Here is a 57,671-nt window from a genome sequence, read left to right on the forward strand (position 1 = left end):
TGAGGATAGTGAGTGCGATCGAAGTACTCTAAATGATTCCCTTCACCAGCAGCAGCTAGGGTACTTACAAAATCTCCCATGCCGTCAATGGATAATATAGCTGCTTTTTCAAAAGGGGAGATAAAGAAAGCACTGGCTAGGTGAGTTGTGTGGTGTTCGAGGTTATGGATTGTAGCCCGAATCTCTTCAGGCGTAGAGTGACAAGCTTCTGCTAACTGTTGCTTAAGACTTGTAGATTTGCTTTGTTTGTTAAACCGATCTAAAAGGGATGATAAGGAAGGACGTTGTTGGAGAGTAAAAAGTAGTTTACGATTTAGGTTAGCTTTGGGGTTAAAAGATACCGCCACACGATCCAAATCGGCTACGCTAATACCACCAACTTTCAGGCAATAGCGAATAGATTCTGCGGGAAATCCAGCCCAATGTTTAACTCTATTAAACCGTTCTTCTTCAACTGCGGCAATGAGTTGGCCATCTTGGACGAGACAAGCTGAAGCATCACCGTGGTAAGCATTAATTCCGAGAATATTCATAAGATTAAGTTAAAGTTTGATTGGCTGAAATATTTAAATCGATCGGATTCCACCAAGGGTATGGAATATTGTTATAGGCAAGCAGCGCTTGAAATATTTTAATTAGTCAAAATTCATTACATAGTTTTTTCAAAAAGAGATGCGATTAATCGCGTCTCTACAATTTTCCATACTCAAATAGACGAATTGCCAAAAGAGTTTCTGCTAGCATTCGCTGAAATGCATAGTACCAACCATGCCAGCCGTCTAGAATACCGCCTTTCAGAATCAGACAGTAAATTAAGATGATAAAGGGAGCAAGGATTTTTTGTTTACGGATGCGATCGCTAAAACTAAGTTCGCTTTCTGGAGTCTCTAGCAGTTTTTTAGCTTCGATCGCCATATAGCGATCCTGTGCCCACAACCAACGACTTAGGGGTTTGCGATCGTCGTGATGAATACAAGTAGACAGTTCAGCAGACTTACCCGTAAGTTGCAAAACCTGTGTATGACCATCATCTATGTAGATAGCTTTGTTTTTCCGAAACAGAGTTTGACGGGGGGGAAGTATAGTCCCACGCAGTGGCTTACCAAATATACAGTACTTAAACTTGGTAAAATAGCCGTCAATTTCTCCATCAATTGGTAAAACTGCGATTTCAGAAATTAACTCATCAGTGACAATATAATCTGCGTCCAAAGAAAGCACCCATGATGATTTAATCTTTTCTAAGCCGTAGTTCCATTGTGTAGCATGAGTATCAAATTTACGTTGAAATACTTGAACTTGTGGATAGGAGTGGAGAATTTCTATAGTTTTATCTGTACTATAGCTGTCAATAACAATAATCTCCTTTGCCCAAGTCAACCTCTCAATGGCACGATGAATATTTGGGAATTCGTTGTAAGTGAGAATGAGAGGAGTAATTCTCTCTAGCATAGATGCCATAAATTATTCAAGTTTATTTAAGGAGGTCGATATAATCTTAAATTAGTGTTTGAGATAATAATTGTTGCTTAATAAGTTTCGTATATATCTCCATTAGATTTTCCGCAATATGATTCCAGGTATAGTTCTCCAAAACTAGTTTACGGGCGCGATCGCCCATATCCTTAATTGCTTGAGGATGGCTCAAATAACAATCAACAGCTTCGGCGATCGCCTGCACATCCAATTCGGGAACGTAACCGAGTTTGTTTTGTTGAACAACAGCAGCTAAAGCAACACCAGGAGTAACAACAACGGGAATACCAACAGCTAAAGCCTCTAAAACTGCTATGCCGAAGTTCTCGGCGTAGGATGTCAAGGCAAATATATCTGACCCTTGAATGAAAAGGTTTTTTTCCTCTCCAGTCACAAATCCAGCAAAATGGGTGCGATCGCGCATCCCATTTGAGACGATCAGAGACTCAATTTCCGCTTCGTACTCTTTGGAACCACTGCCTGCAATCACAAAGGTGAAACGGTAATTAGTGAGTTTCCCCAAGGCGGGGATGAGATAATCTAGTCCTTTTTTAGGGTGCAAGCGTGATAAAAATAAAATTATTGGTTCATCTGCTGGGACTTGCAAATGTTCCCGAAGTCGAGAACGGACATTGGGGATAGCAGGAGGAATAGAGAGTCCGTGAGGTAGAACAAAGCTAGGGGGACTGAGAGCCAAACGAGAAACTTCTTGCTGTTCTTGTTCAGAGGTAAGATGAAGCGCCTGAGAATGATTGAGGTTTGACCGTTCAATCAAGTTGAGATAAATTTGTTTTCTGCGAGCACTTTGCTGAAGTGACCATTCGCACAGTTGTCCTAGTGGGCGAACAATGTAAGGAATGCCTTGAAAACGAGCGATCGCCATTGCCACCGTAGAAGCATAGGAGAAAATAGCATGGATGTGTAACAAGTCATACTTTTTAGCATTTTGCCACAACCATGTAGTTAGCTGACTAGAAAATGCAAATTCTCTTATGGACGTAACTTTAGGAGAAAAGCGCGAAAAAAACTGAACTGGTACTTGCTTATACTCTATAGGTTTGCCAAGAGGTACATCGAGTAAATTATTGCCATTATCATTAGTGGTTACAATTTCTGCTGCAACCCCTTGATTTCGCAGTGCTTTAACTGTTTCTAATACTGCTTGACTTGGCCCACCTCGCACTGATGCTACTGAAGGAATAATATGCAGAATTTTCATGTAATGTTTATCCAAAACTTTAAGGTTTTGAACTAGTACAGTAGGGCAGAAATAACTAGATAGTTATAAGCTAACAAAAAATTAACTCTTAGTACGTAATATTTTAAATAAATAAAAAAATCAAGACAATAACTTTATTTTAAATGATTTATATAACGATAATGAGCCATACTAAATTAGTATTATTTTAAGTAGATTCTATTAATGTAGGTATTAAATTGATTGGGTTTGGGATACGCTCTTAAAGGCTTCTTCGGCCCTAATGGTAATGGAAACAAGGTGTAAGTCACTGCTACAATCAACCGATGCTTGTTTTTAGGAATAATAGAGCGGTGGAGTACATAGCTATTTTCAAGCCAAGCCAAGCCTGCCTCACCAGTAAGTTTTATTAAGTTATTTTCTATAGGAAAATTAGGATTATCATCAATATCTACATCTCTCGTTCTCGGTGGTAGTAACCATGTATGAGATTTTTTAATAAATGCATGAGGCCCAGAACTTTCATCTACATCAGTTAAATATATAAATAACTTAATTTCTGACCAATCATCAAGGTCTCGATGAAATTCTCCGGGATGTGTAAAATATCGTTCATTTAAATTTGCTTGAACATCAAACCCAGAGAATAACCACCAAATCTGCATCAAAGAAATTGTTGGTTTTGCTCCAAATATATTCTCTATTATGCTTAAAACCCTTGTTTCGTTTGCAAGTTCCAATAGATGTGGAGTATCGACAATATCCTCTGGTGTATAATAAGCATGAATAGAAGATTTATGAGCGAATCTGGGTGCGCTAAACTTGCCATTCCCTGGACGATGCCGATCGATGCATAGCTTTGTAGACAGGTACGATCTAATTTCTTGAATTTGAGTATTTGTCACAAACTTATCCAAGACAACTAATCCATCTTCTTGCAAAGATTGGATATTTTTTCTTGTTTCAATATCAATATCAATTTTACGATTCCGAGTTTTGGGAAGAAAGCAGGAAAAGAAATATGCGATTAACCTCCGCAGATTGGGATTTAAGATCGTCATTTGAAAATAGTATAATGACCATTTATAATCAGTCAATCCTTGTTTAGTTAATCGGATATATCTATCTATCTTCTTTTCCATTGCTAGAACATTGTAGAAACAGATTATTCTGAGCCAGCAATTTCATTCCACCAATGGTGGAGAATCGCTAAACTCCAATTACGATACCATAGTTTGAGATTAATATCTTTACCTAGTTCTTGAGCCGGAAAATAATCACTCCAATCTTTCTCTATCCATTGCTGAAAAGGAAAAAAGAATCCTCGCTTGGGACGATTGAGTAACCAACTTGGTAACTCAGGAATTGCCTGAACTAATAATTGTTTACCTTGTGCGAGACGCATTGTGCTAGGAATAGAGGCGATCGCTTCTAGTAGAGCTTGGTCAACTAAAGGGACTCGCAATTCTAACCCCCAGGACATACTCATAACATCGCTGTCCCGCAACAACTGATTACGCATATAACAACTCAGTTCTAGCAGGCTCACTTCATCTTCTAAAGAAGGCAGATTTTTGGGTAAGCTCCTATCCTGAAAAATCACCCCCTCCCAAATCGGTAAAAAGGCATCTTTGAAGTAGTGCTGAGTGATTTTCCAGGCTTCTCTGTGGGAGAAAATTCCTCTAAAACTACGGTAAGCTGCTGCGGTTGTTGGCTTTTGCTGTAAAAAGTCTCCTAAGCGCCTTATGCGTGGTGATGTGCCCCAAGATGCTAATCCTCTACCCAGACTGCTGCTGATAGGTTGAATTTTCTGGAGTTGCTGACCCCACCGCACCATATTTGGTACTTGTTGAAATGTTTTATAGCCACCGAATAGCTCATCTCCCCCTAATCCAGATAAAACTACTTTAGTTCCATCTTTGCGGGCAATTTGGGATACACAAAAAGTATTGAAGCCGTCAATACTAGGTTGATCGATACTTGCTAAAAATTTTGGTAATAGGTCTCGTCCTAAAGAGGCAGTTACTTTATATTCTGTGTGTTCAGTGTCAAATTCTTGAGCAACTTTTTGGGCAATTTCTCCTTCATTCCACTCATTTTCTTCAAAACCAATTGAGTAGGTACGTAAATTGCCTTTTTGAGTTTGACGCGCTAAAGCAACAATTGAGCTTGAGTCAATTCCACCACTTAAAAATATCCCTACTGGCACGTCACTGATAAAATGATGTTCAATAGAGTCAATGAGTGCATTACGAACTTTTTCTTTAGCTTCTGTGAGAGAAATTGTTTCAGCCGCAAAGTTGATTTGCCAATATTGCTGCTGGCTGAGATTACCCGCTTGCCAACGCAACCAATGACCAGCTTCTAAACAGCGAATCCCGGCAATTAAAGTGTGAGGTTCTGGTACTGAACCACTGACAAGATAGCCATATAAACCCTCTGGACTTAAGGCAATGCTAGGTAATTTCGATGCCAGAATTGCTCTAATTTCTGAGGCGAATATTAAAGTTGCTCCAGATTGCCAATAGTATAAAGGTTTAATTCCTAAAGCATCGCGGGCAATAAAGCAGGTTTGTTCTTGATTATCCCAAATAGCAAAGGCAAACATCCCCCGCAAATTCTTGACACATTCTGTTCCTTGCTGCTGATAAAGTTTGAGAATAACTTCAGTATCAGTTTGTGAATAGAACTTCTCGCCTTTTGCTTCTAGGTCAAGTCGTAATTGGCGAAAGTTGTAAATTTCGCCATTAAAGGTAATCCAATAGCGTCCGTCAGGTGTAGACATCGGCTGATGTCCTGCGGCACTGAGGTCAAGAATAGAAAGACGAGTATGAGCAAAAGCAACTTCTCGATTTGGGGAAATATAAATTCCTTGGTCATCAGGCCCGCGATGCTGTAATGCAGTTTGCATTCTCAGCATCAAGTTTTCCAAACTGTTTTTTATTTCAGTTTTCGTTAAAATTCCGGCAATGCCACACATACAGATCGTTTAATTATTTATAATTGAAAATAATACCCTGATAAATCTCAACCATTTTGGCTGCAACTTTGTCCCAAGTGTATTGTTCTCTAATTATTTGACGAGCGCGATCGCCCATATCTTGAGCTTTTTGGGGATGAGTGAGATATTCTTCAATATCTTTGGCGATCGCTAGTACATCTAATTCTGGAACGTAACCAATTTGGTACTTTTGAACTATAGCAGCTAAAGCCACACCAGGCGTAACAAGGACGGGAACACCTCCAGCTAAAGCCTCTAGAACTGCTAAACCAAAGTTTTCGGCATGAGATGTCAGGGCAAATAGATCCGAACCTTGGATAAAGAGGTTTTTTGTCTCTCCAGCAACAAATCCCGCAATATAGGTGCGATCGCGAATGCCATTTGAAACCAGCGCTAACTCAATTTCCGCTTCATACTCTTGGGAACCACTACCTGCAACAACAAAAGTGAAACGGTGATGAGTAAGTTTGCCTAATGCGGGGATCAGATAGTCTAGTCCTTTTTTCGGATGTAAACGGGATAAAAATAAAATTATCGGTTCATCTGCTGGCAGGTTGAGGTGTTGCCGAAGTAGAGAACGAGCATGAGGAATCTGGGGCGGGTGAGAAAGCCCGTGTGGTAATACAAAACTGGGGGCGCTAAGTTCCAATTGAGCAACTTCTTGCTGTTCTAGTTGCGAGGTAAGGTGAATCGCTTGAGAGTGATTGAGGTTAGCTTGCTCGATTAGCCTCATATAAATTTGCTTTTTGCAGGTACTTTGCTGCAAAGACCATTCGGATAATAAGCCATGTGGGATCACAATATAAGGGACATTTTTGAGGCGAGCGATCGCCATTGCCATTGTCGATGCATAAGAGAAGATGGCATGAATATGTAAAATGTCATACTGGGAAATATTATCCCAGAGCCATGCTGTTAACTGCCAAGAAAAGGCGTATTCTCTGACAGTTTTTACAGTGGGTGAAAATCGAGAAAAAAACCAGATTGGAACTTGCTTGTATTGAATGAGCTTCTGTAAAGGAACATCAAGTAAGCAATCGCCGTTATCGTTCGTCGTGGCAATTTCAGCATCAACATTGTTAGTTCGCAATGCCTTAACCATATCCAGAACAACAAGACTTGGGCCACCCCGTACTTGAGGAACAGAGGGAATAACATGGAGAACTTTCATAGCGGATATCCGCAGCAAATTCTAGTAAGATGCACCATTTAAGTTATTGAAAAAAGTTAAGAGCTATAAAATTAAATTATTTTTACTTTATTCTCATATTTTTCATTAATGGCTTGCTGATAAAGTTCAATATAATCGGAAATCATTTTCTCTGCTGAAAATTTTTGAGAATTTACAAATCCTTTTGACTTCAGCTTTTCTAGTGTGGGTAGATTACAAATTATCTCTTCTGCGGTTTCTTTCGGCTGTTCCGGTTCTATATATATAGCCGCTTCTCCTCCTACATCATTCATGGGGGAACGGTTAGATGTAAATACAGGACAACCACAAGCTTGAGCTTCGATAATTGGCCAACCAAAGCCTTCATAGAGAGAAGGGAAAAGTAAAGCTGTAGCAGAAGAATAGATAGCTCTGAGGTTTTCGTTATTAATTTCTACTAACTCTATTACTTTTTGCGTCATATTATGTGTTTTGATAAACTGACGCATTTCATCAGTCATGGGTTTACCCACCATAACTAGGGAAAATTCTGGTTGTTGGAGTTGCAGAATTAGCTGATGAAAGATTTCTAGAACTCCCAACCGATTTTTATACCAGTGATTTGCCCCTACATGCAGAATAAATGGATAATTTTCAGGAATTCCCAAAGCTTTTAAACGTGGTTGAGATTCCGTAGCTTTCATCGGCATGTAGGGATAGTTTAAACCCATAGTAATCACAGATACAGCACTCTCAGACAGAGAAGAAAGGCGTAACACATCACTTTTAGTCTGTTCTGAAACACAAGCAACTTTATGCGCTTGGTTTAGTCCTCTCATTACCATTTGCTGGAATTGCTTACCAGTCCATCCAGTGCGATATTGGGGAAATTCCCCCAAGCCAGAACGAATTGGCAATAAATCATGACAAGTGATGACGTGAGGTATATTTCCCAAATATTTTACGTAAACTGCATTACCTTGGTCGCATATATGGACTATATCTGCCCAAGACAATGCTTGACGCAATTGCGCTGGAAAAAACACAAATTTATCAATATAACCTAACCATTTTCTGAGTGAATTTGGTGATGATAGTAGTTTACCAAACCAAGGATTTGGGCAAATAATTCTGACTTGATGCCCAACTTTGGTTAAGTAATTCTCCAACATAGAAGCAAATATATCCATGCTGATGATTGCATCTAATGGGTAATTACCTATCAACAAAATTTTCATGAATTGCTATATTTTTGGTTTTTGGTTAGAGTATTTTGATTTAAAATACCAGAGGATTCGCTTGGCATTAATTAGTGCCTCAGCAGGCAATAGAGATTTGACTATATTTTTGTTAAGAGCCTCTAACGTCTTGGGTAACAATTGCTTCTGTAGCTCTAAGATATCTTGTAGTTTCATCGTAGCAATTGAAGTGTTAGGAAAAGCCGGGTAGTCTCTCTTAAAACCAAATCCGAGATAATCCATTACCTCTGGAGTGAGATTTTCAAGATACTCAGTATTCACAAGATTTTTTTCACCATGTCCTACATTCTCGCTACCAACTTGATCGACTTGAAAAAGCAAGGTAGTTCTGTTATAGGTTTTATCCTGAAAAGGTTTGGCTCTATGGATTCCGTGGATATCACATAAGATCAGACTTCCCTTGAGCATGGGAAATGTTAGTATATCTTTGCTATATGTATTGTCGATATAGCTGTCACTCAGGTAAATTTCATGGCTGTATTTGCGAGACCACTTATGCGAGTCTTTTATGTATTGAAATGCATTTTTTTCAACATCAGAGAAATAAAATAAAAACAACAGACCTGGCATATTGTGTTTTTCAGATAATTGCTTACCAATCTGGCGATTATTATCTGTATGCCAGGGCATGTGGGAATTTTGAGATGTTTGATAAATTCTATGATTAGTTAACTTATACTCATCAGTAAAATATTCTTTGCATACATCTAAGACTTTTCTGGAAGTAATGACATCGTAGATTTTTTTAGAACCCGCTAGGCAATGGGTAAAAAATTTGATGTCTTGAGAAGTAACTACACCAACATCATTATTATTCAGCAATAGTTGATTGAAATCAATTTCTTGAAGTAGCTCTTCAACATACTGAGTGGTTAACGCTTGTTCAAAAGCAAAGTATCCCTTGTCTTTGAGATCGTTAACTATTTCGCTAGTGCTGATATTGACAAAATTGGGATTAAACATGGTTGATGCCTTGATTTTGATGTTAAAAACTTAAATGTCTTTGAAATCTTTTTCTAAGTAGCTATCAAGAGTTTTTTTAAACTGTTGAAAACCAAATTGGTTAATTACTTTTTCTCTTAATGCCTCTGGTTGATAGATTAGAGGATTAGAATAAGTGCCCTGTAGGATTTGAATTATGGTTTCGGCGATCGCTTCTATATCATCAGGGTCAACAAGTGCGCCTAATTCTCCCTGACACAGCGCATCCAATGCCCCATCTTTGTTTCCTCCAAGAGTAGGTTTGCCACAGACAAGTGCTTCTAGGTAAACAATACCAAATCCTTCACCTTTACTAGGCATGGCAAATACATCACAAAGATTATAGTGGTCGCAAAGTTCTTCATCGGGGATGTAGCCAGTTAGAGTTACACAATCTTGGAGTTGGTATTGGGAAATTAACTGTTCAATTCGTGCTTTGTCCTCTCCCTTCCCGACTAGAAGATAATGAACATTAGGAATAGCCTGACGGATCTTAGGCAAAGCTGTGATAATTCTGTCGTAGCCTTTATACTGCTCTAATTTTTCTAACCGAGCGATGGTAAGTATAATCGGTTGCTCTGAGTTTAAACCATATCTTTTGAGCAGGCTTTCAGACTTGGGTGCAATCTGAAAATTATCGGCATCAAAGGTATTGGGTAGAACTACAACTCGTTCGGGATCGAGGTTTTGTTCTTGCAGCAGGCGATCGCGCGTATAGTGACTAACGGCTAGAATGCGATCGGCATGGTGAAGAGCTGTCTGTAAATTTGAATTCTGAAGGTTCCACACTTCAATCCCGTGTACTACAACCCAGTAAGGGATGCCAAATAGCCGTTTCAACAGGTAAGCCGGAACACTAAAGTTCAGATGGCTGGAGAAGATCAAGTTTGGACGCTGCCAAAAACCAAAACCAATTAGTTGGCTTGCAAAAGCTGGGGTGCGTAGGGATAGGGGCCAATTGCCAGATGGATGAAAGCACAAATTAGGCAACTTTGATGCTACATCAGTATCGTGCTTAATGAAAATATCATAGGCAAAATCGGGGTGGAGAGTTTGGAATGCTTTGAAACAGAAAAAGGAGTAACGCTGAATTCCTCCTGTAGCGTTGAATAGGTCAGGAAACCAAAGATGGCAGTGGTATTTATGTTTACCCATAGTTTCTTAAAATACTTGGTGCTGATAAATAAAAGTTTAATTGTATTATTGACACAGACATAGTAAGAAAAGCAACGAAAATCGGTATCTTTTTAAGACAATTTGAATAAGTCAAGCTAACAGTTTTAAAAACGAATCTACGAGTTGATGAGTTCCAGAAAATAGTATTTTATAACAACAACGATCGACATTATTATAATTAGATATTTTTTAAACTTTCAATGACCATTTAAAAAGCGATCTTCCTAAAGATTAAGCCTTCGCTGAAACTGAGTTTGTATATTCAATGGCCTGTTTTAGTCCCTGAGTTGCTTGAGTATAGCTATACTGAGAAATAATTCTCCGACTCTCTTCTCCCCAGCCGCGTAAACGTTCCCCATCACAAAATGCTTCGCGTAGGCTACTAGCTAAGGCAGACACATTACCCGCAGGAAAAATCAGTCCATTTTGATTGCGATCGATTAGGTCTTGGGCACACCCTACATGGCTACTAACAATTACTGGACGACTTAAGCACATTGCTTCATTAATTGCGAGTCCCCAGGTTTCCGAAGAACCATAGCTAGGCAGCACAACTAAATCAGCAGCCGCATAGGTGCGGGGCATTAAAGATTGATTTTGGAAGGGAGCAAAGTATATATTTGATTGACCAACTGCTGCGGATTTCAGGTCTTCTTCTAAAGGGCCTGCACCAACAAACAGTAGCGATACTTGAGGGATATTTGCTTCTAAAAAAGCTAAGAGTAAATCCAAAGGACGTTTTTTGGATTCAAATTTACCTGCAAAGAGAATCACTGCATGATGCGATGGAATTCCCAATTCTTGCTTCCAAATCATTGCCTGCTGTTTGGCACTCTCGGTTTGAGTAAAAAAGCGATCGTTATCTACAGCATGGGGAGAAAAAAACAAACTTTTTTCTGAAACTTTATGATAGCGGAAGTAATCATAGTTAGCTTTACCCACGTAAAGGCAGGCAGCAAAGCGATAATAAATCTGCGTAATAAATTGCCGACGTGCCCATGCTTTCATGCCATTCGGCTGTAGTAAACGATGAGAATCACCGCGAAATAGTAACGGTATCTGAAGAGAATTCCAGTGCCATAAAAAGCGATAAATGCTGGCATAGTTGTAGCACATTAATAGCACTGCATCAGGCTTATAGGCTTTTACCTGGGATACTAAAGATGGATTTTGTAATCCCCATAAATGATGGACACCGGGAGCAGAACTCAAGTTAGGCACAAATTCATATTCATATCCATCTAACAGGGGAATATCCCACTGAAGAATTTGTTTAAAACCTACATCAACCTGTGGAGTAATACCAAAGTCCCAAAGGTAAAATACTCGAATATCAAGATTAGTAGACTGAGTAATATAGCGAAACCAAGGTGCGTAATATTGAATAGGATGGGTTGAGATAATTGCTAATTTTGTCATGATATCATATATATTGAATAAATTAAATTAAATATTTTATTTTATTTTATTGATTTCATCCTAAGAACGCTGAAAGCTTTTTACTATCTTTTAGTTTAAGACAGGGTTTTTCAATTAAGTAATAAGAAGCAAGTCCAGCCAAGAAACTAAACCCAATATTATAGGGAAAAATTCCTGAAATAGTAGTATTATCATTCGTTAAAAATAATTGCTGCCAGATGTATAAGCTATAAGAGATTTTTCCTATGTAAACAATGACTGGTATACTCAGTAATTTATTTGCATAGGAAAGTGGATTCGCATAGAGCCAAGCAATCAGTATTCCTAAAATTATGGCATCTATCGTTAGACCTATAGAGATTAAATAACCTCTAATTAAGCGATCCAAAATGGGAGTAATGAACAATGGCCAAATAAGTAATATTACTATAGAAAATCCCTTCAATTTATATATACGCTCACTTAAGACAGGAAATTGAGTAAGAATAGCCATTAGGCAGCCTACCATAATACTATCGATTGATGTATGTAGCATCATGTTTAAATATCCTTTAACTGAAGGAAATAAAAAGTAGCTACCTACACGAATAATCGGCATCGATAAAATTAGAATAAATGATAACTTACGAGATTTGTTAATTCCTAACAACAATAAAATTAGAGGCCAGAGTAAGTAAAATTGTTCTTCTAATGAAAGAGTCCATAAATGACCAAGAAACCAAGTTCCTCTCAAGGAACCATTGTGAAAAGGGCCTAGATAGTTCCATGTAAAAGTTGCTGCTGCTATGAATTGTTCTGCATTGATATTCAAATGAGCAATCAAGTTAATAATGAAAACTACTCCTATAAAACAGTAAAGACTGGGAAATAACCGTATTGCACGGCGCATATAGAATCTCTTCAAATTAATAATACCACTTTCATTAATTTCCTTTAACAAAATTAGAGTTATTAAATAGCCACTTAGGACAAAAAATAGCCTAACTCCCAAGCTCGAATTGGCTATAAATATTGATGCTAAATTCCAAATCTCACTTTTGGAGTGAATAGTATTTTTTGCATGATCTAGTAAAACTAAGAATATAGCTATTCCTCTAAGACCATCAAATGAATGAATTCGCTTTTGAATCATTAAATCGATAAATATTGGTATAATTTATTTAAAAAGATAATGGATAAATCTTCTCAGAAGTTTAATTTTAATAGCATTTTTTAAGAGGATATTTTAAAAGTTTTCTTGTCGGCATGAATCAAAAGTTATATTTCCCTCTAAATCTACCTTTTTAAGGGGGGTCAATAAATGCCTAAAATTACAGCCAAATAAAATACTTTTAAAATCACCTCTAAGCAATTAAGGTATAGTTAAATATTTTTCAGCCAAATGGCAGCTTTAAAAACGTAGTTCACCAGTAGGGTAAATACTATAGGTCTGAGAGGGATAGTATTTAATACCTTTCATCAAGAAACTTCTGATGACTAATAAAATCATTGTACTTTGAGATAAAATACTCAAAAATGAGCTCAAAGTCAATTCGTTTTTAATTGACAGCATGATTAAAATCAGTGATAGCAGAAATCGATATGATGTAATTGGAACATTCATAGTCAAACGAGTTATCCATCCATATAAACTTCCTAAAAATATTCCTAAACCAGCGCAACCTATCCTGCCAAAGTTAGCATAAGCTTCTTGTAACAAACCCCAGGCAATTTCGGTTGTGAATGTCTCTTTATATGTTTGCAAACCATAATATACGCTTAACATATTGGTGGCTTCACTACCACGAACCTTGTTTGAGTTAAATATCCGAGGTATTAATAATTGAGGGATAAGTGAATAAGTTTTTCCCTGCATATATTCTCTTAAGGTTCCCGTTTCAGAAATTGCTTTCATCAGCATGTGTATAATGCTTGAACGATCGTCCAAGCTTTCTGGCTTTTTTTTATTACTACCTATACTGTCTTTAGGAGTATTGATATGCTGCCAAGAATTATTAATCCAGGTAATGTATACAGTCATATATTGCGAGGGTTGAATTGAGCCTTTATTCCAGTAAAGGGATCGAATTTCTCCTTTCCCTAAGTTTAGGAACGATATGACTAAAAAAGCGATCAATAATAATCGCCACGGAAATTTGCCACTACCAAGCATCCAACCTAAACTCATTAATACTACATATACACCTGCGACACTAAGGTAAAGACTAACTCCTGATTGAAAAATCATAACTACCGTTAGCAAAATAAATAGTCTTGACTCTCTACGACTCAAGCGATTAGCTCCTAGTTGATAACCCAATATCATTAATCCCAGACTAGTGAGAGACGGTATTGCAGTTTTCAAAATTGCATAAATCGAGCTAGGTATTATTAACCATAGATATCCAGTATTTTGTAAAAGATCAAAGATAATAGAAAAAAAGATTGTTTGCAGAAAGAAAGGGGTTATTTGGTTTGGTTTAAATACTTTAATTTTAGATATGCCTTGAGGTTCACGACTGACGAAAGCAAGCCAAGTTATTGTTCCCACTCCTAAAAAAATGGCAACTACTACGGCTGCATTAAAATGTAATTCTTCAGAATACTTAATAATATTTGGATTTTTGGAAATAAGGGGAAAAGCATGTGAGCCTAAGTAGGTTAGTGTCATTATTGGAAATAACGGCAGTCCTTTGGCACGATCGGCACACCATAGATAGCCTGGTAATAGTGCCATTACTGCAATTAATAGGGCACCCATCTTACTGAGAAAGGGTGCATCAGCAGTGATGATTTTTAGTACTATTAACATCAGAATAATCCAAAAGGCTTTCACAAACCAACGTTTCTGATGTTTGCTAAATCCTATAGGGGACTGAAAGTTAAACCCAGATGTCATAACCATAATTTTATAAAATTGGTACTAGCATAAAGCTTGTACATGCAATGACTAACTGAATGTGAAATTCAATGTTTCCAAATGGACGAGATTTATTTGTAAAATTAGAAGGAACTATTACTATTGTAAGTATTGATAACACGCCTGTAAAAAATCGTGTATTCACTAGAATAAATCAAAATGCTTGACTATTTGTTTAAGGGCTTCCGCAATTTATTCAACGCACAACTTACTTAATACCTGGAATCGAAGAGTTACTTTATGATGAACTGCCTTTTCTATAAATTAGCAAGACTCCGATCGAATACGGCACACTGCTGGCGGGTCATTTCCCGATCTGTATAAGGTTGAAAGGCTAACCAGTTAGTTTTTGGTTGAAACCCTTTTGGCATAGAAAGCAACCAATTAATTTGAGCAACCATCTCCGAAAGCAAATCTTCAGGCTGGTTTGATGAAGTAAAGGTAACAGCTTGACCAGCTTGGCAGCGTTGTAGAATATCAACTACAGAACTCTCGTGGTGAAAAATTGCCAGGATGGGTTTGCGGGCTAGAATACAGGGGTAGAGTTTGGAAGCTGTATAGCTAGGGTCATCGGAGCCAATAAGTAGAATAGCGTCACTATCAATGAGAACTTGTAGCGCCTCAAAGTAGGGAATGCGATGAGGATATTCGGTTACTAAGTCGGCAACATCTAGTTCTTGGGCTATTGGCTCTATAGTTTTAACGGCTTGACTGCCAAGAGCATAACTAGTACCAACAAAATGCAGTTGAACTGATTGCCAAAGTTTAGAATTATGGCGACGCTCTGACTGAATACTCAGAAATAAAGTTCTCACAGCCAAGGCCATATCATCGCCACCTCTGCCCACGTATACCCAATGGCGTTTACCATCATTGGGGTTAAATATGTTTTGCTGAATATTGAGGGAGGGAAGTTTCTTAAAATCAGACTCTGGAGCTCCAAAAGGCAAAACAGTAAACTGTTTTGGTTGTAAATGTGGGTATCGCTGTTGTAAGGTTTTCGGATATGCTGGTGAAACACTAATTACGTGACTGACTTTACTCATAGCCCTGGGTTCCAGCAATTTTGCTTGGAGTTGAGCAAATCCGTACTTGAAGCGTCCTCCTGGTGGAGTAGTGTCTGTATATTTGTAGTAATCACTTAACCAGGGATCTTGAAAGTCTAGGATATAGGGTATTCTGAAGCGTCTGTACCATCTATGACCTAGAGCCATAGTGATGAATATGGTCGTTGAAAAATATACCAAATCAAATTTTTGCAGGCGAAGGAGGCGATCGCCTGCTCTAAGTAAATAGGGAAAACTTCGCAATCCCAAACTGCCCATACCAATCAGCCGAGTCTGTCGAAGGGGTATTGCTCCTGTATATGTAACGGGGATATTAGAGGGAATTGTTTTTGCTAGTATGGGGTCTTGGATTCCTTCAACACAATCTGAACGAACAGTTAAAATGTGAGGTTCCCAACCAAATTCTTCAAAGTAGGGCAGAGACATTCGCACCCGTTGATGATCGGGAGCGTTAATTGGTGGAAAATGGGGACTAACTATTAGAACTTTATGGTTCATTTGATTTTGGAATAGTCAAATTTTTTGAATCCTCAAAATACCTTTTCATTTTTATGAAATTTTTCTCATACAATTCATAGCTTAAATATGCAATTAAGTATGTTAAAAAGATAGAGATAGGACTGGTATTTGATTTCTGAAAAGATACGTAGGGTGTGTTAGCGACAGCGTAACGCACTAAACCCTTGACTACAAAGCTTTAATTATTTACGCTTACCTACTTATGTGTTGGTAAAGCTTCTCATACTGCTCTACAATTACATCAGCAGAAAAACATTGCTCAACACGTTGACGACAGTTATGACGGTTAATATTTGGTAATTTTTCAATAGTAGTAACTGCTTCTTCAAAACTATTAACTAGATAGCCATCAATGCCTTGACGGACAATTTCTGGTAATGCCCCTCTTGAGGAGGAAATAACAGGCGTACCACATGCCAAAGCTTCGGCAAAGACAATACCAAAAGGTTCTTCCCACTCAATCGGCACAATCATGGCAGCAGCTTTTCCTAGAAGTTCATTTTTCTGAGCATCGTTAACAGTCCCAACATACTCAATCCCATTTTTGCCAAGATTGGGAAAAATTTCTTCTTGCCAGTACTTTCCTTCTTCTCCAGTTTTACTGTAGTTTCCAGCGATAATTAAACGCCGTCCTGTTTTGCGAGCAACTGCGATCGCAGTATGCGCTCCTTTAATTCGTTCTACTCGGCTCAAAAATACCAACGGCGCGTCCTCTGGTACTTTTGGCACAAAATTATACTTCTCTAGCTCAACGCAATTGTGAATGGTATGCCAAGTTCCGCCATTTGCCTTTCCCAGAGTACAAATATAGTCACTACATCCTGTAAAGGTGAGAGTTCCCTGAGCTAGCTTCGCTCCCCAACTTGTGGTGCGCTTGGTAGGGTAGCGCTGGTAAGACATGACTTTTGGCAGTTGAGAACCCAGTAGAGGTAGCAGATAGAGAATGCGAGAAAAACTGTGAACTAAGTCAGGCTGGAATTCCTGAACTACTGACCAAAGACGAATTGTGTTTTGAATTGTATCAAATTTGTTTTGCGATCGCCTGCCTGCCCAAGCGAAAAATTCAGCCGCAGGCGAGGTAGAATCAGGATGAGCTACTAGTCCAACGATATGACCTTTAGTTTGCAACCTAGTGACTAAAACATCCACAATACGTTCTATGCCTCCATAGAGTTTAGGCGGCACTGGCAGTTCTGGATCGACACTCAGTAGAATTCGCATTGCTTGATTTTCAGAAAAGCTTTTTTAAAAAAAATCCTATCTTTGACAAATTAGAATAATATTTCCACACAATTGTGGAAACAGGATAGCTAAATTCTCTGATATCATTCTAAATAAAGAATATTTTAAATATCTTTGCGGCAGCAGACTAACTCCCCAAACTAGTTTAATATTGAAACCATATATTTATCAATCAAGAGATTAACAAACTGTCCTTGGTTACAACCTAGCTCGAGCCAGCTACTCTTTTTAGTAATTATTGGTGTTAGATTTTCTAATGCCGAGAAAATGCGAGAAAATCTATACCAAGGATCATCTAAATTTTGAGTTACTTTTTTAAAAGAGTCTGTTGCTAACATTTGTTTTTTCTCCTAGCTGACTAGTTCGAATAATTAACCTTAAACAAAAGAAGTTATGGTTTTACAAAAAAGCAAGAGTTGCTACTAAACTCATTGATCTTGCTCAGTCGTCAAGTCCATTTTTTACACAATCTTTTATGCTGCTTTTCTTTGATTTGTAAAAGCTATTAGTTCTACCATAAGTGAGAATTTTACGGGCTAGAGGAGGATGGAAATAAAACTCAAAAATATAAGCAAAAATTACAGGTATAATTATTGCTAAAATTAGTTTTGTGCCAAGATTAAATGATAATAGATTAACTGCATGGATAATAGGTGTGTGAATAATATAAAGTGCATAAGAAATTTGACCAATTAATAAACAAAAGTTTTTATTAATCTGGATTGATTGCAAGTATTTTGTATACAAACATATAGTAGCAATCATTAAGATTGGCAAGAGAGCATAAAGAATCTTGGATATCAATAATGATTGAGTTCTAAAACTAAACAATGTAACTATAGTGTAAACCATTATCCATAGCAACCATTTCAATCTTATTCCTTGTTTTGTATCTATAACTATTTTTCGGTGGCTGATCAAAAAAGTAAAAAGTGGGATAATGGTACAGCCTACTATAAAATGCTTTACTGCTAAAAAGTATTCATCTGAAAAATGTAATCGAGCGGTCATTGGTAACAAACCTAACCAAGCATAAGCCAATATTAAATCCACTTTTACATATTTTGATATGTCTGTTGAATAATATCCAAGAAGCCAAATGCTTGAGTAGGCAAATATAATAGTGAAATGACCAAATATTCCTGTCAATGGCAATAATGACTGAATAATTACAGCAACAACACTTGTAATTACCCAGATGTACAATAATTTATTCTGATATCTACCTATTGTCAGAGTATAAGCTAAATAGAAGAAAATCTCAAAAGAGAGACTCCATAATGGCATATTCGCCCACATTGTTGGATAGATATAGCCTTGTAGAGTTTGCAAAAATAGCAAATTTCCTACTATAACCGACACACTTGGTACGTTTCTAGCAGCAAATGAAACTATAATTGTTAGGATGATGGCGATAATATACAGTGGAATAATCCGAGCAATTCTATGTTTAATAAATTGCAGCCTGCTTTTAGGATTGGCATCCATTGATAGTCGAATTACTGCTCCACTGAGGATAAAGAAGACTATAACTGCTTCAGTTCCCCAATTAACTAGCATTGTAACATTTCCCAAGGCTTCTCTAAATCCATCAATATAAAGGGTAAGATGACCAGTAAAAACGACTAGTGCAGCTATTCCTCTGATCAGTTCTAAATATACATTTCTCATGAGAATTTAGATTAATTTAGGTGGGGTAAATTAAGGTTTTTGCGATCGCGTTTTTGTGAGTAAATTTGCAATCGTTCAAACCATTAAAATACGTTATAAAAAACTTTTTGCTTGGGTTTATGATAAGTTTTGCAAGTGCTTTGAATAAATTTATAATTATAGTGATTATGAATGCCAGCCAATAGGCATTAAACGCAGAATCGATTTTTTAGAAAAGTCCAATAGCTACCATGTTTAAAAGATAGTTTATAGTGATTTATTCATTGCAAAACTTCTTCTACAAATTTTACAAAATGTTGCTGTTCTAGATCCCAGTTATAAATTCCTTTACCTAATTTTCTAGCTTGATTACGAACAAATTGCAGTTTAGCTGGATTAGATAATAGGCTATCTAAAGCTACTGCTACTGCTGCTGAGTCATTGATATTTACTAATAAAGCAACCTCTCCTAATTGTTTGGCAAATTCTTGTTGAGCAGGGGTAAGGCTCATTAATATAGGTAATCCTGCTAAAAGATAAACAAAAATTTTATTGGTTAGACAAATCGCTCGATTTCGAGGCTGAATTAGCTCCAGGGATAACCCAATATCATGACAAGCTGCTAACCGAGCCATTTGATCGGGGGGTGCAGGAGGAAGAAAGTGAAGGCGATCGCCTACTCCCACCTCTTGGGCTAATTGCATCAGCTGTTCTGAATAACCAGGAATAAGAATACCTCGTAAGTGCAAACGCACAGGGGTTTGCATCTGCCCTATTGCATGTAGGATTGATTCTAATCCTCTACCGGGGCCTATAGTTTGGGAAAACCAGTACAGGGAAGGTTCTGAACCAACGCGATCGCCCTGTTGTCGCTCTGTGGTCGCTGGTGCTTCTGCTAGGGGAAATACATTCAAAATCGGTTCCATGTTTACCCCGTAACGTTTAGCGTAAGCGGTAGCAATTCCTGGTGAAGCAGCAGTTAAGTGTTGACAACGAAGTAATAAAGTACGTTCAATGCGATCGCGCACCCGAATCTCTGTCTGGTTGGCTGGAGTGTCAGTTAATTCGCCAATATGAAAGTCTTCCGCATCGAACCCTAGTTTGGCATGATGTTTTTGAGCGGCAAAAGCCGCTGCTGGAAGTGCAGCCAAACAATGGGCAATGTAAAGGTCAGCAGATTCAGCCGCGGCCGCTTTGGCAAGCTTGGCACTCATAGAACTATGTGCCCAAATAGCTACAGACAAATGGGGAATCCAACCTGTCGTTGCGACTCTCCTAGCCAATTCTTGCCAGAGTCTACGCATCAAATAGGTTGGTTTGGCTCCTAAAGTGACTTGTGTCCATGACCAGGGCGCTTGGGGCAAAATACTTTCATCTAAAAGACGGGCTTCGGCTGAATAGTTTCCAGCAACTACTCGCACATGAAAACCCGCATCATGTAAAGCATTTGCTTCTTTCAATAATCTAGGATTGCAGGATACATGACCCGGACTGACTAAACAAACCCGTTTGCGACTCATACCTTTTTTGCTAACAGTTCTTTTAACGCCGTTTCCAGGTGAGTACCATAGTTATCCCAAGTAAATTCCTTGGCTCTTTTGAGTGCGTTATTGCCGATTCTGCTCAATTCTTGCGGATTTTGATAGAGATACTGTATTTTTTCTTGAATTGCTTGAGAATCCCTAATGGGGATGATAAAACCTTCTTCTCCCTCTCTGATTACAGAATCTCCTCCAGAATTGGGAGTACAAATTACAGGTAAGCCACAAGCCATAGCTTCTAACTGTACGTAAGCCATTCCCTCATCTAAGCTAGGTAAAACAAATACTGAGGAATTAGAATAATACTCTTTGAGTTGGGAGTGTTCTACTCTTGGTATATGAGTAAAGTATTGCTGATATTCTGTGAAAATATCTTGAAAGGCTGATTCCACTGAACCGATAATTAAACATTCAAAATTATCTAATTTTAAATCTTTTAAAGCTTGAAATAAGTAAATTAGCCCTTTACGAACTCCAACACTCCCTACAAATAACACTCGGAAAATCCTATCTTTTTTTGGTTGGCGATTAAATAAATTAAGCTCTACACCATAAGGAATGACTATTAACTTATGATTTGATATTCCGCATTTATTCAAAGAGTCGGCGACATATCTAGAAGGGCATAATATATAATCTGCCTCCTGACATTCTTGTAATTCTCTAGTAATTATCTTATTGAATGTTTTGGACTCATAATCTAAATTTAATCGCTCATATTCTTCAAACAATAATTGCTCTTGATGTTTGTTACACGAACCACACTCTTCAAGAATGGCAATACCACCTTTTGTTTTGACTGCTCTAATGGTTTGTAGGCTGGCCCAAGCCCAAGATATAGAAACATCTGGGTTTCCTACACGCAAACTAGCCATCCAATCGTAAACTACAGCCAGTAGCCATTCAAAAGGCGATTTAAAAAAATAAAATTTACCTAACAGCTTATCCAGAATCAGGGATACGGTGAATATTGGGGGTAAAAATATTATTTTTCCTCGATTTACTGGCACTCTCTTATAAGCAAATGATGGATGGGAAGTGATTAGCTTGTACAAGCTATTCCTGTTCTGTAACTGATAAGCAAGATGATCTGAATGAAATTTAGTACCGCAAGAGATTAAGACTTTCATAGAAGATAGGCAAATTAGCTATTGATAGGACGAGCAATTACTAGTAATTCATCTCCCGGAAATGCCATACTTGCTTGTTCTTCTGATTCATAAGCTACAGGAGTATTATCATAAGGCGGACTGTTAAAAACAGGGATAAATCCATACTTAGGTAAATTGTTAGCAAAAAATCTAGCATCCAACGCTAAAGTATGTTTTTCTCCAATCATCGGGCCCCAACCTACGCCAAGATTGCGTGCGGATTGACCACCAGCGTTAGGAACAAAGATAATTAAATATCCAGTCGGTTTAATTAGTTTTTGAAAAAGCGAAAAAGCTTGAGTTAGTTCTGGCAAATGTTCTAAAACATGACTAGTATGGATAATATCAAAAGAATGGGGTTTAAATTCTTCTAGATCAAGCAATTCATCCAAAATTTTTACTGATAAATGCTTGCGTCCATATTCCGATCTAGATTTTGAGATTTCAAAGCCAACAGCATCGTAGCCAGCTTGATTAAATTGATTTACGCCATACCCCCAAGAGCAACCATAGTCTAGCAAAGACCCATGATTTATATACTGTTTAACGATTTGTATGTTATTAGATAAATCAATCTGACTACCTCGAAATCCCAATTCCAACAATTTTTTTAGTTCTACTTCATCTGGCATATCAGTGGTCATTCCTTCTTGATATTCAGATTGATAAAAATCAATATTGTCTGCTACTCCGTCTTTAGGATAGCGGTACATCAAAAAACATTCTTGACATTGACGCAGTTCTAAAAGAATTTTTTTTCGCTGGATTAGAATTGTTCTTTCACTTTCACAATGAGGACAATAGCGACTTTGACCACTAAGTTGTTTGTTAACAATCTGACTGAAAAAAGCTAATTTATTCATTTGTTTTTGAAGGTAATATTCTGGATTAAGAAACGTGAGTTTTTCCTAAAAGTTTCATTACAGAGCGTGTCATCTGTTGACCTAAGATAGTGGACATCATTCCTACTAATTTTGGGAAACTGAGACTGAAGCCCGGTTGTAGTTGATAAAGACGGTGCAGATTTTCTTGAAAAAGTTTTTCTTCTGTCATAAACAGGGTACGAGAAGTGTAATCATACCCATTAACTAAGGCAGAAGAACGTTCTGGAGTAAGTCCACCATGATGCCGCCAAAACTCTTCGATTTGGCAGTTATTATGAAAACAGTCTTTTACAAAACCTACAGGATCGCGACTAGATAAGCTTTTGTTTTTATGAACGCGGTAATCGGCTCCTACCCCCGGTACATAGATAAATTTACCACCTACTAAGGCTGCATCCAACAGAAAACGTGCATCTTGAATAATCGGTAATGACTCATTCCAACCTCCTATTGCATCTACAATTTCCCGACGATAGAGGAGAGCAGCTGGTGGTGCCCAGAAATTAGTGAACAAGGCAATTTGAGGATCGGGGTGAACGTCTTCAATTTTTCTGGCAATGACGTTACCTGGCAAAAACTCACCTGTTTCATTTTCCTCCAACTTTTGCCAATCTGAGTAAGCAACATCAGCACCACTGGCTTCTAAAGCATTGACTCGTTTGTCTAAAGCATCAGATCGTAATAAATCATCAGCATCAAGGTATTGAATGAATTTACCTTGTGCTATGTCTGTTCCTCGGTTACGTGCTGCACTTGCTCCTCGGTTGGCGCTAAATTCTGCTCTGACTTTATTTCCAAAGGATTTGATTACTTCTGCTGTACCATCTGTTGAACCATCATCTATCAAAATAATTTCATAATCAGCAAAAGTTTGCGAGAAAACACTTTCAATGGTTTGAGCTAGAAATCGCTCAGTATTATAACAAGGAATAATGACGGAGACTTTTTTAATTTCCATTAGAGATAATAGTTAAAATTTTCATGATAGTTTTTATTTTACGTTTTACACGATATTTAATTAGAGAAATAAGGTCTAATAAATAATCCTTTAATAGTTCTTTCCGCAGAGCTTTACCCTCTCGAATTTTAATTTTCCAGATAGCTTCTAAGTTGATGCGTCCTCTAACTAAAAAACCATTTAATATGCTTCTCCAAGGATATTCTGCAACATAGTGCTGCTCGTTTCCATAAAATGAACTGAAGAGCCGGAATAGGTAATTCCAGAGTTTTTATAAAACTAAATAGTAATGACGGTCGCAATAAATCATCAGCATCAAGATATTGAATGAATTTACCCTGTGCTAAGTCTGTCCCTCGGTTACGAGCTACACTTGCTCCTTGGTTGGTGCTAAATTCTGCTCTGACTTTAGTCATAAATTCTCCATTTGTTGATAAAGATTTGCCATTTCTAATGCCACTTCCTTCATCGTCCTCACCGACGCGATCGCCTGACGTAGTTTGTCTAAGACATTCCGGTTACGAGTAAGATAGGCTATAGCCTCACTCCAAGCTGCAACATCCATAGCTGGGACTAACCACCCATCTATACCATGCCGCACTAACTCTGCTATTCCGCCAAGATTGGAACCTAAAACTGGCGTACCCACAGATAGAGCTTCTAAAACAGTTAGTGGTCCAGTTTCCAGCCACTGGGATGGTACAGCTAAAACATCAAAGCTGGCAAGGGTATCCTGTACAGCAGCACGTGATAGCGGTTCTGCTACGCGAATGCGAGGATCGTTAGCTGCTCTAGCCAAAACCTGCTGCTGATAGGCTCTCCCTTCGTCTCCCTGTACTAACCCGTGAATCACCAGTTCGACTGATACATCTAATGGTAGGCGGCACACCGCCTCTACTAGTATATGAATGCCCTTGATTTTGTCCCAACGTCCCAAAAAACCTATTCTTAGAGGCTCGCTCGTCTGTATACTGAATTTTGAATTAGGTTTAGCTTTGGGATAAGTTGAATCTACTCCCTGTCTGCACAAAACGAGTTTTTCTTTGGCTACGCCATTCAGCAGCAATGCATCATAGAGCCATTGACAGACAGCTACTATGCGATCGGACAAATCTACCATCTCCAGTAAACGATTTTGATGTGTAGCAACCAAAGTTGGTGTAGCTAGAGCAGTAGCTAGACGGTTATTAGATAATGAGGAAGAGGCGATCGCACTTAAGGGTAGGGGTATTCTAGACAATAGGGGTGCTAGGCTTGCTGGTATGCCTCGCGCCATAGCCCAACAGTTACCACACCGTACCTGCTCAATGCGTCCGTCACAGACTTGTTGCCCATTCAATAGCATTGTGCCACGCAAACAGATATATCCAGGGACATGGACGGTTAACACTGTTGGCATCCCTAGTTGTTTCGCCTGTCGCATGTGGTGTATGCTGCAACCAGTCGCCCAAGAGTGTTGATGGTAGATGTTAGCTTTTTGTTGCTGGAGCCACTGAGCAAAATATTCAAACCCACCATGCGGTGTAACATCACGGATTTGCTCAAGGGTGAGATCGCGAAAAACAGGATAACGATAGATGCTAATACCATTATGTTCATAGGTTATTTCCTGAGTTCCTTTTTGAGGAGCAGCAACAATACTTTTTACACCTTGGGAGTTTAATTGATTTACTAATCCATCGACATAAACCTCTGTACCTCCAGAAGATTCAGGAAAATAGTATCCGAGAGTTTGGATGACTTTCATTTAAGTCCTAACAACCAATTTTTTGTTAAATTATTATTGTCAATAAAAAGTTATTTTTTTACTTTGATTAAAAAGTAATTAATAGAATTAATATTTTTATTTTTGAACTGCAAAGCAGGCTTTTCAAAAAAATGCCAGCTAAGAATAGCTAATGGTATTGTCAGTAATAATGAAAGCATAAAATAAAAACCAACACCAAACTCGTATAAATTAAATTGAACAAGAAGTTGCTGTATAGGAAATGAGTAGATATAAATTCCATAAGAATAATCACTATGTTTATCAAAATTGCTCCAAGGCAGATTTATAGATAGCCATAAAATAATGTATGGTAAAGTTAATGGCTCTACCCAGGCATATAAATTAAGATATATCGCCACTGAAGTAACTAACACTAAACTAACGAAAATTATCGAATTCCAATAAACCTTTTCCCTGTAAAGCCAGAAAACTGCACCTGAAAAGAACAAGACTAACAATGGTGGTACTCTGTTACTAGTCCAATATAATAAAATTATTCGGCAGTGGCATGAGTCTAACAAGTAAGTTAATAATAGCACTAAGAAGATAGCTAAAACAATCCATCGGGACTTTGTAAGTATGGATAAAGAACCTAAAATAGCTATAGCGATATAAAGAAAAAATTCCCATTCTAAAGTCCATAGAGAACCATTCAATGATTTTTCTGGATGGGATGCCATCAGCCCAGCTATATCTGATTGTTTAATTGATAAAAATAGATTACTAAAAACATAACTAAATGGACTATCTGATGTTAAGAAATAACCACTTGTATTTCCATGTACATTGATATATGCAATGGGAGCTATAACAAAAGAAGTAACCAATAAGCAGACCCAAAAACCAGGAAAGATACGTAAGATTCGATGCCATGAATAACGCCAAATATTGGGATTTGAAATATAACTACGAGTTATCAAAAATCCACTAATGATAAAGAAAGCATGTACAGCTAATGAACCTGAACTTAGCTGTCCTTTACTTAGAGATAATAAAGGCTCATTGCCGAAATTACCAAGGATATAGCTATGTTGTAGAACGACTAAAACAGCAAATAAGAAACGTAAAAAGCCTAAGCTATTTTTTTTATGGTTAAAAGCAAGCCCTAGATTAGATTGAACTGAAGAAAAAATCATAGCAGTTCCGTATAGCCTATACTTCTTAAAAAAGATACTGTTTTTTCCTGTCCATCACTTAAAGTAACCAAAGGTTTCCAACCCAAAATTTTAGATGCTTTTTCCGATGAAAACCGAGTGATAGTTGAAGAAAATAAATCTGCTAGCCAAGCTGGTGGATGTTGAAAAGATGGTGTGTTTACAAGCATTATAGGTGAAGTTATTTGAGCTTGCTCTTGTAATAAATTATTATGCACCTTCGGCACTAATTTGAATGCTTGTCGCTTAATACTACCAAGTATAGGCATCCTATTGATAATATCAATTAATTCTAAATCTTGGATTAAATGGCGAACTAAATCTTTCATTTCTGCTGGAGTTCGATCGGATTTGTTAATTAACTGACTACGGCTGTATGAAGGCAAGTTATGAGCAAATTTCCCAATCAGTGGTGTAATGAATTCACGCCAAGAACAAAAACCATCATTGATAATGAATCTTTCACCATGTGCAGTCTCACAATTTGCTGCTAAAAGAATTGCATCAATCAAGTTTTCTACGTAAGTGTAGTTAGCAATTCCCTTTCCTTCTTCAATCCAACAAAAATTACCTGTGCGAGCCAAATCTATAGGTAATTTAGTATAGGTTTTCCCACTAGGCCCGTAAACACAAGATGGGTTAAGAATGACAATCCTAGTATTAGGACTAGACTTAGCTCGTGCAAGACACCAACGTTCCATTTTTGCTTTACTAGTGCCATATTCACCGCCGGCAGGCTGATAAGGCCAGGATTCATCAACTAATTGATTAGTCTCAGGATGTCCAAAAACATACATAGTACTGAGAATAATTAAACACTCCACTCCAGATTCGATTGCTGCATTGACTACATTTTTCGTGCCTTCAATCGTGACCTGTGCAGCATTACCTCCATCACGTCCATAGGCAAGATGAAATACAAATTTTGCACCAGCAACACTGGCTTTTACTTGCTCGTAATCTAATAAATCAATTCCCGGCATTTGAATAGGGAATCTAGCTGCACTAGCACAAGTTTTATAGTTGCGAACAGGAACAACAATATCGGAAAATCCTAACTTTACTAATCTAGCAATTAAATGTTCTCCAATAAAACCAGTGCCACCCGTAACGACTACTTTTGATACTGGAAGAGAAATTGCTTGTTGGGAATATGCTGGAGAAAGCAAGAAATTACGTTGAGCATAAGCCCACTCAATCATTCCTATAGTATTAGCAGCTTGTTTTGCTGTCACTCTTGGTGTTTTTTGCTCGTGTATTGCTGAGGCAAATTCTACAAATTGTTCTGCAAAGCAAGAATTAAATGTTGGCAACCAATCACCAAATTCAAAGGATTTATGGAGATATAATTTGCCTGCAAGTTTATCAGATTGAGAGGAGCGCCAAAAGCATGTATCAAAGGTATTAAGTTCTAGATTTAGTTCTCCTAATTCTCCTTTGAAAATAGCTGTGTTTTTCAAATCATGGGTACGAGAAAGTATTAGTTTAACAGGAATCCGATCCTGAGCCAGCAGTTCAAATTCACAATTAGCTTCTACTCCACCAAAGCAATCATCATAGTAACTGATTGGTTGTAAGGAACCAACTAAATCTTCAATTAAATCTAGATAATGAACTCCCATATCAGCGAGGACACCACCATTTTCTTTTCGGAAAAAAGCACCACTCTCAGATAGCCATCCATAAGCCCCACCACATTCAATTTCAATACTTTGAAGTGAACCAATGAGTTGATTTTTTAGAGCATTCCTCAAGGCTGTCACTGAAGGAAGTAGTCGTCTCACCATTCCAACAGCCAACACTTTTCCAGCTTTCTCTGCAAGTTCATGTAACTTCAAACAACTTGCTGCATCCATTGCTAATGGTTTCTCGCAGAGAACATGAAAGCCTTTCATCAAAGCTAGTTCAACAGCTTCGACATGGAATTGGTTTGGTAAGGCAATAACTACCGCATCAAATTCTCCCTGCCTAGAGATATTATTTAGGTAATTGCGGAAGTCTACTTCTTCACATTGAATATTGGGAGAAAGTTGTTTAAGCTTACTCAGAGTTTTTGTAGAAGTATCTGTAACAATAGTGTTAGAGATTAAACCCAAAAGGTCAAGGGCTGGTAAGTAGTACTCTGTTACAACAGCTCCGCCACCTAATATTTTTAAATTGAGGTTATTTAAGTAAGTTTGTGGATTTATCATAAGATTTAATGTGAAGGCTGCAATTTGTAAACTTAAAGTTTTATGCGCTAATTCGAGATTGATAAATATCTATATACTTTCTAGCTTGGATATCTAATGCATATTCTTTAATAGCTATTTCTCGACAATTTTTCTTCATTTCACTCCTCAAAGTATTATCTTCTAATAAATTAATAATTCCTTCGGAAAAGCTGTCAGTTTTTTCAGGTTCAGCGAGATAACCGGTAATATTAGGTCGTACTAAATCTGGAATTCCACCAACATTGAAAGATATCATTGGTGTACCACAAGCCATACTTTCTTGTAAAACTAGAGGGAGATTATCAGCTCGTGTAGGAAAAATAAACAAATCAGCAGCAGAATAAGCCATTGATTTTAAACGATCGTTAGTGACGTAGCCTAAATATAAACTATCTATTCCTGCTTCTTTCGCTATTACATCACCATTGTTACCTAAAATTAACACGACTATCTCACTTTTAAGAGAGGCAGGTAGCTTAGACAAAGACTGAAGTAATAGATCGCTACCTTTTCTGCGATCGCTAACTGATTGCGCTCCAAACATGAGTACCTTTTTATTAGTTGGTATTCCCAGAACAGAACGACACTTTTCGGTATCAAGAGGTTTATATGCTTCTGTATCAATTCCGTAAGGAATATAGTGAATAGGAAAACAATTTAGTATACTCTGCTGGGCTAAGTTAGTAAGCCACCGACTGGGAGTGACAATAGTTAAATTTGAGTTGCTATAAGTCCATTTTTTTAACTTCCATTCCAATGCAGTATTGTCCATCTGGATAGATGGATAGCTTTTTGGATAGGGACATTTCCCACAACCAAACTTCCATCGTGTACAGTCATAACTATAAATACAATGACCTGTAAATGCCCACATATCATGCAGTGTGAAAACTGCTGGTTTACTTTCGGTAAGAGCAGGAATTGCTAAGTAGTTAAAGAAACCACTATGTATAACATGGAAGTTAATTATATCAGCCCATAAATAAAATGGATCTTTAGTTAACTTATAGGAGCTAATTTTATGGATATCATTTAACCCGAACTTTGAACTAACTCTCCTTAGTAATGACTCTAATTTAGATGTTGTATTAATTAGTTTTGAATCATTAGATTCAAGGCTTTTTTGCGCTGCCAGAATTTTCCCATCAACACCTTGATTCTTTAAGCTATTATAAAGACGATACATAGCAATTGAGCCACCACCCGCACTTAGGTGATCGCTCAAACTAATTTGTAATACTTTCATCATTTCACTAATATTTTTAATTCATCTGCAAACACCCCAATTGGATCTCTTGGTATTAAATCTCTGATTTTAATTGCAGCAGTTTGTCCTATTTCGTACCAAGAATCTCTTTTTTGCCAAGCCCGTTCTAGAGCCTCATCTAGAAACTCTAATTTAGGAGCTGCTGCTATAAATCCACTAACTCCATCCTGAATAACTTCACTATTACCACCTACATCCGTCACAATACAGGGACGCGCACATAACATAGCTTCAACTACCGCAAGAGGTAAACCCTCGAAACGTGAGGGTAATATCAAAGCATGATGGGTTTCCCAAATAGACTCAATATTATTAACTAAACCATAAAAATGCACGTTTTCTAAATTCCAAAGTATTTTTAATTGACGTAAAGACTGTGAATTGGAGCCATTACCAAAAAGGGATATTTCAAGAGGTCTCGTTTTCCAGTTATTTGTTTTTAAAAGTTCAAATAGCAAATCTTGCCCTTTAGCTAAAGGGTCTAGACGAGCTACGCAAGCTAACTTAAAATTTCGGTTTTCTTCTGGCCAACTAAGTTTTGTCTCATAAGAAACTTTAAAGGGATTTCTAATAACTTTCGCATTCTCAAGTTTGACTGTTAACTGCTTTTCTGTGAGCTTCAAGTTAGCATGTGATACGAAAAAGCACTGTTCTGCTTTTGTATAAGCTTTAGCTAATCTTATGACTACTTCATCACATGGCCACATACTCTCTGTCGCAACTTGAGTAATCACAACAAAAGGAATACTTCTCTCTAAGCAGGCTTCCATACAATTTAGTCCGTCAGTGTTATCACCTTGAGATATGATGACTAGTTCAGGTCTAAATTGATCGAGAAATCCAAACTCACAATCAGAGTTGTATAGTCTAGATACCAGTCTTTGGATACGGCTTTTGTTGTACCATCGGCGTACAACGATACAACCAGAAGCTTCCATCTCTGATACTTGTTTTGCTTCATTTGTCCATCCTTTAATGCTTACACCCACAGTAAATCCTTGCTGGCTCATGCGTATAGCAGTTTGAGACCAGAGTTCTTCACTTCCTCCCCAAGGGGCAAATCCATTAGTAGAAACAAAGGCAATTTTCATCAATTTGAATGAATCAAATAATTGCAGTGAATAGCATGGAAAAAGAGAGCCTAAACTTAAGTAATAATTTAATTGCAATCACTCAGATGATAAAAGGCTTAACCTATTTTACTAAGTAATTTTGTACAATAAAATCCAATTATGTAAATAAATTCACTAGGCTAAAATCCTTATATTTATTGTCTTTTGCCTATTGTTTTATCCTTATGACAATTATTTATACCCACTTACTTACTTACTTACTTACTTACTTACTTATATATTGATGTTGTTTTTTTCTACCAATAAATAATTATCGTGATTATTACCTTTTTCAAATAAGGCATATCCATTTCTGAAAGCAAGAGTATGAAATACTAACCCATATTCTTTATTCAACATTAACTTTTGGTATAATTGATAATTGCAGAATGTATTAATATTTTCTAGAATAATGTATTTGGAATCTATTAATTCTTCTAAATCAATGTTAAAACCAAATTCTGAGCCATCAATTAATACCAAATCAAAACCATTATTTTCTTGCTTAATAGTTTTTATTTTGTGACTTATTTCCTTAATGTTAGACGTGATCTGACACGTTCTAATATGATTATTATGATCGTAACGTTTTTGTAGTTGCATAAATCTAGTTGTTAAAATATTCATGCAAAATACTGTTGGTCTATTTGGATTTTTTTGTATACCTGCTAACAAAGATTCAGTTCCTACTTTTCCGTTAGACGCTCCAAGCAATAAAGCTGACTTCACACGATCATTTTCTGCTATGACTCTAATAGTGCAAAAAGGTTCATCATATTTTATTTTTGAAAATTTATAAGGCAGAAAATAGCCAAACTTAGTTTCTAAATAATGTAACTTTTGAGCAAAAATTGCTTTTATTTTCGCTCTTAGAGATTTTGTTAAATCATTTTGATATCGCTTAAAATAATACTTAGGATGTACATCATAGTTATGAGAAACTTTCATTTTATCCGAGAGTTGTAGTTCTGAGCCTGAGAAAGATTTTAATTTTTTCTCTAATTCTAACTGTTTACATGAGCGAAGCATAATACAGATATGATTAACCCAATCATCAAAGCTTTGATCGGGTAATTGGTGAACACTATAACGATAATTAGACTGAGATTGAGCTATATCATGCAATGTATCTTGATTTTCTAGTACGGAAATAATTTTACGAGTACGATCTAAAATAGGGTGAGAAAGAGATATAAATTGGTGGGCAATCTTAATAGCATCATCTAATTCTCCATGACAAAGTACAGAAATGATGAAATAAGCCCACTCTACCGGATCGGGATCTGAGGCTTGGTATTCCTCAAGTGTATATTTGATTGGTTGAGTAATCCAATAAAGTGCTATGTTGGCATCCCCTTTGTAAAGATTACATATTGCTAGACGCAATTTCGGCTCAGGCATCCAACTTATATAATTGACGCATTTGAGATATAAAGTCTCTGCTTCTTTGTATTGATGATGCCGGAGCTTTTCATCTCCTTGGTGGATCAGTTCTGTAATTAATCCATTACTAATAATATGTGAATTCTTAATTCCAGATGATTTTTCAACGACGATCAATGGTTCAAAAGGACTGGTTTGAATGATTTTTTGATTTGGTTGGAGCTCTTTATAAAGATTAAACCATTGAAAAATTTGATCTCGTTGTTTTAAAGTGTGTCTAGAATGAACAAGATGATAACCTGCGTTAGTAATTTCTTCTAGTTGTTCTAGATTATTTAATAGATAATCAATTTTATCTAATACGTCATTAACATCAGCGAATACGCAATTTTGCATATCAATAAATCCGCTAGCTTCAACAGATGCAGTTTTTTCTGTAATCAGACAAGATTTAGATGCAGGTATTTCTAAATGTTTGCGAACAAGTTCTTTCTCTACTGTTCCACATGTTGGTACAAAATAAGAAGCATTGATAGTACGGGCGTAACGTTGACCATACATCATGCGTGACGATAACTTCTGACTATATCCTAGATGAGGGCAAATGAGTGAAGGATAATTTTTAGAAATAGTTTCAAAAATTCGTTGCCGCCAAGGGTACATATTGTGTATGTAGCCATTGAACATTACTGGGATAATTTTTGATTGTCCATAGTCTCGATATGTATCAACATCAATAAAATTTGGCCAGACAAATAAGTTATCAGCAATCTCTGGTGTGTGTTCAGCTGTAGTAATAGCAATAGAAAAGAAAGTTTCTATACCCCAATTTTCCATATCAGAAAGAAACCCTGCACGCGCTTCACACCATGAATCTCCATTATGAAAGCCCAGTTTAGGTATTTTTGGATAAGCATTAGTGTTGCTAATTTTGAGTTTTTGACAACCTTTATAGTTGGTGCCACTTTCAAAAAGTGTTAATTCTGGTTGATAATTATCACAAATTTGCTGATAGTTACAATCTTCGTTAACTACAATAACGTTAAAAAATTCTGATAGACACTTGACATGCTGTTGTTTGTGCAGAATTATAAATTGAGATAAACTTGTATTTTTCCATTGGAAAAATACAAGTTTTGGCTTGACAATATTCTCCATAAAGTTCCTTGACTAAATCTTTACTAACATTAAAATCAAGAGTTTTTAAACCCTCAATTACCCGCTCATTAGTGATAGTTATGAGCAGATTATCTCAGTATTTCATTCCTTTAACATAACAAGACAAAGAAATCCCTAGGGCGATCGCATAACGGTTTTGATTCATGCGATCGCGTCTTGTGTCTTTGTAGTACTAGAGAGAGAACACAAATTTTTCGACAGCAAAGCTCTTTACTGGTTCCATCTTGCCAGTTTTCACGTCTACTGTATATAGAACATTGTTTTTTCTACTACTGTCAGTAGCCAGCGCATACAGTTGGCCAGAAGCAGAGAAGCCCAAATCTTTAACATCGTTGATAAGAGGCTTTCCCTCAACGGTCAGTCGGGTCAATCTTTTCATTTTGACCTTGCCAGTAATTATGGCTTTCTCCTGCAAGTTCATCGAGATTAACATGGGGATACCTTCTGAACCGATCTCGGTTGCAAAAATATTTCCCTTGGCATCTTGGCATAGGTTAGCGAATCGATGGTTGGGCAGCAGTGAGGGTAGGGATAGATCATCTCCAGAAAGAATTTTACCAGTTGTGAAATCGAGCGTTCTCAAGGTAAAAGGCGGGACACCTTCAGTTCCCACTATGCATAGAAGTTTATTATTAGGAAGACTTAGTAAACTTTCAATAGTTTGATTGGAACTCTTGAAGTCTAGTACTTTTTTTGCTCTGAATTGACGATTAGTAGCACTTCCAACAGAATAAATGAGATGGTTGAACTGACCATTTTTCGTGTGAGAAACTGTAGAAATTACAATAGTCTTATCTCCAAGCACTATCGCTTTTGTAATCCGGTCAGAGTCAGCTAAAAAGAAGGCTCGAGGTTTTTTTATTACAGGCGATAGATTCTCAACGGACAGAACTGGCAGATTAACTTTAGAAAGAACTTTTTGATCTAGCAGATTAGCAGAGATAACTTTTCCTATCGGCAGAGTGGCAGTGTTCAGTTCCACTGGTGGAGTTTGGTTTTCTCGGTTTCGAGTATTGGATGTACTAAGGACGTTTATTCCATAAAGAGACTCGTTGCTTGATTCGCTCTTTTGAGCAAACGCCTTACTAGAGATGTCGGCAACAACAGTGGAAGTCAAACTGGCAGCTACTAACTTGCCAAATTGTCGGCGTTGCAGTGGTGTCATTTTTTTACTCTTTAAGTATGATAATTTAAGGAACAATGAGGTTTGCATTTGGTGCCTGGGGTTTAGCTCCCATATCTGCTAAAATGTTGACAGTCATTTGCTTGACGCGAATATCTTCCCTAGCTGGGTTAATACCTTCGCTATCTAACCCCCACGCCCACTGAATGCTGCCGGAGGCAAAGACTTTAGCCCCACTACTAGCTGTGTAGCGGGCTGAATAGGATTTCGTAAAATCTTGGTTGGCAGGGAGGGCTTCTTCTCCAGGCGGTTCGTCAAAGTTTGGCAATAAGCTAGAAGGTTCGACTGGTGACTGGGATAATGTGATGAGACCGGCAGGAGAAGACCCATTATTAACGACAAAATCCCATTCGTAGCCCACTAATAAAGTTAGCTGATCCCCATTCTGAAGTCCCGTATTCGCATAGTAAGAATCGCTACTGTTGCTGACGACAAAATTAGCACCACCGTAGACATTACTATAGTCGCTACCGTACATGACTCCCAACAAGGCGTTTTCCGGCCGCTGGTTTTGGACGCTGCGGAATTTATTAGTAGCTGCTGATGCCCCCTGCTGCTGGGCAACTGGATCCAATGACCAATCTTGTTTGTAGCATGCCATCACCCGATTCGGCTTTACTTGCCCAGCAGCTAGGGTAGAATCTTCAAACCTCACTCGCCAATAACAAGTATTGGCAGAGAAAAATCCCAAATTAATTCCGTTATTGCGAGCGGCTTCGACACGATCGCGCATTTCTTTAGACCAGTACTCATCGTGACCCACAGACAAGAATACTTTGTGATTGAGCAAACTTTGTGCGTTGGTGTGAATCTGCATACTGTCGGTGTAGGTAATGTTGTAAGCTTGAGATTCTAACCAGCGCACCATATTGTATTCCCATTGCAGAGGTTTGTCAGGCTGGGTGGACTGTTGATCGCTTGCTTGGGAAAACGGTGCATCGTAGGAAACCTTAAAAGCTCTCTGTCCACCAATGCTGTACATGGTGTACAAACTTTGACCCCCCGTCGAGCTATAGGCTAAAACAGTAGAAACGGCGCTTGAGAACAGGATGTCAGCATTGCTGCTATCATTGCGGACGACAAACCACACATGCGCTACTTTGCCAGTTGCTTGGTCAGTCAGTTTAGCAACGTAAATACCACTAGTCCAGTTATTGCTTACCTGCAAGACGTAAGAAGTTGTCCAGTTACACTCGAGCAGTCCAGTATCAGGGTCTTTGGTACAGGCGGCTTGGGTAGTGCCATTGAGCGGGCCGCTAGTTGCTATTAGCCTTCCTCCTGTGCCACCGTAGTAGCCCAAGCGGTACACATCGATGGTATATTGTCCAGCTTGTCCAAGAGAAACCTTAATGTCCAGAGATTCCCCTTTATTGACACTGGTCGCCGAGGCATAGCCAGCGATTTCACCACTACCAAGGTTATCAAGCTTCCAGTTAGTTGTGCCAGAATTCAGGTTTTCCAAATATATGGGATTAGGGTTTGCTGGAGTCGCTGAAGTCGAGAAGGCTATACTACCGATGCCTGCGACCGTCGCTGTAACTACCACCCCTCCAGGGGCAGTGGGTACCGATCCCAATGTCAAGATTGTACTTGCTTGACCACTAGCGTTAGTTATTACACTAGTGGGCGACACCGATCCCCCGCCATTAGTAACGGCAAAACTCACCGTGACCCCTGACTGAGGATTATTTTGAGCGTTTACGACTTGCACTACTAGGGCGTTGGGCAGAGCTGCTCCAGTTGCACCAATCTGATTGTCTCCGCTGACTTTAACTAAGTTACTGCCGACGACAAAGGCAATGTCGCGATAGTAGTTACTATTCCGATAAGAACTGGTTGGGAAAGAATTCGGGTTTGTATTATAGACCCCATTGTTGCCATCTGCTACTGAGCTAAGATCACCATTAACTATGGAACTGGCCAGTTCATCATAAGTAGCTACGTAATAGGTGTTTGCATTGACAGAGACCACATAAGTCGTATTAACTTGAATGTTTACTGGCGTTGCTAGAAGCTGCTCCTGCCAACCAGAAGCCGTCTCGTTAGAAAAAGTGACGCTTGTCAAGAGCGTTCCCGTTGCATTCCATATTTTGCCAATGTGAGTTCCTGTTTCACTAGCAGCTTTCCAGAAGCGAATGGCGGAAATCTGTCCCCCTTTAGCGCTGCGGAATTTCAAACCTAATTCATAGGAAGCGTTATCAGTGGCATTTGGAACGCTTGGCACTTGAGTTGTCAGGATAACTTGGGTGTTTCCTGTGGGACTAGCAGTAGCTGAAAAGTTAACACTACCTACTCCGGCAGCCGTGGTGCTTACAGCATTTGTTATTGGTAGGGTTGAGCCAAGGACAGCTCCCAAAGTTAACATGGTACTAGCCTGACCGCTAGCATTAGTTACTGCACTTGTAGGCGAGACTGAACCCCCACCACTAGTAACGGCAAAGTTCACCGTGACCCCTGACTGAGGATTTCCAGCACTGTCTTTGACCTGAACAACCAAAGGATTGGGCAATGCAGTTCCGGCTGCACCAGTCTGATTATCGCCGCTAGTCTTTGTAATCGTAGGCAGGGAAGCAGCTACAAAGTCGATGTCACGAAAATAGTTAGTATTCCGGTAAGAACCGGTTGGGAAGGCTCCTGGAGTCCCATTAAACACCCCATTGCTACCATCTGCTACTGAGCTAAGATTCCCATTGACGATGGAGCTGCCTAGCTGATCGTTGGTAGCTACGTAATAGCTGTTTACATTGACAGAGACCACATAAGTAGTATTAGCTTGAATGTTAAGTGGTGTGGCCAGAGCCTGACTCTGCCAGCCAGAAGCCGTCTCGTTAGAAAAAGTGACGCTTGCCAAGAGCGTTCCTGTTGCATTCCATATCTTGCCAATATGCGTTCCTGTTTCGCTAGGGGCTTTCCAGAAGCGAATGGCGTTAATTTGTCCGCCTGTATTGCTGTGGAATTTCATCCCTAATTCGTAGGGAACGCTATCGGTGTAGTTTGAAATGCTTGGGACTTGACTGGTAAAAAGGATAGTCATAGCTATTTCCTATGAAGTTTAATGATTACCGATGGTAAAAACGTTGCCACAAGAGGTTCTCATACCAATTTGAAAAAAGAATGTCACAGATAGCTAGAGGCACAGCAATTTTCTCTACGAAGAATGAATGTGTCACAAAAATTATTCAAATTGGTATCAGTTTCTTGTGTAAAGCAGAGGCATTGCTGGAAGCAATTTCCATAGAAGGAATTTTTCTTTAAATCTGACAAGCCATTTTCAAAACCTTCACCACATAATCCTGTTCCTGTTGAGTCATCTGATGAAATAGGGGTAGCAGGACAGTACGATCTTGTGCTTGCTCACTCTCAGTAAGCCGATCGCATTTTACAACTTTACACTCACAAGCTTTTGGCTCAACTCCACACGACCAAGCTTCACTTTGATAAGCACTTTCACGGTGAGCGCACATAATTCCGCGTCGCGTGGAAATGCCAGCATCTAACATTTCCTGCATTACTTTTACTTGGTCGTATTTCTCTGTTAGCCGGACACAAAAACTCTGCCAGTTACTTTTTGCCCAATTTGGCTGAGTTGGTAACTTTAATCCCGGCACATCTGCTAGCTTTTCCTGATATTGCTGTGCCAAATAACGCCGCCGCTCAATAATCTCTGGTAAACGTTTGAGTTGTTCTCGCCCGACTGCTGCCTGAATATCAGTCATGCGGTAGTTGTAACCCAGCATTGGGTATGATTCAAATATTACCTGTTTCGCACCGTGGCGTACAGTATCGGGGACGCTCATCCCATGTTGTCGCCACAGGCGAAACTGTTTGTCATATTCGGGATTATTTGTGGTGAGCATCCCCCCGTCACCTGTGGTGATAACTTTGCGGGGATGGAAGGAAAAACAGGCGATGTCCCCATGCGGCTTACCAATTTTCTCCCACTGTCCATCCCAGAGAATTTCACTGCCGATCGCACAAGCTGCATCTTCAATTACTGGCAAATCGTAGCGGTGGGCAATATCCAGGATGGCTTTGAGGTCGCAAGGCATTCCGATTTGGTGGACAATCAGAATGGCGCGAGTCTGCTTGCTAATCGCATCCTCAATTAACATCGGATTGATGTTGTATGTCTGTGGTTCAATATCCACAAACACTGGTATTGCACCGCAGTAGCGAATACTGTTGGCAGTGGCAATATAAGAATGGCTGACGGTAATTACTTCATCCCCAGGTTGCACGCCAACAGCTAACAGCGCTAGATGTAATGCTGTGGTGCAATTGGAGACAGCACAAGCATGGTTTGCTCCTACGTAAGCTGCAAACTCTTGCTCAAATGCAGCGACTTCTGGCCCTTGTGTTACCCACCCAGACATAATTGCACGGCTAGCTGCTTCAGCCTCAGCTTCCCCCATCCAGGGTTTAGCGATCGGGATAGACTGCATTTTCTCAGACATTGCTTGCTTCCTTTGCCAATTTCTGTTCGCGCCACCAACTCACTAGCCGACGCAATCCTTCTTCTAGAGATACCTGTGCCTCAAAACCCAGCAATTGTTTGGCTTTGCTCACATCTGCTAATCGGCGTGCCACGGGGTTGACTTTGCGTTCTGGGCCATATTCTGGCTGTAAATCTGACCCCATCACCTTAGCCAAACTATAGGCTAGGTCGTTCAGGCTGCTTTCCACATTGCTGGCAATATTAAATACGTCATCAGTAACATCGGCTTTGGCTGCTAAAATATTCGCTCTGGCAATATCTTCGATATATACAAAGTCCATTGTCTGTTTGCCATCACCAAAAATCAGTGGTGGCTGACCTGTTGCAATCCGCTCCATCCAGCGAATCAGTACTTCAGTGTATACACCGTAAATGTCCATACGCGGGCCATAGACGTTAAAGTAGCGTAATGCTACATAGTCCAGTCCATACATATCATAGAAGCTGCGTAATAACCCTTCATTAAAAACCTTTGCTGCACCATAGAGAGTGCGGTTGTTGTAGGGGTGATGAGATTCAGTGGTTGGGAACTTCTCTGCCATACCGTAGATTGAGGCTGATGAGGCAGCGACTACCTTTTTTACCCCGGCTTTCACTGCTGCTTCCAAAACGTTGAAAGTGCCATCTGCCAAAACTTCTAATGCCAAACGTGGTTCTTCGGCACATTGGGTAATGCGGATTGCTGCTTGATGAAAGACTATATCCACGCCTTGCATGACTTCACCCAAGAGTTTTTGATCCCGAATGTCGCCTTCTACAATTACCAAAGGGCCGTGTTCTTTTGCCCAAGCCAGGTTTTTCAGTTGTCCACGGGTGAAGTTATCTAGAACAATAATCTCTGAGACTCCTTCATTTACCAACAAATCAGCAATATGGGAACCGACTAAACCGGCACCACCTGTAATTAAAATTCGTTTATTTTGCATATTATTTATTCCTTTGATGGTTCATATCCTTCCCGCCAGCGTAAAAACTTAGCAGGGACACCAGCAACGATCGCATAAGGTGGTACATCTTTGGTGACAACTGCACCAGCACCAACAATGCTGCCTCGGCCAATTGTTACCCCAGGGAGGATCGCCGCATTCATGCCAATATCGGCTCCTGTTTCCACTTTTACTGATTTAATTTCTAAGTCTGTTTGGATGATGGGAACATCAATCGGCAATCCAGTGTGTGATGAACCCAGCACTTTTGCACCTGGGCCCCATCCCACATAATCTTCAATAATTAAATTACGGGCATCAAAATAGCTCTGTGGGCCTATCCAAACGTGGTTCCCAATGATGCAAGTACCATCGAACCTTCCCTGAATATAGCTTTGGGAGCCAATAAACACCTGGTTCCCAATCTCAAAGGTTTCGAGATGCTTAAAACCTACGCCATTACCAATCCGAATATTATGTCCGAATTTACGTGCTACCGCCCGCCAAATAGCTCGCCGCATTAGCCCGTCAAAATCGCCATCACTTGTCGCAAAGCGTGCGTATAATTCGATTAATGATTTTTGTTCATATTGATTATTTAAATATTCTGCTAGTTGAATTTCAAAGTCAGGGTCTAGCTTTTCTGGTTGTAAGCCGTGGATAGCTGTGACTATCTTAATTTTACCTGGATCTGACATCAAATTTCTCAATTATGTTAAGCTAATTACGGCTTTGGCAACCTGAGTTTGTGACTCTGTGCTTAGTTCTGCATACATCGGGAGGGATAAAACTTCTCTAGATGCTGCTTCTGAATGCGGAAAATCACCTGGCTTGTACCCTAACTCTGAATAAGCTGGTTGTAGATGAACAGGAATTGGGTAATGAATGCCTGTCTGAATTTCCTGCTCTTGCAGACTTTGTTGTAGGGCATCTCGCTGAGGCGATCGCACCGCGTAGACATGATAAACGTGACGGCTGTAAGGCATCACAACAGGTATGCTGACACCAGATTCTGCCAAGAGTTGGTCGTATTGGGCTGCGTGTGTTCTTCTCGCTTCTGTCCACTCTTCGATGTAGCGTAACTTCACCCGTAAAATCGCTCCCTGGATGCCATCCATGCGATAGTTGTAACCTTTCAAAACATGGTGATACCTGCGTTTTTGACCCCAGTCGCGCAGCATTCCCATAGTCTGGGCATATTCAGAATTATTGGTGACTGCCATACCTCCCTCACCATAAGCCCCTAAATTCTTACCAGGATAAAAGCTAAAACAACCAATATCACCGATACTACCTACCCGTTGCCCCTTGTACTCAGCCCCGTGAGCTTGGGCTGCATCTTCGATAACAGCTAAACCATGACGGCGAGCAATATTCAAAATTGGCTCCATGTCTGCTGGTTGTCCGTACAAATGCACGGGGAGAATCGCTTTGGTGCGTTCGGTTATTGCTTTTTCAATTTGGGTGACATCTATTGTGTAAGAAACAGGATCGATATCTACAAAAACGGGTGTGGCTCCGGTATAACAAATTGCTGCTGTGGTCGCAACGAAGGTGAAAGGCACGGTAATTACTTCGTCACCAGTACCGATGCCTGCTGCTAGTAATGCTAAATGGAGGGCGCTAGTACCTGTATTGACAGCAATGCCATAATCTGCATTGCTGTAACTGGCAAATTCTTCTTCAAAGGCTTTAACTTCATTGCCCAAAACGAATTGCGTACTTGCAAGTACTTTCAAAACAGCAGTATCAATTTCGTCTTTAATACTCAGGTATTGAGTTTTTAGGTCTACAAATGGAATCATGCTGCTACCTCTGCCACATTCAGTTCAGTTAGTCGGCCTTGCTGCTTAAGAGATTGGGTTGCAGCTTCAAGAATTCTGACTACCCGCAGTCCTGCTTTTCCATCAGTAATTGGGCGATCGCCTTTTTCAATACAATCAATGAAGTGCAATCCTTCTGTTTTCAAGGCTTCTGTCATATCTAACTTGGGTGAGTACATATCCCCTGTGCGATAACCAATCATCATTTGGTAGACGCTTTCGGAGTTGCCATTAACTGTAATCCCCTTGTCGTAAATCTTGACTTTCTCACTGGGTTCTAAGTCATCGTAAACAATCATCCGTTGACTACCACCAATCAATGTGCGACGGATTTTTACTGGTGCTAACCAATTGACATTGATGTGAGCAATGAGATTTTTTTCAAAGAATAAGGTCAAGTAGGCGATATTTTCTGGTTCTCCAGGAACGTGGCTGATGCCTGTAGCGGAGACAGCATAAGGCTGAGATGGCAATAGGTAGCTCATAATTGAAAGATCGTGGACTGCCAAATCCCAGATGACATTCACATCATGCTGAAAAAGTCCCAGGTTGACGCGTACAGAATCATAGTAGTAAATATCACCCAAGGAATTAGTGGCAATCAAATCGTGCATCTTGCGGACAGCACCCGTATACACAAAGGTGTGATCGACCATTAACACTAGGTTGCGTTTTTCTGCCTCTTCAATCAGCCGCATTGCTTGCTCGGAGGTAGTTGTCATTGGCTTCTCTACCAACACGTGTTTACCAGCTTGCAATGCTGCTAAAGCTAATTCAAAGTGAGTTGAAACTGGTGTGGCGATCGCTACAGCATCAATCTTAGGATCTATAAATATGTCTCGACAATCTTTAGTTACTTGAATTGTCGGATACCGAGCTTGCACCTTTGCCAATAGTTCTGGATTAAAATCACTGACTGTTCTAACCTGGACTCCTGGCATCTCTACAAAATTTCTTACCAGATTCGGGCCCCAATAACCATAGCCGATGACACCGATATTAATGATATTTGCCATTGCTTTTAACTAATCAAAATTTATTTTTTATGGATTATCAACTACTGCCACTAAAAGGTGGCAATAGTTCCTGGGTGAATTGCAAATCAATTGCTTTTTTATTTAAAAAAATTTATCTTTGCAAGGCTTCAGTTTTCAACAAATACAGAAGAAAGGCTCTCACAAACTATTAGCTGATATTTCTAAATTTTGGCGCTCGCTTACAGCAGGGCGTAGCCCATCGCGCACATCACCTACAATATTAGCTGGCACTCCCACTACAATTGCATAATCGGGAACATTACGAGTTACGACTGCACCAGAACCGATGATGGCTTTCTCACCAATGGTTACTCCTGGCAGGATGGTCGCATTACTACCAATAGATGCACAGCGCTTCACTAAAGTTTTGACTGTATACCAGTCATCTTCAGTTTTTAAACTACCATCTTCATTGGTTGCACGAGGATAAAGGTCATTAGTGAACATGACTCCATGACCAATAAACACTTCATCTTCTAATACAACTCCTTCACACAAAAAACTGTGAGATGAAATTTTACAGCGACTTCCTATTGTGACATCTTTCTGAATCTCCACAAATGTACCAATTTTTGTATCATCACCAATAACGCAACCGTATAGGTTTACAAGATGAGGATGAAAAATCTTTACGTTTTTGCCTAACTTGACATCATCATTTACTGCCATTACTTAAATCTGCCTTCAAATTAATGCTTTTCCACGGTTTGCCAAATAGCATCTTCTAAATAAAGACACTCATCAGCTTGCCATTGATACTCTGGACGCTCAAAAGTATGCATAGTTACTTCAAATGGGCAAATCTCTTTAAGACTTTCTAGCAGAGTCTCGCTACGACGGTTAGAAAACCATGTAGTTAAGGTGTAAGAACCCATGTATAGTCTAAATTTGGGAATTTCACATCTGAGAATAAATATTCCTGGCTCTCGACAAAACGGAGCATCAGACTCGAAAAACCAGAAGATACAAATAGGTTGTTGTAAAAAATTTACTATCTGAAAAGAAAAACGCAGACTTTCATGGGGTTCAGTTACATGTAGAGCAAACTCAAAGGTAATCGGGTTTCCCCAACAGTGGATTCCTTCTTCTTCAGAGGTGTGTGCCCTTACCCAAGCTACATGATTGCCAGTTTTGTTGACAGGGGCTTGGTAATATGCTGGTGATGCAGACTCATCTTTCTGCCCAGCCAGATATAATTGCACTGCTTTGCCAGTATGACCATCAAACTGAATGTTACCTTTAGAAAGCAGGATGCAACGTTTGGTGAGTTGGGCGATCGCTTGCATACTATGACTGACGAATAAAACTGTTCGTCCTTCTTTGGTGGCCACATCACCCATTTTCCCCAAGCACTTCTTCTGAAAGGCTGAATCACCTACAGCTAAAACTTCATCGACAATTAAAATTTCTGGTTCTAAATGGGCTGCAACAGAAAAAGCAAGGCGGACGTACATTCCTGATGAATAGCGCTTTACTGGCGTGTCTAAAAACTTCTCAACTTCAGCAAAAGCTACTATTTCATCAAATTTCTTTTTAATTTCAACTCTACTCATCCCCAAAACGGAGCCATTGAGATAAATGTTCTCTCGTCCTGTAAGTTCTGGGTGAAATCCCGTCCCTACTTCTAATAAGCTTGCTACTCGCCCTTTAATGGCGATACGTCCCTTTGTCGGTTCGGTAATCCGGCTCAGAACTTTTAGGAGGGTGGATTTACCAGCACCATTGCGTCCAATCACACCAATGGCTTCACCTTGTTGAATCTCAAAGGAAACATCTTTTAATGCCCAAAATTCTTCCCGCGTTGGGTTGGGCATTTTTTTGCCACTAGGTTTGATAAATGCCTTGGCAAAAGATGTAGCACCATCAGCAATTACATCCCGCAGTGCTTTGTAGCTACTGCTTTGCTCTTGCTGGTGAGCAATAATATATTTTTTGCTTAAATTTTTAACACTAATCATATTCTCAGACATCTGCACAGTTCCATGCTAAATTACGTCAGCAAATGTCCGTTCCATTTTGCGGAAGTACCAAATGCCACTTACTAGTAATAGAGCAACTAGTCCTAGAGATAGTGTGAATCCAGTCCAGTAAAGTTTGGAATCTCCCCCTAAAATTGCCCAGCGAAAGCCATCAATCACACCGACCATTGGGTTCAAATAGTAAAGCAAACGCCATTGTTCTGGTACAATGCTGCTACTAAAACCGACGGGTGAGACATATAGGCCAAACTGCACAATAAACGGCACAATGTAACGAAAATCTCGATATTCCACATTCAAAGCTGCCAACCACAGCCCTACTCCTAGCGAAGCAGCAAAGGCAATACCAATAAATAACGGCAATAATAATATTTGCCAATTGGGAACAAAATTATACCAAGCCATCAGTCCTAAAAGAATTATCGCAGAAACTAGAAAGTCTACAAAGCTCACAATTACTGAACTAGCAGGCACAATTAAGCGCGGAAAATAGACTTTAGAAATCAAGTTGGCATTACTAATTAGGCTGTTGCTACACTCACTGAGGGCACTGGAAAAAAACTGCCAGGGTAGCAAGGCAGCAAATACCAGTATTGGATAAGGTGCTGTTCCCTCTGAAGGTAATTTCGCCAAGTTTCCGAAGATGACGCTGAAGACGATCATCGTCAAAAATGGTCGAATTAGTGCCCAGAGCATACCAATCATTGTTTGTTTGTAGCGAACTAGAATGTCACGCCAAGCCAGAAAATAAAATAGCTCTCGATAGCGCCACAGGTCTTTCCAATACTGCTCTTCACTACGTCCAGCTTCAATTACCAACTCTGGCTTTGAGGTAATTCCTTTACTACTCATAATATTGATTCAAGACCGCTGCTTTTAAGCATTAATTGACAAACTGAAAATCTTTGATGTTCTGATAGTTAAGCATCTTTGCCTGCTTGCGAGTAAATTCTCCAACAGAAGGGTTTCCTTCAGGGTTAATTACTCCTGTCACTTGCTGCCAAAGCTCTTGTGGCGCTACGCAAACTTTATAGGTGCGTTCGCTTGACTTGCAGACGTGATACCAGATTGTTTGCTGGCAGCGATCGCACCAAAAGGCTTCCAACCATTCTCCCCCGATGCTAACTGTGGTTTGGCTTGCTACCAACATCAATGCACTTCGGCGACTCATGCCCCGTTGCTGCAACTGTCCTGCTCGATCGGCAAACAATTGATATTTTTGACTCCTGCTTTCAAGGTAGCAGCCATGATTGGGACAGTAGATATCCCGCCGTTTGGAACGTTTCCGATTTCGGTCACACCTTCTCTGCAATTCGACCTCCCACTTCTAGTAAATAAACAGTGAAATTCGGAAGGTTACGTTGGAGGGACTGAGATCAAAAAGACCATCGAAGCCCATCTCCTAAAGTTAAAAACATAAGTACTATTTAATTACACTATGCTGATTGACAAATATTCTCAAATCAGGAATTTATTTTTTAAATTTGGCAACAAGCTTAACCTTGTTATCAGACAATAGGATTACCTGATTTTTTTAATTAAGTGAATTATTTATCTCTGTCAATATGTCTAAAAGCATAACATATTCTGGTGACTTTATATTATCTTAATCAAACTCATCACAATCGGAACACAAAACTCTTTTCGGCATCGTTTGTAGAAGTTTATGCATGACAAAAAGTAAGACTCACAAGGGACTTATCATCTATCAGCCTAACTACTAGCTATTATTCTCGATCCATTGTGAGAATCGTTTTCCACTTCAATTACGCATTAATAAACCCCTCCAAAAGCTAAATTTTTATTAAAAAATATTTAATAGTTTTTATTCAAGCAAGGCTTTAATCTAGCTTCAATAAAAAGGTAAATCTTCCTGGTAAAACATCCAATATCGAGAAAGTACCACCAAACTCAAGAGATGATGGCAAATACTTCCTCTAAATACCCCATTTTCTATCGGCTGAACCTGCTAATACCATTTCACTGGTAGCAGAGGCCAGAGGAAGGGGCAAAGGAAAATGATTGGTAGCTGTATTTTCGAGAATTGGTTATGAGGTTAAAAATCTTTGGAACTTGCACCAATCTGTGCTATTTATTTCTCAAAGAACTATTTTGTATGACTTTGAGACATAGATATCACACCATCAGGTAATACCGCTCGTTGCAAAACATCAAGGTATTGTTGAGAGATAATCTTAGGTGTGAAGTGCGATCGCAAATACTGACGACCTGCCTTGCCCATCCGCTCTCCTAATTGCCGATCGCGACTGAGTAAGCGAATAAATTGAGCTAGAGCATGACTGTCTCCATTGTCAAAGGTGCTACCACAATTGGCTTCGGCAATTAGTTGTCTCAGGTATGAATACTGCGAACAAATCACCGCTATCGGTCTTCCAGATGCTAAAGCTGAGTAAAGCTTGCTAGGAACGACTAAACTCTCGGTTGATGCATCTACACTCACTAGTGACAGATCGCAAGCCGTTAGGGAATAGGGCAGCACCTGTTTGTCTTGATATGGCAAAAAGGTAAAATTCAAGAGTCCTAATTGATTCACTTCTTGAATCAATTCATCCCTTTTCGCTCCACCACCAATGCAGACAAAATGAACTGGCTCATCTAGAAGTAGCTGGGCCGCTTGCAGCATAGTTGCCATATCATGGCAGCGCCCCATATTCCCGGAGTAGAGTACGGTAAATTTGTTGACTAGATTATGCTTCAAGGCAAACCAGTTTTCTTGCTTGGCAATTGGCACAATCAATTCCGGGTTCGCCCAACTGTGAATTACTGAAATCTTATCGGCTACTTGCGGGCAATTTGCTAGCACTTGCTGTTTCATGGCTGGACTAAGAACCACAATCCCTTTAGCATTTAGCCAAATCTGTTTGTTAATGGCACGCCATAATCGAGCCAGCCAGTTATCCTTTGAGACTACTCCCAGCGCGATCGCAATATCGGGATAAAGATCGTAGAGGATGCAAACATAGGGAAGTCGGAACACCAGATAAGCCAGATATCCGATGATTGGTAAAAATGGGGGGGCTGTAGTCACTAATAATACATTGCTGCGTCGCCAAGCTCGGAGCATATATAGTACAGCCCGCAAGGTGTATAAGACACCATTCACAGCTTTGCCACGAATTCGCCCCGGCCAAAGTTGGGCTGTGCGCGATCGCTGAATTCGGATTCCACCCATACGTTCAACTGCTAAAGCAGTAGTTTGAGAGTCAAACGCATATCCTGGCTGACTCGTAAAAACCTCAATATCCACTCCTTGCTGCCCTAACTGTTTCACCAGTTCCTCAATCAATTGTCCTGTCGGAGCATAGTCTGGCGGGAAAAACTGGGTGATTACAGACAATTTGATGGATTGCTGAGTTTTTAGAGAATAGTCATTTTTAACATCTAATCGGGTAGAAATGGATTGTAAAAGTTTTTGATTAATCCATTCATTAAGTCTCATGTTATGCCCTGCTGTAGAAATCTTGTTAAAGATACTACTGAACCGCTCAAGCCATTAATAATTACACACATTTACTTTCCTGAATTAACAAATTTTTTCAATTTGCTCCAGGCAAAGTGATTAGGATTAATTTATTGGTATACAGAAATTACACTTATATTCACAGATATATCTGCGAACTAAAGCGCTCAATAATTTATACTCATTTGAGTTTGTATACGCGAGATTTTGGGAGATGGGAACACAACAAGAAGCAATCAGTCTAAACGCCTACGGTAATCATATAGATGTAGATTACCCTACACATAGTGCTTTTTTACAGCCTTATAATAAATTTTCATTGATACTTACCTAAGGCAAACCAAAAGCTACTATAAGCTTATGTTTGCTAAGTAATCGGGAGCTTATGACCATTGAATTTCGGATGTTTTCATTTACTTAATTTTAAATTTGTCTAAGCAAGATTTATTACATATACTATTGAATGTAGTATTATATTCAATATTGATTTTATATGTAATTACTTACTAGAGTACCATGAGAAAAGGATGTTTGAAATTTACTCCTACATTTCATCAAAAATTCATCATCCTGATAATATCATAAACAGAAGCTTCATAAAAGAGTCACTTACTTATGCATTAAATTATCTGAATCTTGAATCTGAGATGACATAAATTATCCGTATTTCCAGTCCGCCTGTGATTAGCGGAGCGTCTCGCAGATAAGATGTTGGCATAGCGATCGCCTATCTTTTCTGGTTTTTAGGACTGCGCTTCGTTGTATAATTTGTCAATATTTAATCCCTACAACTCGTTTTTTACATGAATTTTTATGTCTGAAAATTTGTACATTTATTAAGTCTAGTTGGTCATTTTTGCAGTGTTATTAGATTGATATTAATAAATTTCTCACCAGCTTTATCCAAATCATACTTCGATGCGATTAGAGGTTAAACTTAACTTAATCTATGACATGGAACTAATAAATGTATACTTTAAAACAAAGATGTTATTATGGTTGTTTAATCAGCTAGAATCTGAAAGAAACAAAAAAGTCTATAACTTTAAGAGTTACAACTAAGTATACTTAAACATAACAGAGAGTTAGAATTAATCTGAGAGGCTGTTTGAAAAGTCCTCTCTTGGTAGCAAAACATTTCAGATCCCCCTAAATCCACGCCACGTGCTCCACTTGGGGAGACCCCTTGGCGTTAGCCTCTCCCTTTGGGAGAAGACCGCAGTGGCTCCCCTTAAAAAGGGGAATTTGATTCCGGTTACCCCCTTTATAAGGGGGGCTAGGGGGGATCTCTAAGTGCCTAAAATCATAGCCAAATACTTTTCAAACAACCTCTGAGAGATGAATCGATATCCACAAATTATCAGAATTTTGATTCTCACCTCCCATTGATGACCTGTTGCGCCAAAAAGCTTGCCACTCTAGCTGGGGGCTAATAAGAAACCTCTGTGGAGTTGCTGGCTTACGTAGGATTACTAAAACTGGTATACACATTTTTTGTAGCTTAATTAATACGTATTATATTATTAAATAGATGGAGAATCATTCTTCTAAATCCCCAAGTTATAACCAGAATAGTAGCTCTGTACCGCCATTTATTCATCAGCCTCAACCATTTCCGATGTCTGAAGGGGAAGAGAGTGATTGGAGTTTTCCCCAATTTCTGAGTGTTGTACGGCGACGAGCGCTAACGATCGCAGGGGTAACTATTACTCTCACGACAGTTGTTTTTGTTAGCTTGATACTAAACCGGGAGCTACCAGTATATGAAGGCAATTTTCGTCTGTTAGTGGAACCTGTAAATGATGACACTAAAGTAGTGGATATTGTCAAAGACCCTAACGTAGGCAAGTCTGGTCTAGATTATGAAAGTCAAATTCAGGTTCTCAAAAGTCCTGAATTGATGGGAAAGATTGTGAAGCAATTGGAAGCTAAGTATCCAGATATTAGCTATAACTCGCTGATCGCAAACATGACGATTTCTCGGTTTGCTGAAACCAAGATTATAGAAGTTCGTTATCGAAGCCACGATCCAAATCAGATTCAAGTTGTACTCCACCAAATTTCTAAGGATTATATAGATTACAATCGGCAAAAGCGGCAAACCAACTTACGTCAAGGGATTAAGTTCGTTGAGCAACAACTCCCATTCATCCAAAATCGAGTCGATCAGATTCAGAAAGAACTGCAAACGTTCCGGCAAAAGTACGACTTTGTTGACCCAGAAGCCCAATCTGGACAAGTTGTTAGTCAAGTCACTAACTTGTCTGAGCAACGACAAGTAATCGATCAAAAAATGGCTGAAGCTCGCGCCAATCTATCTTTTCTACAACAAAATAATGGCAAGCTGGCGGTTCTTAATGATGCTACTTTGTATCAGCAGTTATTGGGTCAAGTACAGCAAATAGACCTTAAAATTGCTACAGAGTCAACTCGTTTGCAAGATAATAACCCAACTATGCAAACATTGAAACAGAAACGGGCAAGTTTGGTACCCTTGCTAAAAAACGAAGAGCAACGCTTTTTAGGTACAAAAATTGCAGCAGTAACGACTCAACTTCAAACTTTACAAGTGCAAAGCCAAGAGCTTGCTAAAGTAGAACGGAAAATTGAACTACAGCGCAAACAATGGCCAATCTTGGCACGACAATATACTGAATTACAGCGAAAATTACAGGTGGCGACCGAGAGTCTGAATCGTTTTCTTTCTACTCGTGAAAATCTCCAAATTCAGATATCTCAGACAGAACTTGGTTGGCAGTTACTTGAGGCACCAAGTAAACCGCAATTTCCTATCTCTGATTCGAGCATCAAACGTTATTTAATCCCAGGATTGATTGCTAGTCTAGCTTTAGGAATCGGTGTTGCCCTACTACTGGAAAAGCTTGATAATACCTACCATAGCGTTCAGGCACTGAAAGAGAAGGTCAAACTGCCGTTGTTGGGAAATATTCCATTTGAAAAGCAAGTCGAAAATACTCAAGACCACACCCCCACACGAAAATTTCCCATAATCAGAATACCAACCCCTATTCTTCAAGGCATTCCTGGGTTAGCTGTCTTAGCCGATCGAGAGCATAGCAACTATGCAACAAAATTTCTAGAAGCTTTGCGGGTACTTTATACAAATGTCCAATTCCTCAGTTCCGATCGCCCCATTGCTTCCATAATTATTAGTTCAGCCATGCCTGGTGATGGTAAGTCTACTATTGCCTTTCATTTAGCTCAAGTAGCTACAGGTATGGGACAAAGAGTACTACTTGTAGATGCTGATTTCCGCCATCCCAAGATTCACACCTTATCAAATTTAAATAACCTATGGGGATTAAGCAATTTAATCTCGAAAAACCTGCCAATGAGTGAGGTAATCCGGCAACTACCCTCAATGAATCAATTATCTGTAATAACTGCTGGTCCCATACCACCCGATCCCACAAAGTTGCTCTCGTCTGAAAAGATGAAGCGACTAATGATAGATTTCCATAACACCTTTGACTTAGTGATTTATGACGCTCCAACGATGTTAGGACTAGCTGATACTAGCCTGCTAGCACCACATACTGATGGCATATTGCTAGTGGTAAAGATTGATAAAACAGACTCGTCAACGATCCAGCGAACTTTAGATCATCTAAAATTTTCTCGGATGAATGTCTTAGGGATGGTTAGTAACGGTCAGAAGAGCAACATCAACAGTTATTAGCACTGTCATACTTTCAACCTTTAACTCAATATCTAATTGAGGCTCCACTTCCTTTACTCGTGGCAGTAGTTTAAAACTTCGTTTCCAGCCCGTGGCTGGAAACGAAGTTTTAAAGTGGTTTTAGCTTCAATATGACACCAGTGACATCTATGCCCCTACTGCCAATTGCTGTAAACCTTTAGAAGTTGAAAGTTGTTCTCAGCGTCCCAATGATTGCATCATCGTTGTTGCCAGCAATTTGACCAGGATTTGTTAACCAAATTACCCCAGGGGTGATCGAGATGTTGTCGGTTACGCGATACTTATAAAAACCTTCAAAGTGGTACGGCTTATCACCAGCATTACCTCCAACATAAGGTTCAACACCTGCGAAAAGTCCTAAAACGTTGCCCTTCTTACCGAAGTCTGGCAGAGCTAACCCGGCTCCATAACTCCAAACTTGACCATTATCATTAGCACCAAGTCCTGTGATGTCGCTGTAAACTGCAAAGCCACTAATCGACAGTTTGTCACTCGGTTTGAAAGCAGCCTCAAGACCGTAGGAATTACTGATATATGGATTGCCAGCACCGACAAAGTTAGCTTGTGCAGTACCGACTACACCAGTTGTTGTACTCGCAGAGCCTGCATCGAATAAAACAGTACCACCATTATGATAACCGTGGACGTAGGTAGCAGCTAAGGTGAAGCGATCGCCTACTTTTAAGTTCAACTGTCCTAAAGCAGCATAGTTACCCTCTAATAAACCCGTATTTATACCAGGGTTATTCGCTTGAGATGCCAAGTAGCCAAGGGTTAATGAAGGTTCAAAGCCACCGCCACCTTTACCAAAGGCTAAGTTAACACCGGCACCCGCACCGCCGCCAATCCGATATATTGGGCTTTCGGAGGCAAAAGTAGACAAAGCACCGTTACCGCCATCATAATCCTCAAAGTATGGGTTGACGGTAGGAACGTAATCGCTGTGAATACCTCCAGTAGCAGCTACGTAAACTTGGGAGTTGCCAAGAGGGAAGTAATAGGACAACCAGTCTATAAAAACACTGTTGTTGGTAGAAGGGGATAGGTTAAAGGTTTGAGTCCCTTCAAATGTGCCACCTGGTAAAGCCAATCCAACTGCATTACCAGTTGCAAGCCTAGTATGCAAGGTATCTTTACCTGTAAAGCTGGTTTGCAAATCTAAGCGCACCCTGTCTTGGAAAACAGTGTTGTTGTTGTCGTTGCTGCCAAAGTTATCTGTGACGGCAAAAATTGCTTCACCCACTAATTTTGTGGTAGTAGAAAACTGATGTGCTTCCAGTTCAGCTGTCCGTGCTTCTACGGCATCTACTCGACCACGCAGAGTTGCTAGTTCTGCCGAGAATTCCTCTTGCAAACGCTGGAGAGTAGCCAAATCCTCTTTTTTCACCAAGTCAGCAGTTGCAGTGGCAATCAGTTCATTAACCCGATCTAAACAAGCATTTAAACCTGCGGCAAATTCATAACGAGTCAATGCTCGGTTGCCTCGATAAGTGGAATTTGGGTATCCAGCAATACAACCGTAGCGTTCAACCAGGGATTGCAAAGCTTGGAACGCCCAGTCAGTCGGCTGTACATCAGAAAACTGAGAAACTGATGTGACTTGAGACAGCGAATTCTGATTCTTGCTTTCACTGCTGTAGCGGTTAATCTCTTCTAAAACCTGATTGTTATCAGTCTTTTGGGCAACCAATTGCTGATTAACTTTTGGTTGCTCTGTTTGAATAAATATTGAAGCATTAGAAGCTATTGGTGCTTCTGTCTGAGCAGCTTTTGCCTTTATATCTTCAGAAGAGTCTGCTACTTCAGCAGCCATAACTCTAGCGGAAACCAACACCGTCACTCCCAAAACTACTGGACTTAGTACCAGAGTTTTCCACAATAAATGAGACATTTTTTTATTTTCCTTTCCTAAAAAAGAACCGAGATCGGTGGGTTCAAGAAAAAGAGAACAGGCAGTTACTCTACTTGTTGAAAATTTTATCAGATTGCATGAAAGATACAACAGTTTTTTTTTTGCATGAACTACGGGTTTGGAGGCAGTTCTTGCAGGAGACAACTCTTTATATCTGATTTTGAGTCCTGCGTTTTGTACCTCACTTAAAAAGCAAACTGCTGTGTGGAGCGCAAGACTTTACGGATGAAGAATCGTAAAGTCTTGCTGATGCTTTATTGGCGATATTAAGAGCTTATGGCTAAATTTCGCTCAATTTTGCGCCATTTCTGGACTTTAGCTTCTTATTCTTAACTCTAATTTGCGGTAAATCCTTTTTATCTTTGTAGAAGTAACAGATTTCAACTAGAGTTGGCCATATTTCTAGAGAACCGTGAAATTGGCTAATGACATCATCGATAATTCTGGAAACGTTTTGCTGAAAAAAGTCAGGTTCAAACCCATAAAATACTCTCGATAAGTTCTCAGCAAACAATTGAAGTGACTGCTTACGTTCTTCATTCTGAGCAGACATTGAGGCTTTAACTACCTGAGTATGGATAGCAGAGATTTTTTCCAAGATTTCCTCAGAGTCTTGCAATGTAACCTCGCCAGAGTAATCAAACTTGATTCCCAGGTCATCAAGATGATAAACACTGCTCTTAATCTTCTTTTTCAGCAGACTACATATTTCCTCATTAAAGAGTTCGCTAGCGAGAGGATTACGCATATAGTTATTTCTAATATGGTTTTGGACAGCATCAACATGTGCAGCTGCAATACCCTCTTGCTGTATCCAAATTCTGTAGATATAGTCTTCAAACCTAAGCCGCGTGGGAAAAAATGGTGGTAAACCTAGCTGATTATCATATCCAGCAACTCCACAATCCATTCTCCAGTTTTTGTTAGTAATAACAGGCCGAAAATTAGTCAGAATATAAAAATCATTCAGGTCATTGGGACTGATTTGATTTTCATCATTGAGATACATGTGAATAAAGTCAAGTGTATCGATATCATTAGTTCCTGTGCGAAAAGTTTGGGCAATCTTGACGATGGCATTATTCAAGACTGTTCCTTGTTGTAAGACCAGGCTGTTTTCTCGAAAGTAGCCTTTAGTTGTGTTGGTTTCTAAATCCATTGCTGTATCAACAACCAATTCTCCAGCCTCAAAGTTTTCTGGTACTTGGCTAGCTTTTTTACCTAGAACATCACTAAAAGCCGTGAGTAAGTCAAAAGATTTATGGACATAGCCGCCTTGTTGGGTGGACTTGATTAATTTACCTCGACATATTTCATCGCCTGTTAAAGATTCTGGGCTAGTTTCAATTAATGCATCTGGTCGCATATCATCATCTGCGCTGACCATTAAATGACCAAGGGTATACATTAAGGTGAAGTTGCGATTCCCGCCGTAGCTAGGTCGGAATAAGTTTTTGACAAGTGATTCTAGCTTGCGATCGCGCAGTCTTTCATTTAAAAATGTAATAAATTCTTCTTTCTGCTGAGGGCCGACATAATACACATCATTGACTGTCTTCGTCTGCTCTAAAAGTGGGTAATATTTCTCGTGGTTGGCAATGCTGGAATCATCAAAAACGATAATTTTTACAGCATGACCATTTGCCCGGAAATTCTCATCATACTTTTCGATGGTCTGTGCTACATCTCTCAATCGATGAGTCGGAATAACAAATATCGTCTCTTTTGATTTCATAAAATATGTTTAGGGTTCTCAAATGAAGTTTGTACTTGTCAAACTCTGTTTAAAAGTTCTCAGGTTACTAATCACTGCATCACGATCGTCCAACTAAATTAAACTGATATATCACTACTGATTTCCAGCTTAATTTTACTATTTACTAACTGTTTCCAGAGTGCTTCCAGTTGACAGAAAGCTTCTTCTGGAGATAGTTTTCCAGCAGTCTCTAAATTAGTGATATAACCAACTCTTTGAGCAAATTCTTGGAGGTTGGCATTAAATACTAGGTTCTCTGGCTTAATTTGACCGTAATAGCGACTTCGAGGGTAGAAAAAGCTATTTTTATCTTGATAATTTGGTTGTGCCATTAATTTACTCGCGACCAATACCGATTAACGGTGATGTTGCTCTAAAACTTGGGGAGAATCTAACAATTCAGGAGTCACAATAGCTCAAACCTGATTTTTCAGATATTAGGTTGCTGATTACAGCGACTTGATATCATTCCGTTTGGCAATACTGTTTCACAGAGAGTAATAGAATTACGACCCTGAATATCGTTGTTTTTTGAAGCTTTGATTAAATTAGCGTGGCTAAGATTGGCATTTCTAAAATCCGTTCCTTCTAAGTTAGATGCTTCCAAGTTTGCCTTTTGTAAATCAGCATCAGCCAGTAATGTATTCTTGAGGATAGCTCCAGTTAGATCGGCTCCTTGCAGATTTGCATTCCGAATATCTGCCCACTCTAAATTTGCATACCGGAGATTAGCATTTTTGAGGTTAGCTCCCTGAAGATTTGCCGATCGCAAGTCACTTCTTTGTAAGTTTGCCCCTGCAAAGTCAACTCCCGATAAATTACAGCCAAAACATTTTCTGGTTTCTTGAAGCTGTTGAATTACATGATGTCGAAGCAAATCATTGCCTTGGGTAACTAAGGAGGGAGTAAGGAAAAATGCCATCGGAATCAAAGGTCGTAACAAGAAATTCATAAATACCAACTCCAATCTAAAAGTGAGGAATTAAAACTTATCTTTTTATGGCGATTTGGAAGGCTTCAGCAACAGGCCCTAAAACCAAAACGGGAAAAAATGTCAATGCTCCCAGAATCAAAATGGTGGCAGCAGTCACGCTAGTAAATAGTTGGGTATCTGTATTTAGGGTTGCGATTGAGATTGGTACGGGTTGCTTGCACGACAAGCTATCTGCTAGCAACAACAAAGCAATAATCGGAATAAACCGCCCCATCCAGAGGGTAAATGCTGTTGTCAGGTTCCACCACAAAGCAGTCGAGGCGGGTTGGGTATCTGCCAAGCCTTCAAAACCGGAACCGTTACCCGCCGCGGCCGATGCATACTCATAAATCACCTGGGTAAAACCATGAAAGCCAGGATTACTCATACCTGCAAGTTGATCGGGAAAAGCTAGGGTGATAGCACTGGGCAGCAAAATCAATAGTGGGTGAATCAGAATAATTACGCTTGCTAGGGTAATTTCCCGTTTTTCGATTTTTCGTCCCAAAAACTCTGGCGTTCGTCCCACGATTAAGCCAGTCAGGAATACTGCCAAAAACATATACACCACCAAAGAAGCGGCCCCAGTGCCCATCGCTCCCCAAATCACTTGCAAAAATAGGTTGAGCAAAGCACAAAATCCGCCCGATGGCATCAGCGAGTCGAACATACCATTAGCAGAACCAGTCATGGTTGCTGTTGTGGTAATGGCAAATAAGGCAGTTTCCGCCCAACCTA

General features: G+C 39.3%; 44 protein-coding genes and 2 pseudogenes (2 of these 46 cut by a window edge). 1 reads left to right on the forward strand and 45 read right to left on the reverse strand.

The genetic code is table 11. From position 1 onward, the window contains the following. The 40 genes and pseudogenes from CDG79_RS03030 to CDG79_RS03220 all read right to left on the reverse strand — a co-directional run. Window positions 1-533, reverse strand: the start of a protein-coding gene (locus CDG79_RS03030) for a carbamoyltransferase family protein (protein ID WP_094340544.1). 1,216 nt of this gene lie to the left of the window's left edge; 533 of the gene's 1,749 nt are visible here — the first part of the coding sequence; its start codon is at window positions 531-533; its stop codon lies off the left edge, out of view. Window positions 534-690: 157 nt separating this feature from the next. Continuing rightward, entirely contained in the window at window positions 691-1,452 is a 762-nt protein-coding gene (locus CDG79_RS03035) for a glycosyltransferase family 2 protein (protein WP_094340658.1), read from the reverse strand. A 46-nt stretch (window positions 1,453-1,498) separates the two neighbouring features. Next, window positions 1,499-2,695, reverse strand: a complete 1,197-nt coding sequence (locus tag CDG79_RS03040) for a glycosyltransferase (protein ID WP_094340547.1) — start codon at window positions 2,693-2,695, stop codon at window positions 1,499-1,501. A gap of 182 nt (window positions 2,696-2,877) precedes the next feature. Continuing rightward, window positions 2,878-3,735, reverse strand: coding sequence for a phytanoyl-CoA dioxygenase family protein (locus tag CDG79_RS03045; RefSeq protein WP_189524859.1), 858 nt, complete (start codon window positions 3,733-3,735; stop codon window positions 2,878-2,880). A 104-nt stretch (window positions 3,736-3,839) separates the two neighbouring features. After that, window positions 3,840-5,654: an asparagine synthase (glutamine-hydrolyzing) gene (asnB, locus tag CDG79_RS03050; protein WP_094340553.1), complete on the reverse strand. Its 1,815-nt coding sequence runs from the start codon at window positions 5,652-5,654 to the stop codon at window positions 3,840-3,842. A gap of 13 nt (window positions 5,655-5,667) precedes the next feature. After that, window positions 5,668-6,846: a glycosyltransferase gene (locus tag CDG79_RS03055; RefSeq protein WP_094340556.1), complete on the reverse strand. Its 1,179-nt coding sequence runs from the start codon at window positions 6,844-6,846 to the stop codon at window positions 5,668-5,670. 71 nt (window positions 6,847-6,917) lie between these two features. After that, window positions 6,918-8,063 (reverse strand): glycosyltransferase family 4 protein, encoded by a 1,146-nt coding sequence (locus CDG79_RS03060; RefSeq protein WP_094340559.1) that lies wholly within the window; start codon window positions 8,061-8,063, stop codon window positions 6,918-6,920. 6 nt (window positions 8,064-8,069) lie between these two features. Further along, window positions 8,070-9,047 (reverse strand): phytanoyl-CoA dioxygenase family protein, encoded by a 978-nt coding sequence (locus CDG79_RS03065; protein ID WP_094340561.1) that lies wholly within the window; start codon window positions 9,045-9,047, stop codon window positions 8,070-8,072. A gap of 30 nt (window positions 9,048-9,077) precedes the next feature. Beyond that, window positions 9,078-10,220, reverse strand: a complete 1,143-nt coding sequence (locus CDG79_RS03070) for a glycosyltransferase (RefSeq protein WP_094340563.1) — start codon at window positions 10,218-10,220, stop codon at window positions 9,078-9,080. Between the two features lie 252 nt (window positions 10,221-10,472). Next, window positions 10,473-11,660, reverse strand: coding sequence for a glycosyltransferase family 4 protein (locus CDG79_RS03075; RefSeq protein WP_094340565.1), 1,188 nt, complete (start codon window positions 11,658-11,660; stop codon window positions 10,473-10,475). A 55-nt stretch (window positions 11,661-11,715) separates the two neighbouring features. Beyond that, complete coding sequence (locus tag CDG79_RS03080) at window positions 11,716-12,792, reverse strand: acyltransferase family protein (protein ID WP_094340568.1); 1,077 nt, start codon at window positions 12,790-12,792, stop codon at window positions 11,716-11,718. Window positions 12,793-13,050: 258 nt separating this feature from the next. Next, window positions 13,051-14,538: a hypothetical protein gene (locus tag CDG79_RS03085; protein WP_094340570.1), complete on the reverse strand. Its 1,488-nt coding sequence runs from the start codon at window positions 14,536-14,538 to the stop codon at window positions 13,051-13,053. A gap of 278 nt (window positions 14,539-14,816) precedes the next feature. Next, window positions 14,817-16,124 (reverse strand): glycosyltransferase, encoded by a 1,308-nt coding sequence (locus tag CDG79_RS03090; RefSeq protein ID WP_094340572.1) that lies wholly within the window; start codon window positions 16,122-16,124, stop codon window positions 14,817-14,819. 213 nt (window positions 16,125-16,337) lie between these two features. Beyond that, window positions 16,338-17,366 carry a glycosyltransferase gene (locus CDG79_RS03095; RefSeq protein ID WP_094340574.1) on the reverse strand — a complete coding sequence of 343 codons (1,029 nt, stop codon included), beginning with the start codon at window positions 17,364-17,366 and terminating at the stop codon, window positions 16,338-16,340. A gap of 161 nt (window positions 17,367-17,527) precedes the next feature. After that, window positions 17,528-17,725, reverse strand: a complete 198-nt coding sequence (locus tag CDG79_RS03100; RefSeq protein WP_094340577.1) for a hypothetical protein — start codon at window positions 17,723-17,725, stop codon at window positions 17,528-17,530. Window positions 17,726-17,828: 103 nt separating this feature from the next. Next, entirely contained in the window at window positions 17,829-19,058 is a 1,230-nt protein-coding gene (locus tag CDG79_RS03105; RefSeq protein ID WP_094340580.1) for an acyltransferase family protein, read from the reverse strand. A 260-nt stretch (window positions 19,059-19,318) separates the two neighbouring features. Next, window positions 19,319-20,557 (reverse strand): glycosyltransferase, encoded by a 1,239-nt coding sequence (locus tag CDG79_RS03110; RefSeq protein WP_094340583.1) that lies wholly within the window; start codon window positions 20,555-20,557, stop codon window positions 19,319-19,321. After that, window positions 20,554-21,633: a glycosyltransferase family 4 protein gene (locus tag CDG79_RS03115; protein ID WP_189524860.1), complete on the reverse strand. Its 1,080-nt coding sequence runs from the start codon at window positions 21,631-21,633 to the stop codon at window positions 20,554-20,556. Before CDG79_RS03115 ends, CDG79_RS03110 begins: the two co-directional genes overlap by 4 nt. 89 nt (window positions 21,634-21,722) lie before the next feature. Next, window positions 21,723-22,592, reverse strand: a complete 870-nt coding sequence (locus CDG79_RS03120) for a class I SAM-dependent methyltransferase (protein WP_094340588.1) — start codon at window positions 22,590-22,592, stop codon at window positions 21,723-21,725. Between the two features lie 25 nt (window positions 22,593-22,617). Further along, a complete protein-coding gene (locus tag CDG79_RS03125) occupies window positions 22,618-23,571 on the reverse strand; it encodes a glycosyltransferase family 2 protein (protein ID WP_094340591.1) in 954 nt (317 codons plus the stop codon). 164 nt (window positions 23,572-23,735) lie between these two features. Then, a complete protein-coding gene (locus CDG79_RS44700) occupies window positions 23,736-23,987 on the reverse strand; it encodes a glycosyltransferase family A protein (protein ID WP_094340594.1) in 252 nt (83 codons plus the stop codon). Continuing rightward, entirely contained in the window at window positions 23,984-25,318 is a 1,335-nt protein-coding gene (locus CDG79_RS03135; RefSeq protein ID WP_094340596.1) for a glycosyltransferase, read from the reverse strand. Before CDG79_RS03135 ends, CDG79_RS44700 begins: the two co-directional genes overlap by 4 nt. Window positions 25,319-25,368: 50 nt before the next feature. Next, window positions 25,369-26,475: an acyltransferase family protein gene (locus tag CDG79_RS03140; RefSeq protein WP_094340599.1), complete on the reverse strand. Its 1,107-nt coding sequence runs from the start codon at window positions 26,473-26,475 to the stop codon at window positions 25,369-25,371. Next, on the reverse strand, window positions 26,472-28,685 hold the full coding sequence (locus CDG79_RS03145; RefSeq protein WP_094340602.1) for an NAD-dependent epimerase/dehydratase family protein: 2,214 nt from the start codon (window positions 28,683-28,685) through the stop codon (window positions 26,472-26,474). The genes CDG79_RS03140 and CDG79_RS03145 overlap by 4 nt, the downstream gene beginning before the upstream one ends. 40 nt (window positions 28,686-28,725) lie before the next feature. Then, complete coding sequence (locus tag CDG79_RS03150) at window positions 28,726-29,955, reverse strand: glycosyltransferase family 4 protein (protein ID WP_442937374.1); 1,230 nt, start codon at window positions 29,953-29,955, stop codon at window positions 28,726-28,728. Beyond that, window positions 29,952-31,142, reverse strand: coding sequence for a glycosyltransferase family 4 protein (locus CDG79_RS03155; RefSeq protein WP_223277994.1), 1,191 nt, complete (start codon window positions 31,140-31,142; stop codon window positions 29,952-29,954). The genes CDG79_RS03150 and CDG79_RS03155 overlap by 4 nt, the downstream gene beginning before the upstream one ends. A gap of 177 nt (window positions 31,143-31,319) precedes the next feature. After that, the gene (locus tag CDG79_RS03160; protein WP_094340608.1) at window positions 31,320-33,626 is read right to left on the reverse strand and encodes a glycosyltransferase; all 2,307 of its coding nucleotides are present in this window, start codon (window positions 33,624-33,626) and stop codon (window positions 31,320-31,322) included. A gap of 193 nt (window positions 33,627-33,819) precedes the next feature. Beyond that, the gene (locus tag CDG79_RS03165) at window positions 33,820-34,812 is read right to left on the reverse strand and encodes a hypothetical protein (protein ID WP_094340661.1); all 993 of its coding nucleotides are present in this window, start codon (window positions 34,810-34,812) and stop codon (window positions 33,820-33,822) included. Between the two features lie 25 nt (window positions 34,813-34,837). Further along, window positions 34,838-37,864, reverse strand: a complete 3,027-nt coding sequence (locus CDG79_RS03170) for a N,N-dimethylformamidase beta subunit family domain-containing protein (RefSeq protein ID WP_094340611.1) — start codon at window positions 37,862-37,864, stop codon at window positions 34,838-34,840. A 217-nt stretch (window positions 37,865-38,081) separates the two neighbouring features. Further along, a complete protein-coding gene (locus tag CDG79_RS03175; RefSeq protein WP_094340614.1) occupies window positions 38,082-39,284 on the reverse strand; it encodes a DegT/DnrJ/EryC1/StrS family aminotransferase in 1,203 nt (400 codons plus the stop codon). Beyond that, window positions 39,277-40,251, reverse strand: a complete 975-nt coding sequence (locus CDG79_RS03180) for an NAD-dependent epimerase/dehydratase family protein (RefSeq protein WP_094340617.1) — start codon at window positions 40,249-40,251, stop codon at window positions 39,277-39,279. The genes CDG79_RS03175 and CDG79_RS03180 overlap by 8 nt, the downstream gene beginning before the upstream one ends. Before the next feature lie 5 nt (window positions 40,252-40,256). Beyond that, the gene (locus tag CDG79_RS03185; protein WP_094340620.1) at window positions 40,257-40,949 is read right to left on the reverse strand and encodes an acyltransferase; all 693 of its coding nucleotides are present in this window, start codon (window positions 40,947-40,949) and stop codon (window positions 40,257-40,259) included. Window positions 40,950-40,961: 12 nt separating this feature from the next. Next, window positions 40,962-42,056 (reverse strand): DegT/DnrJ/EryC1/StrS family aminotransferase, encoded by a 1,095-nt coding sequence (locus CDG79_RS03190; RefSeq protein ID WP_094340622.1) that lies wholly within the window; start codon window positions 42,054-42,056, stop codon window positions 40,962-40,964. Continuing rightward, the gene (locus CDG79_RS03195; protein WP_094340625.1) at window positions 42,053-43,090 is read right to left on the reverse strand and encodes a Gfo/Idh/MocA family protein; all 1,038 of its coding nucleotides are present in this window, start codon (window positions 43,088-43,090) and stop codon (window positions 42,053-42,055) included. Before CDG79_RS03195 ends, CDG79_RS03190 begins: the two co-directional genes overlap by 4 nt. A 237-nt stretch (window positions 43,091-43,327) precedes the next feature. Beyond that, a pseudogene (locus CDG79_RS45360) lies at window positions 43,328-43,453 on the reverse strand (DapH/DapD/GlmU-related protein); the annotation flags it as partial. 165 nt (window positions 43,454-43,618) lie between these two features. Then, a pseudogene (locus CDG79_RS45365) lies at window positions 43,619-43,780 on the reverse strand (N-acetyltransferase); the annotation flags it as partial. 20 nt (window positions 43,781-43,800) lie between these two features. Continuing rightward, window positions 43,801-45,081: an ABC transporter ATP-binding protein gene (locus tag CDG79_RS03205; protein WP_094340630.1), complete on the reverse strand. Its 1,281-nt coding sequence runs from the start codon at window positions 45,079-45,081 to the stop codon at window positions 43,801-43,803. Between the two features lie 15 nt (window positions 45,082-45,096). Continuing rightward, window positions 45,097-45,942 carry an ABC transporter permease gene (locus CDG79_RS03210; RefSeq protein ID WP_094327694.1) on the reverse strand — a complete coding sequence of 282 codons (846 nt, stop codon included), beginning with the start codon at window positions 45,940-45,942 and terminating at the stop codon, window positions 45,097-45,099. A gap of 31 nt (window positions 45,943-45,973) precedes the next feature. Further along, window positions 45,974-46,402, reverse strand: coding sequence for a hypothetical protein (locus tag CDG79_RS03215; RefSeq protein WP_094340633.1), 429 nt, complete (start codon window positions 46,400-46,402; stop codon window positions 45,974-45,976). Between the two features lie 795 nt (window positions 46,403-47,197). After that, window positions 47,198-48,550, reverse strand: a complete 1,353-nt coding sequence (locus CDG79_RS03220; protein WP_094340636.1) for a glycosyltransferase family 4 protein — start codon at window positions 48,548-48,550, stop codon at window positions 47,198-47,200. Between the two features lie 1,552 nt (window positions 48,551-50,102). Here CDG79_RS03220 and CDG79_RS03225 point away from each other — a divergent pair. Beyond that, window positions 50,103-52,271: a GumC family protein gene (locus tag CDG79_RS03225; RefSeq protein WP_094340638.1), complete on the forward strand. Its 2,169-nt coding sequence runs from the start codon at window positions 50,103-50,105 to the stop codon at window positions 52,269-52,271. Between the two features lie 178 nt (window positions 52,272-52,449). On the opposite strand, the gene CDG79_RS03230 is transcribed toward CDG79_RS03225, so the two are convergent. The 5 genes from CDG79_RS03230 to kdpA form a co-directional block, all read right to left on the reverse strand. Then, window positions 52,450-54,183 carry an iron uptake porin gene (locus CDG79_RS03230; protein WP_094340641.1) on the reverse strand — a complete coding sequence of 578 codons (1,734 nt, stop codon included), beginning with the start codon at window positions 54,181-54,183 and terminating at the stop codon, window positions 52,450-52,452. 301 nt (window positions 54,184-54,484) lie between these two features. Beyond that, window positions 54,485-55,939 carry a hypothetical protein gene (locus CDG79_RS03235; RefSeq protein ID WP_094340644.1) on the reverse strand — a complete coding sequence of 485 codons (1,455 nt, stop codon included), beginning with the start codon at window positions 55,937-55,939 and terminating at the stop codon, window positions 54,485-54,487. A 98-nt stretch (window positions 55,940-56,037) separates the two neighbouring features. Then, on the reverse strand, window positions 56,038-56,292 hold the full coding sequence (locus CDG79_RS03240; protein ID WP_094327688.1) for a DUF7219 family protein: 255 nt from the start codon (window positions 56,290-56,292) through the stop codon (window positions 56,038-56,040). A gap of 98 nt (window positions 56,293-56,390) precedes the next feature. Further along, on the reverse strand, window positions 56,391-56,912 hold the full coding sequence (locus CDG79_RS03245) for a pentapeptide repeat-containing protein (protein ID WP_094340646.1): 522 nt from the start codon (window positions 56,910-56,912) through the stop codon (window positions 56,391-56,393). A 37-nt stretch (window positions 56,913-56,949) separates the two neighbouring features. Next, window positions 56,950-57,671, reverse strand: partial view of a potassium-transporting ATPase subunit KdpA gene (kdpA, locus tag CDG79_RS03250; protein WP_094340649.1) — the end only. The gene runs 979 nt beyond the window's last position; 722 of the gene's 1,701 nt are visible here — the last part of the coding sequence; its start codon lies beyond the right edge, outside the window; its stop codon occupies window positions 56,950-56,952.

The sequence above is a fragment of the Nostoc sp. 'Peltigera membranacea cyanobiont' 232 genome, assembly GCF_002245985.1.
Taxonomy (GTDB): Bacteria; Cyanobacteriota; Cyanobacteriia; order Cyanobacteriales; family Nostocaceae; genus Nostoc.

Bases quoted from the DNA above. Each gene is read 5' to 3' on its own strand.
- CDG79_RS03035 (WP_094340658.1), bottom strand. From the start codon at position 1,452: ATGCTAGAGAGAATTACTCCTCTCATTCTCACTTACAACGAATTCCCA.
- CDG79_RS03040 (WP_094340547.1), bottom strand. From the start codon at position 2,695: ATGAAAATTCTGCATATTATTCCTTCAGTAGCATCAGTGCGAGGTGGG.
- CDG79_RS03045 (WP_189524859.1), bottom strand. From the start codon at position 3,735: ATGACGATCTTAAATCCCAATCTGCGGAGGTTAATCGCATATTTCTTT.
- asnB (WP_094340553.1), bottom strand. From the start codon at position 5,654: ATGTGTGGCATTGCCGGAATTTTAACGAAAACTGAAATAAAAAACAGT.
- CDG79_RS03055 (WP_094340556.1), bottom strand. From the start codon at position 6,846: ATGAAAGTTCTCCATGTTATTCCCTCTGTTCCTCAAGTACGGGGTGGC.
- CDG79_RS03060 (WP_094340559.1), bottom strand. From the start codon at position 8,063: ATGAAAATTTTGTTGATAGGTAATTACCCATTAGATGCAATCATCAGC.
- CDG79_RS03065 (WP_094340561.1), bottom strand. From the start codon at position 9,047: ATGTTTAATCCCAATTTTGTCAATATCAGCACTAGCGAAATAGTTAAC.
- CDG79_RS03070 (WP_094340563.1), bottom strand. From the start codon at position 10,220: ATGGGTAAACATAAATACCACTGCCATCTTTGGTTTCCTGACCTATTC.
- CDG79_RS03075 (WP_094340565.1), bottom strand. From the start codon at position 11,660: ATGACAAAATTAGCAATTATCTCAACCCATCCTATTCAATATTACGCA.
- CDG79_RS03080 (WP_094340568.1), bottom strand. From the start codon at position 12,792: ATGATTCAAAAGCGAATTCATTCATTTGATGGTCTTAGAGGAATAGCT.
- CDG79_RS03085 (WP_094340570.1), bottom strand. From the start codon at position 14,538: ATGACATCTGGGTTTAACTTTCAGTCCCCTATAGGATTTAGCAAACAT.
- CDG79_RS03090 (WP_094340572.1), bottom strand. From the start codon at position 16,124: ATGAACCATAAAGTTCTAATAGTTAGTCCCCATTTTCCACCAATTAAC.
- CDG79_RS03095 (WP_094340574.1), bottom strand. From the start codon at position 17,366: ATGCGAATTCTACTGAGTGTCGATCCAGAACTGCCAGTGCCGCCTAAA.
- CDG79_RS03100 (WP_094340577.1), bottom strand. From the start codon at position 17,725: ATGTTAGCAACAGACTCTTTTAAAAAAGTAACTCAAAATTTAGATGAT.
- CDG79_RS03105 (WP_094340580.1), bottom strand. From the start codon at position 19,058: ATGAGAAATGTATATTTAGAACTGATCAGAGGAATAGCTGCACTAGTC.
- CDG79_RS03110 (WP_094340583.1), bottom strand. From the start codon at position 20,557: ATGAGTCGCAAACGGGTTTGTTTAGTCAGTCCGGGTCATGTATCCTGC.
- CDG79_RS03120 (WP_094340588.1), bottom strand. From the start codon at position 22,592: ATGAATAAATTAGCTTTTTTCAGTCAGATTGTTAACAAACAACTTAGT.
- CDG79_RS03125 (WP_094340591.1), bottom strand. From the start codon at position 23,571: ATGGAAATTAAAAAAGTCTCCGTCATTATTCCTTGTTATAATACTGAG.
- CDG79_RS44700 (WP_094340594.1), bottom strand. From the start codon at position 23,987: ATGACTAAAGTCAGAGCAGAATTTAGCACCAACCAAGGAGCAAGTGTA.
- CDG79_RS03135 (WP_094340596.1), bottom strand. From the start codon at position 25,318: ATGAAAGTCATCCAAACTCTCGGATACTATTTTCCTGAATCTTCTGGA.
- CDG79_RS03140 (WP_094340599.1), bottom strand. From the start codon at position 26,475: ATGATTTTTTCTTCAGTTCAATCTAATCTAGGGCTTGCTTTTAACCAT.
- CDG79_RS03145 (WP_094340602.1), bottom strand. From the start codon at position 28,685: ATGATAAATCCACAAACTTACTTAAATAACCTCAATTTAAAAATATTA.
- CDG79_RS03150 (WP_442937374.1), bottom strand. From the start codon at position 29,955: ATGATGAAAGTATTACAAATTAGTTTGAGCGATCACCTAAGTGCGGGT.
- CDG79_RS03160 (WP_094340608.1), bottom strand. From the start codon at position 33,626: ATGGAGAATATTGTCAAGCCAAAACTTGTATTTTTCCAATGGAAAAAT.
- CDG79_RS03165 (WP_094340661.1), bottom strand. From the start codon at position 34,812: ATGACACCACTGCAACGCCGACAATTTGGCAAGTTAGTAGCTGCCAGT.
- CDG79_RS03170 (WP_094340611.1), bottom strand. From the start codon at position 37,864: ATGACTATCCTTTTTACCAGTCAAGTCCCAAGCATTTCAAACTACACC.
- CDG79_RS03175 (WP_094340614.1), bottom strand. From the start codon at position 39,284: ATGTCTGAGAAAATGCAGTCTATCCCGATCGCTAAACCCTGGATGGGG.
- CDG79_RS03180 (WP_094340617.1), bottom strand. From the start codon at position 40,251: ATGCAAAATAAACGAATTTTAATTACAGGTGGTGCCGGTTTAGTCGGT.
- CDG79_RS03185 (WP_094340620.1), bottom strand. From the start codon at position 40,949: ATGTCAGATCCAGGTAAAATTAAGATAGTCACAGCTATCCACGGCTTA.
- CDG79_RS03190 (WP_094340622.1), bottom strand. From the start codon at position 42,056: ATGATTCCATTTGTAGACCTAAAAACTCAATACCTGAGTATTAAAGAC.
- CDG79_RS03195 (WP_094340625.1), bottom strand. From the start codon at position 43,090: ATGGCAAATATCATTAATATCGGTGTCATCGGCTATGGTTATTGGGGC.
- CDG79_RS03205 (WP_094340630.1), bottom strand. From the start codon at position 45,081: ATGTCTGAGAATATGATTAGTGTTAAAAATTTAAGCAAAAAATATATT.
- CDG79_RS03210 (WP_094327694.1), bottom strand. From the start codon at position 45,942: ATGAGTAGTAAAGGAATTACCTCAAAGCCAGAGTTGGTAATTGAAGCT.
- CDG79_RS03220 (WP_094340636.1), bottom strand. From the start codon at position 48,550: ATGAGACTTAATGAATGGATTAATCAAAAACTTTTACAATCCATTTCT.
- CDG79_RS03225 (WP_094340638.1), top strand. From the start codon at position 50,103: ATGGAGAATCATTCTTCTAAATCCCCAAGTTATAACCAGAATAGTAGC.
- CDG79_RS03230 (WP_094340641.1), bottom strand. From the start codon at position 54,183: ATGTCTCATTTATTGTGGAAAACTCTGGTACTAAGTCCAGTAGTTTTG.
- CDG79_RS03235 (WP_094340644.1), bottom strand. From the start codon at position 55,939: ATGAAATCAAAAGAGACGATATTTGTTATTCCGACTCATCGATTGAGA.
- CDG79_RS03240 (WP_094327688.1), bottom strand. From the start codon at position 56,292: ATGGCACAACCAAATTATCAAGATAAAAATAGCTTTTTCTACCCTCGA.
- CDG79_RS03245 (WP_094340646.1), bottom strand. From the start codon at position 56,912: ATGAATTTCTTGTTACGACCTTTGATTCCGATGGCATTTTTCCTTACT.